Genomic DNA, 57,671 nt, shown 5'->3' with positions numbered 1-57,671 from the left:
TCCGGATTATTATCGACTGGCCCCCGACCAAACGCATCCGCGTCTGAACGCCAGACTATCGCTTGTTCATCATTGCTGGCAAGCCGGGGAGTATTTAAGTGATCACTGTGTATGTAAGCCAGTTGCCTGATATGCCCATCACCATTTTGATTATATCGGACTTCGATAAATGCCAGTGGTAGCTGATCCAGCCAGAGATAATGGTTTACCGCGATAAGGCGTGTGTCGCTATACCAGGCTTCACTCAGGAGTTGACCATTGGGTGAATAGGTAAATAAAGTATACTGCTGCGCTACGAAGCTCGGGGGACGTTTTTTAAGAATGCGTTCACCCCTGGCGTTATAGAAGTATTCTGCCTGGGTGACGTTGTTGACTTTAAACTCACTGTAACGATTATTCTGGTTATAGAGATAGAACTGATCCGCTTTGATGCCACTGGTAATGTTTCCGTTTTCCGTATGTACAACCGTTCCACCAATATAATGTGTTGCTAACCGGTTACTCTCTTCTGAAAAGGTTGACCAGGCATGGCCGACCTTGATGCTGCCATCGGTCTGCTCTATATCAATAAGGCGATCAAGCCGGTTGCCTACTTCATCATAAATATATTGCTCCCGGCCTAAAACACTCTCTTCACTGGTCAATCGGTTAAGGGCGTCATATTCAAAAGGCGCGTCTGATCCGTTTGTTGTTTGCGTGATGATATTGCCTACCGGATCATATACGTAGTCCAGGGTGGTCAGAGTACTGGTATCTTGTTGAATAAGGCGGCCATCCTGATCGAAAACCCGGGTCAGTACTAAACCGTTCCCCCAGGTGAGTGCCTCGACGTCGCCAAACGGCTGGTAAGTGATATTGCTGGCAACGACCTGATCCGGAGTCGTGCCAAAATGGTAGCTGACATCGGTCACCTGGCCCGCAGGGTTCCGTTGGTAGTTGACAGAAAGGCCTGAAGGGTAAGTCAGTGTTGTCAGCTTATCGGCTAAATCCCATTGATAGCTCACACTGCTGTCGGACTGATGCTCTGCATACGCCGTATGGCGGCTTTGCTCAATCAGGTTCCCCCGGTCATCGTAAGTATAGTAATCTCCACCGGTCTGATCAGTCGAATGCGTTAGCTGGCCAATCCCTGTATGTGCTATTTGCCCTGCAGGTGTTCCAACCGGTGCTTCATCGTATATGTATGCGATATCCTGAGTAGGGTCGGCGGGAAAGTGCTTCAGCGTCAACCGGTTCAGGGCGTCATAGCTGTATTGACTAATGACACCCCGGGCATCGGTTGATTCAATGATGTTACCGGCTTCATCATAACGGTACGTGGTGATACCCGTATCCGGACTGTTGCGTTGAGTCAGGCGGTTATACTCATCGTACTGGTAGGTGGTCGTCAGGTTACGGGGATCAGTGACCGAGGTGAGGTTATCATACTGATCATAGGTTAGTTGGGTAACCTGGTTATAGGCATCTGTCTGACTGACCAGTCGCTGCAACGCATCGAAAGCCTGACCGCTTGAGTTCAGATTGGCATCGGTGGTTTGTGTCAGGTTGGAGTTAACATCGTACTGCAGGGCGGTGGTCTGCGATTGTGCCCCCACCTGTTTTAGCAGCCGCCCCATCTCATCATAGACATGACTGAGGGTGGTGCTGATCTGGCCATCCGCTGCCCGCACCTGTTCCTGGGTGCGATTACCCATGTTATCCAGAGTGTATTCGATCCGCTCCCCCAACTGATTCTCGACCGCTATTAAACGGCGGGCATCATCATATTCGTAACTGATCCAGCTGCCATCCGCGAGAGTCACTTTTGTCAGCAGACCAACAAGATCGTACTCATACGAGGTTGTGATGTCACCCGCACTACTGTGCAGTGTCTGGGTGAGTAAGCGGCCCATCCCATCGTAGCTCAGGGAACTACTGACTCCACGAGCATCAGTGACTTGTTGCGGTAAACCATAGGCGTTGTAATTACTCAGCGTTGATGCGTGCCCCAGCGCATTCACCACCCGGATCAATCGACCACGGCTATCATATTCAAACTGAGTGAGGTCTGAGACATCGGTACGAGGGCCATCTACCTGACTGACTAAACCCAGGCTATTGTATTCATAGGCCCACTGTATGCTGGCCTGAGTCGTGGATACTGACAGCAAGCCAATGCTTAAGGCTGCAGCCAGAGGGAGGTGCTTTAAGGGCATTTTCATAAGTATTATTCCTTGTCGCATTCGACTTACTGGAGGGAATCCTGTGTGGTATCGGTCAGTTGATTCGTACTGTTATAGCTGAAGCGGGTGCGCTGGCTACCTTGCACCCGCTCTAACAGCAATGGCTTAGTGCTATCCCAGACCTGGGTTGTTATCCGTTCCTGCGGCGACCCTTCCGCTTCTGCAATCAGGGTTATCAACCCCCGGTCGTTATATTCATAGCGGGTAGTGTTACCAGCCCAGTCGGTTTTGGTTTCCAGCAGGCCGGAGGGATAGTAGGTATAGGCTTTGTTCGAACCCACGCAGTTAGCGGTGGCATGGCCCTCGATCAGGGTTGGCCGTTTAAGACCTTCAATCTCGCTAAAGTGGTAGGTGGTCTGCTTACCCAGCTCGTTGGTAACGGTGGTTGAGCCATCAGTATTAAACACCAGTTCGACATGTTCTTGTCCCGCGTGTTCACTCATAATTCCACGCCCCTGATCATCATAAGCCCAGCTGGCAAAGCGTTTGCCATCGGGGCCGGTGATGCCCGTAAGATGATTCGGAAAGCGGGTATCTTCGTAGTGATACTGAGTGGTATTGCCCTCGTTATCTGTCCGGCTGAGCAGCCGGCCTTCGGCATCAAAATTAAAGCTGTGGTTAACTTCATTATTCAGCTGGGCAGAGCTGAGATGACCATTGTCGCCATAGCTTAATAGGAGAATATCGCCCAGGTGGTTTTGTATTACGGTGGTATGCTGAGTGAGAACCTTCGTCTCGCCGAATAAGGTAAATATGCTATCTGGCTTAAAATAACTGAGAGATGTTGTTTCACCTGATAAGTTTACTAAGGAGTATAACCGTCCTGTTTGATCGTAGCGCTCAATTACACCGTTAGGACGGCGCAACTCCCAGCGAGGGGAGGCTCCGCTACCTAAATCTGTAACTCGGTAAAAAATATCAGAATCGCTGAGCCATTCGCCATTATTTAAGCTAAAGATTAAACCTTTACCGCTAGGTGTCAGTAAATTTGCTTTATCGTTATTGATTATAAAGCTGGACTGAAAGCTATGGCGCCATTCTTGAGCAATACTGTTGTAATGTAATTCCAGTGGTATCACTGAACTCAAAATAGTTTCAAGCTGATATTTATTCCCTCCCCCTATACTTATTGGGTTACCGGCTTTACAGGAAGCTTCACCTTGCTCTTTTTCCGCACCATTCAGGGGAGGGGAGTAGAATACCACCATTGAATCTGATGCAGAGCAACCGCCCACACTACCGGATACACGTAGATGATTTCTTCCCTTGCTGAGGGGCGCACTTGCTTGTCCTGATTGCAGGAACTGGACGATACTTGTGAACTTCCCACTGTACTGAAAGAATACTTGACCGTTAACTGTGGCAGTTACTGATCCATAGTCACCACTATCAGCGTCGCCTGAACCGGTACCAGTAACAGTAATTGAAGCTTTTTGTGAAGTGCTTCCCGAGGCGGGAGAAGTAAAACTGAGGGAACATGCACTAGCTAAACCGGGTATCAAGCATATCGTTGCAGTGAATAGCGGCAGACTTTTAAACAGTTTATTTAACATTGTTCAATTCATCCTTGAGCGTTCTAGGTTATTAACGGGTTTCTAATATCGTACTTTTTAGCTGGTTCAGTTGATTATAGCTGAAGCGGGTACGCTGACTTCCCTGCACCCGCTCTAACAGCAATGGCTTAGTGCTATCCCAGATCTGGGTTGTTATCCGTTTCTGCGGTGACCCTTCCGCTTCCGCAATCAGGGTTATCAACCCCCGGTCGTTATATTCATAGCGGGTAGTGTTACCAGCCCAGTCGGTTTTGGTTTCCAGCAGGCCGGAAGGGTAGTAGGTATAGGCTTTGTTCGAACCCACGCAGTTAGCGGTGGCATGGCCCTCGATCAGGGTTGGCCGTTTCAGACCTTCAATCTCGGTAAAGTGATAGGTAGTTTGTTTGCCCAACTCGTTAGTGACTGTGGTTGTGCCATCGGTGTTAAACACCAGCTCGACATGCTCTTGTCCCGCGTGTTCACTCATAATCCCACGCCCCTGATCATCATAAGCCCAGCTGGCAAAGCGTTTGCCGTCTGGCCCGGTGATGCCCGTAAGATGATTCGGAAAGCGGGTATCTTCGTAGTGGTACTGAGTGGTGTTGCCCTCGTTATCTGTCCGGCTGAGCAGCCGGCCTTCGGCATCAAAATTAAAGCTGTGGTTAACTTCATTATTCAGCTGGGCTGCGCTGAGATTTCCGTTAGCGTCATAGCTAAGAACTAAGGTATCACCCAGATGATTGGTGACCGTAGTTGTTGAATCGGAGTAACTCAGCGTGGTTGTATCACCTGATAACGAAGTGATTGAGAGGAGTTGGCCAGCTTCATTGTATAATTCGGTATCGCCTTCAGGAGTTACAACCTGCCAGCGAGGTGACGTGCCTGTCCCCAAATCTGTGCTCAAATCTGTGAGTTGATAAAAGATATCGCCATCACTGGTCCACTGACCGTTAAGCAGGGTAAAAGGTAAGCCTTTTCCATCAGGCTGGACCAATAATGCAGAGCCATCCAGAACAATAACTTTTTGAGTGTAGTTATCGCTCCAATGGTAATCATCACTATTGTAACTGAGGGCTAATGGAAGCGAGTGTAAAAAAACATTTTCTAATTGGTATTTATTTCCACTGCTAATCGATATTGGATTTCCTGTTACACATGGATCTTCACCTTTTTCACGCTCGGGGTTGCAATTTACTTTGTCCCCATGTGTTATACCATAACACTGCCCACCGCTAACTTCAGGTTGGCACCAGTGAGATTGAACCCATGATAGTCCTGCTTGTGTGACTATATGAGGCGGGACCGTATACTCTCCACACCACTTTTTAGGAAGAATACTCATGCAGTAAGCATATTCCGCTTGCCAAGCCCTGTAGTTAGATAATGCAGCTTCTAATGCTTGTTGAACTGAAGGGCAAGATGATGCATGGATCGGTGATACCATTAGCACCGAACAGAAAAGCAGAAAGGCATTAACGCAAAACTTGGATTGTAAAAGTAAGCCAAAAAAATTCCTTTTCATAATTAACCCTTGTTTTGATACATATAATTAATATTTTACTGCACTAATTCTTGAGTGGTTTCTATAAGCCGGTTAGTACTGTTATAGCTGAAGCGAGTGCGCTGAATGCCTTGCACCCGTTCTAACAGCAATGGCTTAATGCTATACCAGATCTGGGTTGTTATCCGTTCCTGCGGCGACCCTTCCGCTTCAGCAATCAGGGTTATCAACCCCCGGTCGTTATATTCATAGCGGGTAGTGTTACCAGCCCAGTCGGTTTTGGTTTTCAGCAGGCCGGAAGGGTAGTAGGTATAGGCTTTGTTCGACCCGACACAGTTAGCGGTGGCATGGCCCTCGATCAGGGTTGGCCGTTTCAGACCTTCAATCTCGCTAAAGTGGTAGGTGGTCTGCTTACCCAGCTCGTTGGTAACGGTGGTTGAGCCATTAGTGTTAAACACCAGTTCGACATGCTCTTGTCCTGCGTGTTCACTCATAATTCCACGCCCCTGATCATCATAAGCCCAACTGGCAAAGCGTTTGCCATCGGGGCCGGTGATGCCTGTAAGGTGATTCGGAAAGCGGGTATCTTCGTAGTGATATTGAGTGGTATTGCCCTCGTTATCCGTCCGGCTGAGCAGCCGGCCTTTGGCATCAAAATTAAAGCTGTGGTTAACCTCATTATTCAGCAGGGCTGCGCTGAGATTTCCATTAGCATCATAGGTGAGTACTAAGGTATCACCCAGGTGGTTGGTGACTGTAGTTGTTGAATCGGAGTAACTCAGAGTAGTTGTATCACCTGATATCGAAGTAATTGAGAGGAGTTGGCCTGCCTCATTATAAAGCTCGGTATTGCCTTCGGGAGTTATAATCTGCCACCGAGGTGAATTACCGGACCCCAGATCTGTGAGTTGATAAAAAATATCGGCATCACTGGTCCAATGACCGTTAAGCAGGGAAAAAGTTAAACCTTTGCCGCCAGGCCGAATTAATAGCGATTTGCCAATGTTGAAATGATTAATTTTGGGCTGGAAATTATGCTCCCATAAATCAATGCTGCTGTTATAGCTAAGACTTAGAGTGATCGGTGCTACATAGATAGAAACTGATTGGAATTTATTTCCAGTTGCGATATTTATTGGATTACCAATCCTGCACGATGGTTTACCATCCTGTTTGGTTTTTTGTGCCGGAAAATAACATGCACTGAGCAGCCTGTTAACTGAGTAGCCTTTTTTTTGCTCTTCAGAACAATCGGGATCATATTGATTCGCTTTTAAAAAACCATTAATGATCGTTAATTTACAGTTACTATCCTGTGGGTAAGAGAGTTTTGGCGGTTTGATCGATATATCGTTTTCATCGAATAAAAATAACTGATAGTTGTACCATTCACCCCAACCAAGCTTATAGTAGTATTCATTTTTATAGAAATGTGTCGTATGCGTTAAGCAAATACCCATTACCCCACCGGGGCCACTTTCACTATATAAATTTGTAGCTAGCTTTTTACCTTTGCTTTCAGCAAACGCTTTTGCGCGGAGTTGAAGGCTGTACTTGTTGAAATCTGTCATGCAGGCACTGCCATTTTTCACCCCCATACTCGTAAACCATACCTTACCAGGATGGTAATCATTAGGGGTTGCATAATCACTCCAGCCATCAGGAACCGGTCCCCAGCCATCTTCTCCCTCGACGATTGAAACTGAAGCATTACCTCCGATACATTGTTCCAACTGAGACGCTTGTTCAGTCGTTAATGGTGCTGCAGTTGCAGTTGAGATACAGGAAAGAAAAAATAATAAAGCCGGGGCAATGCGCAATCGCGTATAGGAAGAACTCAGTTCCATGAGTGTACGTCCTTGTGTAGGTCAGTGTTCCGTTCAATTTGCCTACAATATATCTGGCGAAAGCTGGCTGAGCAAGAAAGTAGCTTTAAATAGTGGTGAAACACTCAACTCAGAGCCACGGATGAGAAGATTGAGGAATAATACAACGTCGCGCTTTTCATGGTCCGTTCACCCCAATTAATTGATTGTTTTTCCAAATGTAAAATGCCTGATTATATGTTTTAGCTTGATTATAAACTTAGTTTTTCTGTGAAGCAGATGTAAACTGAGCTATCGCACACACGCCTGATAAGCAAAAGGAATCCTCAAATGAGGATCCCTTTAGGATTAAGAACAGTAATGCCCTAAGAGCTGCTTTTTTATTTCATTCTAAATGACATTTAACACAGCCCTTTTGCAAACGCCTTTTTAATCCTTCTGTTTTAAATTCCTCTGTTTTACCCGGTCGCTATGCGGCAGATATCGGTCGTAAAGACAGGAAACTCTCCGTGCGGATGCGCTAGAATGGTGGTTATGTTTTTACGGCTGCATCAGCCTCGTTGTGTGAATTTATGGAGCCTGTGTCGACATGATCTCAGAACTTTGTATCGGTATTATTGGCGGCACTGGCCAGCTTGGCGCGGCTATCGCTCATGGGTTACTTCGCAGCGGGCTTGTTGCATCTGAGAAACTGTGGATCTCCAGCCGTTCAAATAACCGTACCGGCTTTGAATCAGTGCAATCAAAAGCAGCGATACAGTTTACCTCCTGTAATCAGGACCTGATCGACCACTGTGACATTGTGATTATCGCGGTACCGCCTGCATTGTCAGCGACGCTGGATATCAGGGTAGAGTCTCATCACGGGTTGCTAATATCTGTGGCTGCGGGGGTTACCATTGAGCAGCTTCAGCATCGCACCGGGGCTGAACGGGTGATCCGGGCGATGTCCAATCCCGCGGCGGAAAAAGGGCTGGCTTACTCTCCCTGGTGTGCCAGTCGTGGCGTGACGGCTGAGGATCGTGAAGCGACGCAGGCGCTGTTTAACGCGATTGGTCAGACAGATGAGGTTGCCAGTGAGGATCAGATCGATCAGTTCACTGCGCTGATCGGCCCGGTACCGGGGTTTGTCGCCTATTATGCGGATTGCATGGTGAATTATGCCGTTAAAACCGGTATCGATCCGGCCATAGCCGAACGGGCGGTACGGCAGCTTTTTCATGCCAGTGGGGTTGTCATGGCCACGGCAGAGGCTTCGCCAGCAGAGCAGGTTAAGGCTATGATTGACTATGCGGGCACCACCGCGGCGGGGTTAAATGCGATGCAGGCCTCACCGCTGGCCGATGCTATCGCAGAGGGGCTGGATGCTGCTTACAAGAAGTCACAGATTATATCGTCTGTTGATTGATAAGCAGATCAGGGGCTTTCTCAAGTCAGAATCTTTCTAAAATCAGAATTTTGCAAAAAAGGTTGAGGAGTTGATATGGCCGGTGGCTGGGCGCGTGATGGCGCCGTTCAGGATCAGATTGATGCCAGTGTTGAAGATGCTGTCGCGCTGGCGCGCAGCCGTTTAAATACGGGCTCCAGTGCGGCGGAAAGCTTAACTCACTGTGAAGAATGCGATCAGCCTATTCCGGAGAAACGGCGACAGGCGGTTCCCGGTATTCGCCTCTGTATTAAATGCCAGGCAGAACTGGAAAAACAGCAGGTCAGTTCGGCTGGCATCAATCGCCGTGGTAGTAAAGACAGCCAGCTCAGATAGTTAGTCTGTATTCCTTAAACACAATCCGGGCAGGCTGAACATATCACTGTAAAACCTGCCCAACTTTTAATCGTTTCTAATCGTTTCAGAGATCTTTTACCAGTCGTAAGGCATCATAGATCGCCGCATGGGTATTGCGCGCCGATATCGCATCACCGATACGGAACAGGCGGAATTTACCCGCGCTGTTTTTTTCCAGGGTCTGAGGCATGCCCGCAATCAGCTGATCGTAGTTCACTTCACCCTGGTTAATAGAGTGGGGCTTGAGGTCGAAGTACAGATCATCCAACGGCAGGGTGCCGTGGTTGACGACTACCTGATCGATGCGGCGGCTCTGAGTGAAATCGCGGCTGCCGTCATCGTAGTCGCTGCCGACTGTCGCCACCAGTTCATTGCCGTCGCGGGCCACCGAGTGCAGCCGGTAGGTGACGGTGAAGGTGACCTCCTGTTGCTGCAGGGCACGCATATAGGGTACCAGGTTCATCGCCATCACCTCGGGAGCAAAGCTGCGATCCGGTGTCATAATCTCGACTCTGGCACCGCTATTGGCGATGACTTCGGCGGCCTGCAGCGCTGCGTGATCACCGGCATCATCGTACAGCAGTACATTGGTGCCGGGTTTGACACTGCGGGAAATTATATCCCAGGTTGAAACCACCAGTTCATTGCCACTTTGAAGCACCTCAGTATCCGGCAGACCACCGGTGGCGATAATCACTTCATCGGGATCTTCCGCTAGTACCGTGTCGGCTTCGGCATAGGTATTGAAGTGGAATTTCACTCCCATCGATTCACACTGCTGCATGCGCCAGTCGATGATGCTGATCATCTCATGGCGACGTGGGCTTTGAGAGGTTAGCAGAATCTGCCCGCCGGCATCACTGGCGGCTTCAAATACGACCACCTCATGGCCCCGTTCTGCGGCAACCCGGGCGGCTTCCAGACCTCCGGGGCCGGCCCCGACAATAACAATTTTTTTCCGTTGTGTTGCTTTCGCAATCTCGTGAGGCATGCTAAGTTCACGACCGGTGGCCGCGTTATGGATACAGAAAGCAGCACCGCCCTGATAGATGCGGTCAAGGCAGTAGTTGGCACCGACGCAGGGGCGGATGCTGTCCTCTTTGCCGGCGATGATCTTACGCACTATATGGGGGTCGGTCATATGTGCCCGGGTCATGCCCACCATATCGACCTTGCCGCTGGCGATGGCATAACGGGCGGTGGCAACATCCGGAATCTTCGCAGCGTGGAAGACCGGGAAGTCGGTTGCTGAGCGGATCTCGCCGGCGAAATCCAGATGGGGAGAGTTACGCATCCCCTGAATCGGGATCACATCAGTTAGCCCTGCATCGGTGTCGATGTGACCACGCACGACGTTGAGAAAGTCGACCATGCCACAGTCTTTCAGGCGTTGCGAGATGGACAGACCATCCGCAGCGTTCAGACCGCCCGGCAGCATCTCATCACCGGTATAGCGCAGACCAACAATAAATTCATTACCTACCCGCTGGCGGATCGATTTCAGCAGATCAAAGGTAAATCTTAGACGGTTATCCAGATCGCCCCCGTAAGGGCCATCCAGCGTATTGGTCAGGGGAGACCAGAACTGATCCATCAGATGGCCATACGCCTGCAGTTCGATACCATCGAGGCCTGCCGCAACCATCCGTTCAGCCGCGTCGGTGTAATCTCTGATAATGCGATCGATATCCCAGTCTTCGATCTTTTTCGGGAACGCTTTATGAGAGGGTTCACGGTGATGGGAGGGGGAGACTGCCGGCAACCACTCGCCTTTATCCCAGCGGGTGCGGCGCCCCAGATGGGTCAGTTGAATCATCACTGCGGTGCCATGTTCATGACACTCGTCGGTCAGATCTTTCATCCAGGGCACAATCTCATCTTTATACACCAGCAGGTTATCGAAGACCGGTGGACTATCCAGCGATACCGCTGCAGAGCCGGCCGTCATTGTCAGCGCGACCCCCGCTTTGGCCCGCTCCACGTGATAGGCACGATAGCGTTCAGTGGGCATCCCGTTTTCTGAGTAGGCCGGCTCGTGAGAGGTGATCATTATGCGGTTACGCAGCTGCAGATGCTTGAGTTGATAGGGTTGCAGTAGTGGATCGTTGGACATTTCAGCCTCTCCGGATAAGTTTTTTGTAGATAAACTCACTACATATAAGTCTCTAGAGATAAGTTCTCTACACTCTGTTTTGCTAAAAAATAGACATAATGTACATTTATGTCAATAAATTGTTCATCGATGTTTTTTCACTCTGTATCAGGTAAACTGCTAAAGTCCTGTTACCTGAACCCGGCAATACCGCCGGTAGGTTTACTTAGCTTCGACACTTATGTACATTTTGACTGTCCGGCCAATCTATCCGATTCCGCAGAGCAGAAGGAACAACCCTAACCTATGAGTAGTGCACCTGATAAAACCAATGCCGAAACATCCGCAGGCAGTGGCTGGCGTGGTTCGGCAGATCTCTGGTTGCAGGCCGCCTATGATACTGTGGTTGAGACCGGGGTTGATGCTGTGCGTATTCAACCACTGGCTAAAAAGCTGAAGCTATCCCGCACCAGCTTTTACTGGTTTTTTAAAGATCGGGACGAACTGTTGAATGCCCTGTTGCAAAAGTGGCGGGATAAGAACAGTGGTAATCTGGTGGCGCAGTCGCAGGCCTATGCCGAGACCATTGCTGAAGCGATCCTGAATGTATTTGATTGCTGGCTGAATCAGGATCTGTTTGATTCTCAGTTTGAGTTCGCTGTTCGCAGCTGGGCATTGCAGTCGGCAGAGGTTGCCGAGCAGATCGGTCTGGCGGATGAAGCGCGTCTGGAAGCGTTACGGCAGATGTTTATCCGTTTTGGCTATGAACCGCTCAAAGCCGATGTTCGCGCGCGTACTATCTATCTGACGCAGATCGGTTATATTTCGATGAAATCTGACGAAGATATCTCCACCCGATTACAGCGGATCTCAGACTATGTCGAGATCTTTACCGGGCAGACACCGGAACCGCGTGAGCTGGAACGCTTCTATGCGCGGCATAAACAGGCAGGGGATGACTGAATATCGGGGTATGGGCTTTATATCCCCCCTAACATCAACCGCGCTTGCTGTCGGCAGGATGATAAAATCTGCTGCACCTGTTGTTGATCCCCAAGGGTTCTCGAAACCGCTACCGCCCCGATGATCATTGATGTAAGTGAGAAAATATCCTGGGCGTTTTTTACCGTATCTCTGCCGGCATAGTCCAGAATCAACTGATTCATTCTGGTATATCCCCGGGCATAGGTTTTATGGGTCTCTTTATCCCGGGAAACGATATCGGTTGCCAGAAAAGCTAAAGGGCAGGGCCTTTCCCCATTCACATGTTCAAGACTCAGATAGCCATCCAGCAGCACGCTCAGCCACTCCCGGGATGATAGTCCTTCAGGCTTTATATCGGCCAGTTTGCTGGTTGATGCGGCAAACTTCAGCGCTTCTTTATACAACTCTGATTTACTTCTGAAATGTCCGTAAAAGGCTCCACGGGTCAATGAGCAGTCCTGCATCACCCGGTCTATCGTCACGTTGTCAAAGCCTTTGGTTGAAAATAACCGGTAAGCGCTTTGCAGAATTTTTTCTCTGCTGTTTTGTTTATGTTCGCTTGAATAGGGCATCACGATTTCTCAAAGATATCTGAATATGATCTTTATCATATTTAAATTGTTGTTAGCATCAAGAGTTATTCAATCAGGAGGATTAGAAATCATGGTCTATGCAATCGCGGCGGTAACGTTGTTAACAATCTTAATCGGAGTGCTGGCGGTCAGAGCGAGATTATCCTGCGTCCGCAGTGGCGAGGTTCCGGCAGGCTATTTTAAACTGATGCAGGGTGAAGCCCTGCCTGAGCGGATGATTAAAACCGGCCGGTGTTACAACAACATGTTTGAGGTTCCCTGCCTTTTTTATGTGGTTGGCACGCTGTATATCGTATCAGGGGTGGAGAACACGGCGGGGCTTATACTTGCCTGGGCGTTTGTTTTTTTCCGGTCTGCACAGGCCTGGGTTCATCTGACCCGTAATAACGTCCGCTATCGTATGTACCTGTATGGTGGCGGAATTTTATGTGTACTGCTGCTATGGATTAATTTACTGATTGAAAGAGCATAGATAAGCCTGAAGGCGTCAGGTGTCTGTTGTTACTTTAAACCGCTCTTTATCACTTTCTGCGGCGAGAACTAACTAAATAGTAAAACAGAGTTTTAACCCATGCTGTCGTCAGGCTTTTCTACGCGTACTATTAGCTTTTGAATTGACCTAACGTGCTTTGTAAATCGATGGCCATACGAGATAATTCATTACTGGCTATTGAGGTTTGCTCCGCCCCCTTTGCTGTATGAACAGACATATCTCTTATCGCTACGATGTTGCGATTGATTTCCTCTGAAACGGCGCTCTGCTCTTCAGCGGAACTGGCTATTTGTGTGCTCATATCATTTATCCTGGATACTGATGCCGAGATGGCGATAAGTGATTCACCTGCCTTGGTTACTTGCTTCACGGCTATATTTGTCTGTTCATAACTTTTTTCAATAGCATCGACAGCCGTTTGCGAGCCCGACTGGATCTTTTCAATCATCTGATTAATCTCTTGAGTGGCGAGCTGTGTCCGGCTTGCAAGCGTTCTTACTTCATCAGCAACAACGGCAAAACCTCGTCCTTGCTCTCCCGCACGGGCTGCCTCAATCGCTGCGTTTAATGCTAATAGGTTGGTCTGCTCTGCGATACTCTTAATTACATCCAGTACCTCAGATATTTCACTACTATTCTGCGCAAGCTCCTTGATACTGATCGCTGCCCCTTCAACCTGTCTCTCCAGCACCTGAATCTGATCAATGGATTTATTAACTACCTGATTACCAGAGAGGGTTTCATCTTTAGCTTCACTTGCAGAATTGGCCGTGTAGGCAATGTTATTTGCCACCTCCTGAACCGTCGCTGTCATTTCCGTCATTGCAGCAGCGACCTGATCGGTTTCAGCTTGCTGCCGTTGAACATTTCTATTGGTTTCCATTGTGATTGCGGACATCTCTTCCGCTGCTGTTGAAAGTTGGGTTGTTGTACTGGTTATATGAGAAATCATCTCCAGTAGGTGGGACCGCATTGCTTCCATTGCAGCGGTAAGGGCTCCAATCTCATCGTTGTTTTCCACCGCTAGTCTGACGGTTAAGTCGCCGCTAGCGATGGTTTTCGATGCCTCTACCAGTTTAGAGAGAGACCGGGTTATTTTGACGCTAACCATCCCTGAGATACTTGTCATTAATAGAATGCCTGCCAGAATGATGATCAGCACTGTATTCTCAGATGCCGCAGCGGTATCACTACCTGCTTGTTGTACTTTTGTTGTATCACTTTCAATTAATTCAGTCAGAACTTCCATCTCTTTCGCCAAAGAGTCATAGGCACTATTAAATTTTCCAATATGCTTAATAGCTGATTCCTGGTCGTTAGCGGCCATATCGATAATGCTTCCAGCCGTCGCGATGTAATCTTTTAAGGCGGGCATAACGTTATTTAAAGCAGCACGCACTTCAGCGTCGGTTAAGAGTTTCTGGTTTTCAGTCAACATCTCAATAAAGGTAGATGAGTGTTCTTTGAAGTTCTCATTAATTACCTGTATTTCTTTTGAATTGCCTGTCTTAGCCGCTACGATTGCGGACATTGCATCAGAGCTTAATGCATCATGCATCATGTCCGCGGTCAGATGGTTCTTCAGTATTGTTGAGTTAACAACAATCATATTCATCGAATTGTTTAACTGTGTCATGCTCCAGTAACCGACCCCACCAGCAATAGAGAGCAAGAGAATACTTAACACCCCGAGCCCAAATAACCTTAACTTTATCGTCATATTCATGGTTGCATATCCTTATTTTTGTTTTTAGGCAGATGATAATAATCAATGTGGGCTGAGCGATAAGTATTTGATATTGTTGCAGCTTACACGTAATTATTATGTCGGATAGAATACCATTAAATTTGTAGGTCTTTTTTTACTTTCCATACCCAAATCACCATTTTGGGAGTATCTATGTTGACTGATTTAGATATACATTACGGATGAGTGGAAGGATTATATAGAGCACCAGAAAGATCGGTAATCGAGGGCTGCCTCTGTTCAACGTTATCTGGTTTAGATTCTTAGGGGATATATACTTTTCACGGCCAGCAGTAATTCAGGTAAGCATGTTACAAATCCACTGTTTCACTGGTCGGGTTCGACCGCTTCCAATACTGCTGTCCTAACATGATCATGGTTATCAGTAAGCCTAGCAAGAGGGCGTAAAGCATTGCACTGCCCAGGCAGTAGATAAACATCCCGCAGGCTATCAGGCTGATCGCTATTGCTGGCCTGCAACGTTTATCCAGTAACTTCCACGCGGCTAGCATTGAAGCGGAATACACCACCACAAAGGAGCCGTTTACCCAGTGGGCCATCAAGGTGAAATTCATTCTGGCCAGATAGCTGAGCAATAGCATTAGTGCAGAGATCAGTATAAAGGTGATCAGTGCTGTGGTGGGGACTCTATATTGGTTGAGTGAGCGTAACTGATGTGGCAGGATGCCATCATGACTGAAACTCCAGGCCAGACGGGAAAGACTGGCAAAGTAGATATTGATGGTTGCGATGCCGCTGATAAAGCCTAAGCCGCCGATAATCCAGCGACCACTGTTGCCGAACTGCAGCTCAAACAGGCCAACCATTGCCAGCGGATGTTCGGGTGCCCACATCGATAGCCAGGTGCAACCGATATAGATCAGTCCTACCAGTAAAACGCCGGTCAGGGTTGCCGGGATATAATCTTTTTGCACATCTTTAAATTCCCCCGCCAGATGGGTGACCGCTTCTATACCCAGAAAGCTCCAGATACCCAACCCTATCGCCTGCATCAGGCCGCTGTAATCGCCCACAATAACAGATTGAGACATGATGGGCGTGACATCGGTGATGGGGGCCTGAATCAGTGTCGTCACCAGCATCAGGGCAACCACCAACAGAATGGTCAGGGTCAGTCCCATCTGAATGCGGCCCGAGAGCTGTAGTCCCCGACGGTTAATATAAAACAGCAGTAGAAAAATCAGCAGCTCACCACCGAGTTGTTGTTCTGCTGAAAGCGAAATGATGGGTTCCAGAAACTTGAATGTCATCACCAGGGCTGCTGCAGCGCCGGGAGGCACTGAGAACAGAAACAGTAACCCGATAACCCTGCTGGCAAGGGGACCGAACGCCCGCTCAACAAAATAAGCGGGGCCAGCGGCGTGAGTGAAGCGTCGTCCCAGCTGGGCAAATACCCAGGTGAGTGGCAGAATACCCAGCAACAGAATAACCCAGGCCCAGATCGCTTTATTGCCGGCTGCAACGATGGTCAGTTGTGGCAGAATAAAGACCCCCGTTCCCAGCAGCGTGGTGGCAATCAGTCCCATCCCTTGCCAGCGGGTAATTGTTTGATTTAGCCTAGGCATTTTTTAGTCCGGATAACATACAGTGTGTCAGTAGAGTGTACGATCGATGATAAAACCGTTACGTCGTGGTTTACTGTCAATCTGTAGGTTTTTCACCATTTTGCCGACGTTTTGCATACTCAGGTTAACCCATGGATAGTTTTGATCAGAAAATAATCGCCGCACTTCGGCAAAATGCCCGGCAGAGCGTTTCCGCTATTGCTGAACAGGTAAATCTGTCCCGTCCCGCTGTCTCTGAAAGGATGAAGCGGATGGAAGAGCAGGGGGAGATTCTGGGCTATCAGGTGCTGACCTCGACTAAAGCCGATGAAAGCGGTCCTCTGAGAGCCTATTTTGAAATTAAGCACGGTGGTTACAAATGTCGCCCGCTGGTACAGCTGGTGATGCAGTACCCTGAGGTAAAGTACTGTCATGGTATTAGCGGCGAAGTGGATCTGCTGGTGTATATCGAGTTTTCAGAGATGCAGCGTTTGCATGAGATTCTTGCTGAAATTGATAATAAATTACCGCAGGGCGCTAAAATTGTTACCCATATGGTACTGCAAACCTGGGAACAATCACCCGGTTGATGCTCATCAGGGATTAGCAGGTTTTTTCACTTATTATCTGTTCTTGCTTCTGAGCTCGACGGTATTGCCTTCAGGGTCCTGAATATAGGTGGATAGTCCGAAGCCTTCACTGCCATAGCGTTCAGTGAAATCACCGAAGGCTATTTTATGCTCTTTGAGGTGTTTGCGGATCTCATCTTCAGAGATGGGCTCGAGTAGCAGGCAGAAGTGATCCAGATTGTTCTCGGTTGGCGCCGGTGCGCCACCACCTTCGCGTCCCAGTTCACTGTCTACTATCACCAGGTCGATCAGCGCAGTGCCTGCGCGCAGTTGTACCAGCCCGGTTTTGGGGGGCAACTCGCGCTCGACAATGCAACCCAGCACACCGCAGTAAAATGCCAGCATCTCTTCCAGTTGAGTGGTGCGTAAAACGATATGATCAATTCCGGCAATGTTGAGTGTCATACCCACCTCATATAAAGCAGTGTTAGTAAACAGTTCAGTGACTAGTAAGTTAAATTAAATAGTTTCGGTTTTAAAGCTCTTATACGACCAGGCGCCGACCTGCAGTTTGCGATATTGGGTGGGTGATATACCCATCACCTTCTTGAAAACGCGGGAGAAGTAATAGGCGTCTTCATAGCCCACCATAAAGGCCACCTCAGCAATGGTTCTGCTACTGATATCCAGCAGGTGACAGGCGCGTTCAATTTTCAGGTGGATAAAGTGGTTAATTGGTGTGGTGCCGGTGATATCTCTATACTTCTTAATAAAGTGATATTTTGACAGGTTAACGCTGGCCGCCAGGGTATCGATATCCAGCTGTTCATGAATACGGGCCTGCATCAGGCTGTGAATTTTTTCCAGATCGAAACTGTCGGCATCCTGGCTGCGTACCAGCGGCTGTAACAGTGCAATATGAGTGAGTATCTGCCGCAACTGGTTTGCCGCATTGATAAAGGCGTTCAGATGGTAGCTGCTATGCCGTGCTTCCAGCAGGGCATCGAACTCGCTCACCAGACTACTGTGTAATCCTAAGTGAACCACCGGCTTCTGTTCTGAGATCTGCAGATGGGCAATAAAGTCATCCGCCAGTCCTCCCTCAAAATGACACCAGTAGATGGTCCAGGGGATATTCAGACTGGATGCATATTGGTGAGCTGTGCCCCGGGGTAACAGAATCAGATCACCGCTATTTACCGCAATATTCTTCTGGTTAACGCGAATTTTACCTTTGCCGTCGAGGCAATATATCAGCAGATGGTCATCATGTTCCAGGCGTTCCATACGGTGCCCTACTGCTTGCTTGTAATAGCCGGCACCGAGTGGGTAAAGATCCTTTGAAAGCCTGTTATTGCTAAGTTTTTCGATGATTTTGTGGGGCATGATAAAGCGGATGCTCTGGGGCGGCAGAGGCCAGTTTGACGGTGTGCTCATCGGGGCTGCTCGACTAATGTAGTATAGGGCATTAAGGGTTTATAAGGGTATTCATGTATTAAATAGCAATATAGTCCATTAATATAGCAACATTATGAATCATCTGCAGTCGGAAGCTGTGCTTTAATTGAATCCATGGTGCCCCCTCTGTATTCAGGAAAACGGTTCCGTTCTAACCGTGACAAGAACAAGCAAGAACTGAATTATAAAAACTAAACTATAAAAAGGTGCAAAACATGTCTCAGCAAGTCCCTCTACTGATCAATGGTGAACTGCTTCAGAGCCGCAGTGAAAACTGGATTCCTGTGACCAATCCTGCAACTCAGGAAGTCATTGCCCGGGTGCCTTGTGCCACCGCGGATGAAGTGGATCAGGCGGTCGAAGCCGCAAAAGCCGCGTTTGAATCCTGGAAAGAGACCCCTGTCGGTGAGCGTGCCCGTCTGATGCTGCGTTATCAGGCGTTGCTGAAAGAGAATCATGATCAGATTGCTGAGCTGCTGTCACAGGAAACCGGTAAAACCTTTGAAGATGCCAAAGGTGATGTATGGCGCGGTATTGAAGTGGTTGAACACGCCTGTAATATTGCTTCACTGAGCATGGGGGAGACGGTTGAAAACGTTGCCCGCAAGATCGACTGTTACAGCATTACTCAACCGCTGGGTGTGTGTGTGGGTATCACCCCGTTTAACTTCCCGGCGATGATTCCTCTGTGGATGTTCCCGATGGCAATCGCCTGTGGTAACACCTTTGTCCTGAAACCATCCGAACAAGACCCGCTGACGCCGATGCGTCTGGCAGAGCTGTTTAAAGAAGCCGGTGCCCCGGATGGTCTGCTGCAGGTTGTTCACGGCACGAAAGAGGTTGTTGATCAGTTGCTGACTCACAAAGACACCCCTGCAATCTCCTTCGTCGGCTCGGTGGCTGTCGGTGAGCATATCTACCGTACCGGTACTGATAAGATGAAACGGGTACAGGCGTTTGCCGGGGCTAAGAACCATATGGTGATTATGCCGGATGCCGCTAAAAACCAGGTAGTCAACAGCATTGCCGGAGCCTCTGTCGGTGCCGCAGGCCAGCGTTGTATGGCGATTTCAGTCGCAGTATTTGTAGGTAATTCACGGGAGTGGATTCCAGAGGTTCGTGATGCCCTGGCTAAAGTGCGTCCCGGTGTCTGGAATGACCCTGAAGCGGGTTATGGCCCACAGATTAACCCTCAGGCCAAACAACGAATTCTGAGCTTTATTCAGGAAGGTAAAGATGCCGGTGCCGAGTGTATTCTGGATGGTTCTGAGTGTGTCGTTGAAGGATTCCCCGACGGGAACTGGGTTGGCCCAACCATGTTCAGAGGTGTCACCCGGGATATGTCCATCTATCAGGAAGAGATCTTTGGTCCGGTACTGATCACACTGGAAGTGGATACGCTTGAAGAAGCGATCGCACTGATCAACGAAAACCCTTACGGTAATGGTACTTCCATCTTTACCTCATCCGGTGCGGCTGCGCGTAAGTATCAGCACGAGATTAAAGTGGGTCAGGTGGGTATCAACGTACCGGTACCCGTGCCACTGCCTATGTTCTCGTTCACTGGCTGGAGAAAATCGTTCTACGGTGATCAGCATGCCTATGGCAAGCAGGCGGTTAAGTTCTACACCGAGACTAAAACCGTCACTGCACGCTGGTTTGAGGATGATATTGATACCGGGGTTAATACCACGATACATCTGAAATAATTTTTGTCGCCTGAGCTATTGCGCTTGGTGACTCTGCGTTAAAAGCTGGCTTAAAGTGCTCAGCGGCAGTTAACTGCCACAACGTCCGAAGGACGGCCCGTAAGGGTGAGCTTTGCGAATATTGACAACAGTCAACTCCGCCTTTGCGCCAGTTTTTGCCTTGATTCACCGGCGCTCATTACGCTCAGCCAACAAAAATGGGATTTGTCGTTAAATACACTCTGACTCTTCAGAGTAATAATAAGAATCTACCTGTGTTAAGTACGGAGCATCTATGGATTTTGAACTGAATGAGGAACAGGTGGCGTTTGCCGATATGGCTCGCGCGTTTGCTCAGAATGAACTGGAACCCAATGCCGGCGAGTGGGATCTGCATCAGACCTTTCCGGTTGATGTGCTTAAAGCTGCGGGAGAGCTTGGTTTCTGCGGCCTGTATTCCCATGAGGATGTTGGCGGTCTGGGCCTGAGCCGGTTAGATTCCAGCATTATCTTTGAACAGCTGGCGATGGGATGTACCTCAACTACCGCCTTTATCACGATTCATAATATGGCCACCTGGATGATCTCCGAGTTTGGCGCAGAGGATGTGCGTCAGCAGTGGTGTCCGCAACTGACCGCCGGTGAGAAGCTGGCATCCTACTGCCTGACGGAACCCAATGCCGGTTCCGATGCCGGGTCGTTGAAAACCTCTGCCCGCCGTGATGGCGATGACTATCTGTTGAATGGCAGCAAAATCTTCATCTCTGGTGCCGGTGCAACCGACTGCCTGGTGGTGATGGCGCGCACCGGAGAGGAAGGGCCGAAAGGGATCTCCGCGTTTGCCGTTGATGCCACACTGCCCGGCATCACCTATGGCCGTAAAGAGGAGAAGATGGGCTGGAATAGTCAGCCAACCCGGATGATCACCTTTGAGGATGTGCGTATCCCAGCCTCTGCGATTCTCGGTCAGGAAGGCGATGGTTTCAGGATCGCGATGCGGGGCCTGGATGGTGGGCGCATCAATATTGCCACCTGCTCTGTGGGTACCGCTCAGCAGGCGTTGAATAAAGCCACCGAATATATGCATGAGCGAAAGCAGTTTGGTCAGTCGCTGGCGAACTTCCAGGCGCTGCAGTTTAAACTGGCTAACGCTGCCACCGAGTTGGTGGCTGCCCGGCAGATGGTGCGTATGGCGGCAACCCGTCTGGATAATAACCATCCTGATAAAACCACCTACTGTGCCATGGCGAAGCGTTTTGCCACTGATGTGGGCTATAACGTTGCCGATGAAGCGCTGCAGATTTTTGGGGGGAACGGTTATATCAAAGAGTATCCGATGGAACGCTTCCTGCGGGATAACCGGGTGCACCGGATTCTTGAAGGCACTAACGAGATTATGAATGTGATTATCGCCCGTCGTTTGCTAATGCAGAATGCCGCAGAACTGCTGTAAATCGCGGGTTAGATTAACCAGAACCGGGGTCGTTAGCTTCCCGGATAAAGAACAGAGTTGAACAGAAAGGAAGATCACCATGACCGACAAGCTGATAGTTGAGAAGCGGGGCAGTATTGCCCTGCTGACAATGAATAATCCGCCAGCTAATACCTGGACAGAAGAGAGCCTTAAAGGGCTTAAAACGCTGGTGGAAGAGCTGAACGCTGATCGTGATATCTATAGTCTGGTGATTACCGGACAGGGCGAAAAATTCTTCTCAGCCGGCGCGGACCTGAACCTGTTTGCCGAGGGCGATCGCAGTGTTGCCCGGGATATAGCGCGTTATTTTGGTGAAGCGTTTGAAACCCTGAGCCAGTTCCGCGGTGTCTCTATCGCAGCCATCAATGGTTTTGCCATGGGTGGTGGTATGGAGGTCGCACTGGCCTGTGATATCCGTATCGCCGAAGAGCAGTCACAGATGGCGCTGCCGGAAGCCAAAGTAGGCTTGCTGCCCTGTGCCGGTGGCACCCAGAACCTCACTATGCTGGTGGGTGAGGGCTGGACCAAGCGGATGATTCTCTGCGGGGAGCGCATTAAAGCTGCGAAAGCTCAGGAGATCGGTCTGGTGGAAGAGGTGGTGCCGCAGGGGCAGGCGTTGGAAAAAGCGCTGGAGCTGGCGGCGAACGTGGCTCAGCAGAGCCCGACAGCGGTGGCTTCCTGTAAGAAGCTGATCCAGAACAACCGCACCCAGCACTGGGATGCCGGTTATATTCTTGAGCGGGAACTGTTTGTCGATCTGTTCTTTACCGAAGATCAGAAAGAGGGGGTGAATGCCTTCCTGGGTAAGCGTGCCCCCCAGTGGAAAAACCGCTAAGCGGTATACAGGAGAGAATTGATGAGCTGTGTACTGTTTAATGAATACCCGACCCGCGATGGCAAAAAAATTGTTGAGATCCAGCTGAACGCAGAACGGAGCCTTAATGCGCTGACGCTGGAGATGATCGATCTGATTCAGCCAAAACTGGATCAATGGAAAACCGATGATGCAGTGGTCGCTGTACTCCTCGATAGCGCCGGAGAGAAAGCTTTCTGTGCCGGGGGTGATGTGGTCAACCTGTACAAGTCGATGACCGGTGATGGTGATCCGCAGTTTCCAACCGATTTTTTTACCCGGGAATATATTCTCGATTACACCATTCACACCTATCCCAAACCGATTATCTGTTGGGGCCATGGCATTGTGATGGGCGGTGGTATGGGGCTGATGAACGGCTGTAGCCACCGTATCGTCACCGAGAAAACCCATATGGCGATGCCCGAAGTGACTATTGGCCTTTATCCTGATGTTGGTGGGAGCTGGTTTTTGAACCATATGCCGGGTCGTACCGGTCTGTTTCTTGGCCTCACCGGCAACCCGATGAATGCCGCCGATGCTTTGTTCCTGGGGTTGGCGGACCGGTTTATCGCCGCAGAACTGCGTAGCCAGATGCTGGATGGACTGCAGGCGGAAAGCTGGGACGGTTGTGCCCATGCGGCAACCAATCGGGTGCTGCGTGATCTGGAGCAGCAGTCTCAGGCGGCGTTTAATGCGGACTCACCGGTGCAGAATCACTACTCGTTTATTCAGCAGATTACCGACAAAGACTCTCTGCCGGAGCTGGTTGAAGGGTTGTTGGCGGTCGACAGCGATGACAAGTGGATCAACCGGGCACAGAAAGCGATCAGTCATGGCAGTCCACTGGCGATTCATATCATCAGGCGGCAGATGGAGGTGACTAAACATATGTCGCTGAAACAGGTGTTTGAAAGTGAAATGATTCTGTCGGTGCAGTGCTGTAAGCAGCGGGAGTTTCCCGAAGGTGTACGGGCACTATTAGTGGATAAAGATGGCGCTCCGCAATGGACCTATAAAACCGTCGGGGAGGTTGATCCGGCATTTGTCGATCAGTTCTTTGAATCCCCGTGGGCGGTTAACCCACTGGCGTCACTCTAATTTAGCCGTGTAACGAAAACGTTAATAAGAATTAAAAGAGGCAAAGTGTTATGGCAACTATCGGATTTATCGGTCTGGGCAACATGGGCGGACCCATGGCGATCAACCTGCTGAAAGCAGGTCATGAAGTAAAGGCGTTCGACCTGTCTCAGGCAGCAGTAGAGCACGTCGTATCAGAGGGCGGTACCGCTGTGGCTTCTGCCGTTGAGGCGGCTACCGGTGCTGATTTTGTGATCTCCATGCTGCCTGCCGGGGTGCATGTGCAGGGGCTCTATCTGACAGGGGAGGCCCCGCTGCTGGATGTGGTCTCTGACAATGCGCTGATTATTGATTCCTCAACCATTGATGCCGCCACGGCGCAGCGGGTTTCAGCGGCGGCGACAGAGCGGGGACTGAGCTTTATCGATGCACCGGTATCCGGTGGTGTCGGCGGCGCTATCGCCGGGACCCTGGCGTTTATGGTCGGCGCAACCGATGAGCAGTTTGCTAAAGCAAAACCGATTCTGGAGTGTATGGGTAAGAATATCTTCCATGCCGGTCAGAGTGGTGCAGGCCAGATCGCTAAAGCGTGCAACAATATGATGTTGTCGATCCTGATGGCGGGTACCAGTGAAGCGCTGAACATGGGGATGAAAAATGGCCTCGATCCAGCGGTGCTCTCTGAAATCATGAAACAGAGCTCTGGAAATAACTGGGCGCTTCAGGTATACAACCCGGTCCCCGGGGTGATGGAGGGGGTGCCCTCTTCCAACAATTATCAGGGCGGTTTTCAGGTCGATCTGATGTTTAAGGATCTGGGGCTGGCGATGGAGCTGAGTCAGCAGAGTAACTCGCCGGTGCCAATGGGATCTGCGGCGCGCTCACTGTTCTCGCTGCATAAGTCCAAAGGCAACGGCGGTCTGGATTTCTCCAGCATTTTAAAGCTCTATCAGGACAGCTGATTTTCTCATGATTTAACATCAGCAACCGCATACTGCCGGTAATGCCTGCCGGCAGACTCCCTCTATAAAAACAAAACCGGAGTAGGTCATGGGTTACAACGACGAATACCGGGCTGCACAGCAGAACCCCGAAGCATACTGGGCTGAGCAGGCTAAACGCATCAACTGGTTTAAACAACCTGAAACGATCCTCAAAAAAACGCCTAATGGCACATTTTGCTGGTATCCGGATGGCGAACTGAACAGTTGTTATCTGGCGCTGGATCAGCATCTGCACAGCCGGGGTGATCAGGTGGCACTCTATTACGACTCACCGGCGACCGACAGTAAACAACAGATCACCTACCGCGAACTGCATCAGAAAGTGGCGCTGTTTGCCGGAACCCTGAAAAAGCTGGGGGTGGAAAAAGGCGATACCGTGGTGATATATATGCCGATGATTCCGGAAGCTGCAGTGGCGATGCTCGCCTGCGCCCGGTTAGGGGCGGTGCATTCGGTGGTGTTCGGTGGCTTTGCTGCCAATGAGATGGCGATCCGTATCGACGATGCGAAACCCAAACTGATTCTGACCGCATCCTGCGGTATCGAGTTTGATAAGAAAATTGCCTATAAACCCCTGGTCGATAAAGCGATTGATCTGGCAACTCATCAGCCCGCCTATACGATTGTCTGTCAGCGGCCGATGTTGCAGGCAGAGATGAATCCGGAGCGTGATCTCGACTGGTATGCGTGCCAGCAAGATGCTGAACCCGCCGATTGTGTCCCCGTGAAAGGGAGCGACCCGCTGTATATTCTCTATACCTCAGGCACCACCGGCGCGCCGAAAGGGATCGTGCGGGATAACGGTGGCCACGCCGTGGCGCTTAACTATGCCCTGCATAATGTCTATGGTATGAACCCCGGTGATGTTTGGTGGGGGGCCTCGGATATTGGCTGGGTGGTAGGACACTCCTTTATTGTTTATGGCCCGCTGATGGGCGGCTGCAGTGCGATCTTCTTTGAAGGTAAACCGATCAAAACCCCTGACGCCGGAACTTTCTGGCGGGTGATCGATGAGTACCGGGTGAATTCCATGTTCTGTGCACCGACCGCATTCCGGGCGATTCGCAAGGAAGATCCGGAAGGTGAGCTGGCGCAGAAGTATGACCTTTCCAGCCTTAACTGGGTGTTTGTCGCCGGTGAAAAACTCGATTCCTCCACCTATCAATGGCTTGACGGGTTGCTGCAGGTGCCGGTGATCGATCACTGGTGGCAGACCGAAACCGGCTGGCCAATGACTGCGCCAATGATGGGCTGGGATAACCCCTCAGCGGCGCGGCTGGGATCAACCAATAAACCGATTCCCGGTTATGATATTCAGGTGGTTGATGGCGAAGGACAGCTGGTTGAGCCGAATGAAACCGGTAATATTGTGGTCACCCTGCCGATGCCGCCGGGGGTTGCCTGGGATATCTGGAATCAACCGCAGCGCTTTACCGATTCCTATCTCACCGCTTTTCCGGGCTATTACCACACCGGCGATGGCGGCTTCAAGGATGAGGATGGCTACGTTTACATCACCGGGCGTACCGATGATGTGATCAATGTCTCAGGTCATCGTTTGTCAACGGGAGAGATGGAAGAGGTGGTCTCATCCCATCCCGCAGTGGCCGAGTGTGCGGTGATCGGTGTCAACGATGCCCTCAAAGGCCAGGTTCCCGCAGGGCTGATTGTGCTGAAGGCGGGTGTGGAAATAGATGAATCACAGCTGCAAGCCGAACTGGTACAGATGGTGCGTGATCAGGTGGGGGCGCTGGCCTGCTTCCGCCGGGCTGTTGTGGTACAACGTCTGCCGAAAACCCGATCCGGCAAGATTTTGCGTGCCATTCTGCGCAAGATAGCAGCCAGTGATGAGTATAAGATGCCCTCGACCATTGATGATGAGAGTATTCTGGCGGAGATCACTGAGATGATGGATCGCGCGGGGATGAGGTAAGAGCCGTTGCTCGTAGCTCGACGTCACAAAAGGCGTGACTTGTTCGTTGCTCGATAAAAGCCTTCTTTTTAAGTGAAGGTCTGAATTTGAGTGATGAACTTTGTAGGAAAGTTGTTGCATAGGTTTTGTGCCGGGCAATAACGAGCAACGGGATCCTCCCCTTTTAGGGTTGTTGTGTAATAGCGGTCTCGCTGTAGAATGAAAGCAAGCCCATGTTTTTTCTGGGTAGAAGAAACTTTATTGATAATAGACATGCAAAGGCGGTAGACAGATGAAAGTGCTGGTAACTGTCAAACGTGTTATCGACTACAACGTAAAAGTACGCGTCAAGTCGGATAACAGTGACGTTGATCTGAATAATGTAAAAATGGCGATGAATCCCTTTTGTGAGATCGCTGTAGAGGAAGCCGTACGTCTGAAGGAAGCGGGTGTCGCATCTGAAGTTGTCGTGGTCTCTCTGGGCCCCCAGGCCGCACAGGAGCAGCTCCGTACCGCTCTGGCGCTGGGCGCTGACCGGGGTATTCTGGTGCAGTCCGATGAAAACCTGGAGTCACTGACAGTCGCCAAACTGTTGGCGAAGGTGATCGGGGAGGAGCAGCCAGGGCTGGTGATCATGGGTAAGCAGGCGATCGACACTGATAACAATCAGACCGGTCAGATGCTGGCTGCTCTGACGGGGATGCCTCAGGGTACCTTTGCATCAGAAGTTAAAGTGTCCGGTGATAAGGTTCAGGTCACCCGTGAAGTGGATGGTGGTCTGCAAACGGTTGAACTGACTATGCCGGCGATTGTTACCACCGATCTTCGTCTGAATGAGCCCCGCTATGCTTCTCTGCCCAATATCATGAAAGCCAAGCGCAAACCGCTGGAAACCAAAACCCCGGAGGATCTGGGCGTGGCGGTTAAAGCGCATACTCAGCTGTTGAAAGTTGAGCCACCTGCACAGCGTCAGGCGGGTATTAAGGTTACCTCCGTGGAGGAGCTGGTGGACAAACTGAAGAATGAAGCGAAGGTGATCTGATGGCTACTCTGATTATTGCTGAACACGATAACCAGTCACTTAAAGGTGCAACCCTTAACGCGGTTACGGCCGCCACTCAGATTGGTGGGGATGTCCATATTCTGGTGGCTGGAGCGGGATGTCAGGGCGTTGCCGATGCTGCAGCCAGTGTTGCCGGTATCAGTAAAGTGTTGCTGGCGGATAATGCTGCCTATGAGCATCAGCTGGCAGAAAATGTCAGCCTGCTGGTCGCTGAACTGGGAACTGATTACAGCCATGTTATCGCACCGGCCACCACGGCGGGTAAAAACCTGATGCCACGGGTGGCCGCTTTGCTGGATGTTGCTCAGCTTTCCGATGTGATCCGTGTTGATAGCGAAGATACCTTTGCCCGGCCTATCTATGCTGGCAATGCGATTGCTACCGTTAAATCCCTTGATGCAATCAAAGTGATTACTATCCGCGGCACCGGTTTTGATGCAGCTGCGGCTGAAGGTGGTTCAGCTGTTATAGAGGCGGTTACTGCGGTCCATGACGCCGGTATCTCAACCTTTATCGGCGAAGAGATGGCTAAGAGCGATCGTCCGGAGCTGACCGCAGCGAGTGTTATCGTTTCCGGTGGCCGGGGCATGGGTAATGGTGAGAACTTTGCACTGCTTGAGTCTCTGGCGGATAAACTGGGGGCGGCTGTGGGGGCTTCCCGGGCAGCGGTCGATGCCGGCTTTGTGCCGAATGATATGCAGGTGGGTCAGACCGGTAAAATTGTTGCGCCGGATCTGTATATTGCGGTTGGGATCTCCGGGGCGATTCAGCATCTGGCCGGGATGAAAGACTCCAAAGTTATTGTTGCTATCAACAAAGACGAAGAGGCTCCGATCTTCTCTGTAGCTGATTATGGTCTGGTGGCTGATCTGTTTGATGCGGTGCCTGAGCTGGATGGTAAACTGTAAGTTTTTCCCCTGGATATCTGCTTAGTTGTTGCTAAGTAGTGTTTGACGCTGTTGGGTGGTAAAGCCACCTTTGACGGGATAAGAGCTCGCTTTTTTCAGTAAAAGCGGGCTTTTTTTATGGCTGTTCAGAGCGCTTTAGCTGTATTAGAAGACTAAAATCGGGTATCTTTACCGGCTGTTTCAGACATCGATTTCAAGAACGATATCAATAATCTCTGCTGGGGGCGGGTAAGCGAGCCGGACAGAGAGAATGACAAGTAAAGTGGATCCATAATGATTATCAAACCGAAGATTCGTGGCTTTATCTGTACCACAACACATCCAACAGGTTGTGAGCGCAATATTCAGGAACAGATCGATTACACTAAAGCGCAGGGACCAATCAAAAACGGACCCAAGCGGGTGCTGGTGATCGGTTCTTCCAGTGGTTACGGTATGTCGTCACGCATCTCCGCCGCATTTGGTTGTGGTGCAGCCACCATCGGTGTGTTTTTTGAAAAGCCTGCCAGCGACAGAAAGACCGGTACAGCCGGTTGGTATAATGCGGCTTTTTTCGATCAGAAAGCCCATGATGCAGGGCTCTATGCCAAGAGCCTGAATGGTGATGCTTTCTCCAATGAAGCCAAACAGAAAACCATTGATCTGATTAAAGAGGATCTGGGACAGATCGATCTGGTGGTCTACTCGCTGGCTTCTCCGGTCCGTAAGCTGCCAGAAACCGGAGAGGTCATCCGTTCCTGCCTGAAACCTATCGGCGAAACCTATCGTTCTACTGCCATTGATACCAACAAAGATGTGATTATCGAAGCAGAAGTTGAACCGGCTACCGAACAGGAAGTGGCTGATACCGTAACCGTTATGGGCGGGCAGGACTGGGAGCTGTGGATCAGCGCGCTGGATGATGCCGGAGTCCTTGCTGAAGGGTGTAAGACCGTCGCCTACAGCTATATTGGTACCGATATTACCTGGCCTATCTACTGGGATGGTGCTCTGGGGCAGGCGAAGAAAGATGTGGACCGCGCAGCGGCGGCGCTCAACAGTAAACTGTCAGAGAAGGGTGGTAGTGCCAACGTTGCGGTGCTTAAATCAGTTGTCACCCAGGCCAGTTCTGCGATTCCTGTGATGCCTTTGTATCTCTCGATGGTGTTTAAGATTATGCGTGCCGAGGGTGTTCATGAAGGCTGTATGGAACAGGTGTTCCGTCTGTTCAACACCGCTATTGCTGGTGATACTGGCAAAATGGATGATGAAAACCGGATGCGCATGGACGACTGGGAACTGCGGGATGATATTCAGCAGAAATGTCGCGAGCTGTGGCCGACGATTACTACAGAGAACCTGTTCGAAAAGACGGACTATCAACTGTATAAGGATGAGTTTCTGAAACTGTTTGGTTTCGGTGTTGCGGGCGTTGATTATGACGCGGATGTCAGCCCCCTGGTTGAATTTGATGTCATCGATATCTGACAGGTCAGTGTTATCAGTCAATAGTTAAAAGCGGCCTGTTGCCGCTTTTTTGTTGTGTGCACCTGATGATTCCTGGCTGTCCTGATTTTGAGATAGGTCAACAATGAACCCGAAATGGGGACTCATAGCTTTGATAACGTCTGGGTTTGTGTGTGTAATAGACTTAATCCATTTATAAAGTGAGTGATCCTGATGACAGTGTCGATTAGCAAGCGTCTTACGATCATGGGGACTGCCCCTGTTATCCTCTTAGCGGTTATTCTGCTGATATTGACTGTTTTTGAAAATAATGAGTTGCGCCATGAACAGCTTCAGATCACTGAAAGTAAGCTGATAGAGATGAAACGCGCAGAGTTGGAGTCGCTGAATAAGGTCGCCTTTAACTCTATCAAGCATATCTATGATGCAGGGGGGACGCTGGAAGATGCTCTGCCAATTCTGCGGGCTCTTAAGTATGGCAAGAATGGTTACTTTTTTGGCTATACCGATAAAGGTGTGCGGGTCTTTATGGGGGATATGGATAAGTCGATCGGTAAAAATTTCTGGGATCTGCAGGACTCCAATGGCGTATATATTCTCCGTGAGCTGATCAAAGCAGGCAAGCAGGGGGGCGGTTTTGTGACCTATCACTTCCCTAAGCCGGGTCAAACGATAGCCGAAGCGAAACTCTCATATGCTATCTATCTGGACCGCTGGAATCTGATGATAGGCGCGGGCTTTTATCTTGATGATGTCGAGACGATCCTGGCAGATGTTGATACTGCTTCCTTAAACAGCCTTGATACGCTGTTGATCTACTTTGCTCTGGCGAGCGTCGTTTTAGTGGTGCTGGCAGTCATCTTCAGTTCAGTTGTCAAAGCCTCGATAATGCGCCCTCTGTACAGTATTAATGAATCGATGAAATCGTTGTCCACTGGAGAGGGGGATCTGACCTCCCGTCTCAAAATTGATGGCGATCATGAGCTGGGTGATCTGGCCCGGAGCTTTAACCGGTTTATTGAAACCCTGCAGAAGATGGTTGGCGAAGTGATTGCGCTGTCTGCCGGAGTGACTCAGCGCTCTGCAGCGATTAGTAAACAGATGGAGCAGGTCTCCAATCTGCTGCATCAGCAGCAGGTACAGATTGAACACTCCGCCTCGGCGATGTCCCAGATGTCCGCAACGGCTCAGGATATTGCCCATAACACTGCGGAAACCGCTAACTCCACCAATGAGTCCCGGGATAACCTCAACCAGGCCGAAGGCAGTGTGGTTGAACTGACCGGTGCGGTGAAAACGCTGGCAGATGATGTCGCGGGCTCTAACCAGGCTATTTCGACGCTGGAGAATAACGTGCAGGATATTATCTCTGTGGTTGGTGTCATCCAGGAGATAGCGGAACAAACCAACCTGTTAGCATTGAATGCAGCGATTGAAGCGGCCCGTGCGGGTGAGCAGGGGCGTGGTTTTGCGGTAGTGGCCGATGAAGTTCGTACGCTGGCAACCCGTACTCAGGCGAGCACTTTGCAGGTTCATGAGAGTATCGAAAAGCTCAAGTTGGCATCCAGTGATGCCGTCAAAACGATGCAGCACAGCTTTAAACAATCGGATCTGGCGGTAACCCAGTCAGAGAAGGGGATGTCAGAACTGTCAAAAGTTTCCGGACATATGGACCTGATTCAGGAGATGTCTGTGGTGATCGCCACGGCCGCAGAAGAGCAGAGTCAGGTGTGTGAAAACCTGAATCAGACCGTTACCGAGATTGCCGGCCATTCGGAGATGTCTTCACAGATCGCCCGGGAGAATAATCAGGCGGTACAGGATCTGGCCCAGGAGGCCGGTAAACTGCAGAAACTGGTGGGTCGGTTTAAAGTCGCATAAGTCGTTTTAACCCTCGTTATTTTATTCAGGGGCTTCGGCCCCTTTTTTTGTGGGCTGAGTTTTGTGAGCAGAGAGTTATGTTGTCAGTGCAGATGAATACAATGGTTCGTCCGGCAGTGTGACTGAATCAGTCTTTAAGCAGCGCAGTAAACAGAGTAAAAATACTTAAATAGAGGTCAGGTTGGAAAATCTTCCTGTTTTGGCTCTGTGGGTAGAAAATCAACCAGGTTTATACCACTTTAGGATGACAATAAGCCTAAGGGATGATGACAATTTACTGCAACGCACAAGATTTTTTCGTAGGAATGCGTATAATCAGCGACACAGTTTCTGCCTGAGATATGAGTTGTTCTGGTGTTATTGAAGCGGGCAACGTATCTATCATGGCTAGCTAAGATAGTTTCAGACTTATCAACGAGTTATATCCTTATTTTTTGTGTTGATATATAACTGTCAGGCCACAAGCCCGCCCCTGAAATCATCTTAGCCTCCATTATTTATAATTGAATGGCGAAGTTAGTATGACCTCAAAATCTGTTGATGTGCTGCTGGTTGGTGCAGGTGCGATGAGCACCACTCTGGGGGTTCTGCTCAAGCAGCTGGATCCATCTCTGACAATCACCATGGTTGAGCGGTTAGACCATGTAGCTGAAGAAAGTACCGATGCAATGAATAACGCAGGTACTGGTCATGCAGCTTATTGTGAACTGAATTATACCTCTCAAAACGATGATGGCAGTATCAATACCGACAAGGCATTTGCTATTAACGCCGCGTTTGAAACCAGCTTGCAGTTCTGGTCCTATCTGGTAGAGCAGGGACACCTTCCCGAGCCACATAACTTTATCAATAATGTACCGCATCAGAGTTTTGTGATGGGTGAAGAGAATGTGGCATTTCTGCGTCGTCGGTTTGAAATACTGAGTGCGACACCGCAGTTTTCTGAAATGGAATACTCCGAAGATCCCGACGTGCTGCGTCAGTGGATGCCACTGATCATGAAAAACCGGGATATTACAGAACCGGTTGCCGCGACCCGCGTACGGTATGGCTCCGATGTTAACTTTGGTGCTTTAGCCCGCAACATGGTCAGGTATCTGGAACAGCAGGAAGGGTTTGATCTGCAGCTGAGTCACTCTGTTGAAGATCTGTCTCAGTACAGCGATGGCGACTGGCGGGTTGAGCTTAAAAATGGCCATACCGGCGAAAAAGAGCATATCCGCACAAAATTTCTCTTTTTTGGCGCTGGCGGTGGGGCTTTACCTCTGCTACAGATGTCTGGTATTCCCGAAGGTGATGGCTATGGCGGTTTTCCTGTCAGCGGTCAGTGGCTGGTGTGCAAGAAACCGGAGATCGTTGAGCAGCATATGGCTAAGGTCTATGGGCAGGCGCCGATCGGTGCGCCTCCCATGTCGGTTCCCCATCTCGATAGTCGTATTATTGATGGCAAACGCGCGTTACTGTTTGGTCCGTTCGCGGGCTTTACCACTAAGTTCCTGAAGAAAGGCTCTGCGCTGGATATGCCGCTGAGTATGCGGCTTAACAATCTGAAACCGATTATGCAGGTGGGGGCTAAAAATATGGACCTGACCCGTTATCTGATCAGTGAGGTGATGCAGTCTCACTCAGACCGGGTGGACTCACTGCGCCGTTTTTACCCGGAAGCGAAAGATGAAGACTGGGAACTCTCTTATGCGGGTCAGCGGGTTCAGATCATTAAGAAGAATGAAAAAGGTCAGGGTAAGCTGGAGTTTGGCACAGAGGTTATCTCCTCTGCAGATAAACGATTGGCAGCACTGCTGGGGGCATCTCCCGGTGCTTCTACTGCAACGCCGACTATGATCAATGTGATTGAACGTTGCTTCCCTGAACGGCTGGCCACGCCGGAGTGGCAGGCAAAGATGAAACAGATGGTGCCTTCATACGGACAGTCATTAATAGAGGATGGCCAGTTACTGCGGTCAGTGCGTAAGCGGACCCTCTCCACGCTGAATCTTGATCGCGACTATCAGGCCTGACCGCTGTTTTTAAAAGTCAAAACCACTCTTCGGAGTGGTTTTTTTATGCCTGTATTTAACTTTAGGGTTTTATTTATTAGTTTTATCTAATATATTCTGTTGCATCAATGGGGGCATACTGTAATGGAGAAAATTATGAAAGGAACGGTACTGGCTGCAGGGGTGTTAAGTTGCATTATTGCACTGACAACGGTTGCTGCTGAAAAACCTGAAAAAGCATCGGCGCAGACTACACTTGATCTGTATGCAACGCCTTCTGAGACCTGGGATGTGCTGCAAAAGGATAGCTCAGCGATTCTGGTGGATGTGCGTGATCCGGTTGAGGTGATGTTTACCGGTTTTGCCACCCCAACCCGTATTCATGTGCCGCTGATGATTGCCAATTCAAAAGGCTGGAACGACAAGAAAAGCAGTTGGGCGATGGAAAAAAATCCTGCGTTTAATGCTCAGTTGACCGACAAACTTAATCAGCTCGGTGCTAACAAGGATACCCCTATCTTTATGATGTGCCGCTCCGGATCACGCAGCGCCTCCGCTGTTAATCTGCTCGCCGCTCAGGGGTATAGCAATGTCTGGTCAGTGGTGAATGGTTTTGAAGGGGGGGTGTTGAAAGAGGGCGATTCCAAAGGGGTTCGTGCTGTTAATGGCTGGCGTAATTCCGGTCTCCCCTGGAGCTATAAGGTCGACCCTCCAGTTGCCTGGCACCCTGCTGAATAATTAAACGGATTGAAGGATTAAACCGAAATGAGAAAAATTGTAATCTCTGCGGTACTGGCCGCAACTCTGGTCGCTCCGATCATGGTTTCTGCAGCAGAAACCGTGGATAAAGTGCTGATCACCCTCACCAGTGCTGAGCAGCAAACCCGGGGCATGGCGATGGTGCTGGGTAACATGATGCAGGCGAAAGGCGCTAAAGTCAGTGTGTTGTTGTGTGATAGTGCGGGTGATATGGCCCTTAAAGAGTATAAATCCGAGCCATTAAAGCCTAAGAATGTTACCCCTGAGCAACTGATGCAGAAGCTGATCTCTGGTGGCGCTAAAGTTGATGTATGCGCGCTCTATCTGCCCAATAAAGGTGTTGGGATGGAGGCTTTACTGGACGGAGTGGGTGCTGCTAAACCGCCGGTGATGGCGGCTGCTCTCATTGATCCGGACACACGGGTGTTTAATTTCTGAATCGCCTGATACCTCGTATGGCCAAAGCGCACTGTCTGTTTTGCTGTGCGCTTTTTTATTGCTGCAAGCATCGTCGACAGGTGTTTTACTCTCTATACTGAGAGAATGAAAACCCTGCCACTATTTCCACTGCCTGTGGTGCTGTTTCCCGGAACTTTATTGCCACTACAGATCTTTGAACTGCGTTATCGTCGCATGGTTAAAGAGTGTCTTGCCCGTCAGGAACCGCTGGTTATTCTTCAGGCCCGACATCCCTCCACTCCGGATATCGATTTTTATACTACGGGTACAACGGGGAGCATCCTCGATTGGCAGCCGCTTGCGAACCAGATGATCGGTATTGAGTTGCAGGGGGAGCAAAGGGTCCGGGTTGCTGCAATAAAGAAAGAGAGTGATGGACTGTTGCTGGGGGAGGTGGAGTATCTTTGCTCCGCTGATCCGGTCGACTTAGCACCGCAATCGACCCGGTTGTCGGAGATTATCGCTCATCTTGCAGAGCATCCTCTGTTATCATTCAGTCCGGCCCGGGTGAGTGCTGAAACTGCTGATGCTTTCAGCTATCAGTTAGCAGCGATGCTGCCTTTTTCAGGCGCTGACAAGCAGCGCTTACTGGAACTCGATGATCCTGTGGCACGACTGGAATCGATTTATACTCTTCTCAAGGAATACTGATGCTTGATCTGATTCAAACGGCGCTGGTGAGTCGTCGCCCGCTACTGGAAACCCTGCATGCGGAAAACAGCGACTGCTACCGATTGTTTCATGGTATTAATGAGGGGATTCCCGGCCTGACAGTTGATCGCTACGGTCCGCAGTTACTGATTCAGACCTTTCATGAGCCGGTCACAGAGGAGCAGTGCGAACAGATTCACCGTGCGGTAGAAAAGTTTCTTGGTTGCACGCTTGAGCGGGTGTATAACGACCGCAGCTCAGCGAACTCACGCCGCAGCGATGATTTTCGTGTTGATGACTGGGAGGGTGTTGCCCATGAACTGGGTATCAGCTACCGGATAAAGGGCAAGCACGAAGGCCAGGACCCTCTGCTATTTCTCGATATGCGCGCGGGTCGTCGCTGGATACAGAAGAATGCTGCCGGGAAGTCTGTTTTAAATCTGTTCTCTTATACCTGCGGGGTCGGCGTGGTTGCCGCTGCGGCCGGGGCCAGTCGCGTATTGAATGTGGATTTTTCAACCCGCTCGCTGGCTATCGGTCGGGAGAACGCCCGGCTTAACAACCTAAGTGATCAGCAGATCGATTTTTTCCAGAGTGACTTCTTTACCGCTGTGAAACAGCTGGCAGGTATTCCGGTTAAGCAGAGAGTAGGACGGGGACGAAAACCTAAACCCTTTCCACGGATTCAGCAGGAAAAATTTGATCTGGTATTTCTGGATCCCCCACGCTGGGCGAAAAGTACATTTGGTACTGTGGATCTGATCCGCGATTATCCCAGTGTGCTGAAACCGGCATTGCTGGCAACGAAACCGGGTGGCCAACTGGTGTGTGCCAATAATGTTGCCAGTGTTGATTATGAGGTGTGGCTGGATATTGTTCAGCGTTGTGCCGTTAAAGCCGGCTGTCCCGTAAAGCAGGTTACCCGGTTAACTCCGGAAAGTGACTTTCCCTCTCCGGATGGAAGATTTCCCCTGAAACTGGCGGTGTTACAACTCTGAATTTATCCGTTTGCTGTAACGGGCCAGTAACTGATGCAGGTGATCATCAATCTGTCCGTTAGCTGTTTCCCGGTCAGCTGCTGAAAAGCTGTCGAGATCGATGTAGGCGCTGCAGTTGCGGCCACTGTTCTTAGCCAGAGACAGGGCTTCATCGGCGCGTTTGATGGAGTTTTCGATGTCGCATTGGGCGCTTAGCTGGGTGATGCCGAAAGACGCTGTTATCTGAATATTTCCCTGTGTCGTCATAATGGGGGTGTCAGCCAGTTTACGTCTGACCCGCTCAATCCCCTTTTGCGCCTCGGCAATCTTTATATCGGGTAAGACAAACAGAAACTCCCCCCGCCATAACGTGCCAGGGAATCACTTTGTCGGGTAAATGAGTGAAGTACTGCGGCAACCTGAGACAGGGCGCTATCGCCAGCATCGTGTCCGTACCGATCATTGACCCGTTTAAAGTGATCAATATCAACTAAGGCGATACAGCAGCTTCGGCTACTGTCCCGGGACATTCTGTTTTTCTCGTAGTTGAGTACAGAGTAGATGCTGCGTCGATTCATTAACCCGGTGACGATATCAAACTGGTTAGTGGTGACAACGCTGAATTCGAACAGTGTCAGCACCTCAAGTATAAAGGCTTCCTGCGCCTCTATCAGGGTTTTATAAAGCAGCAGGTTGACCGGTTGTTGCGATTGCAGGCCGGTCAGTAACTGGTTGGCAACGGCATGAAAATTTTTGTGCTGGATATCGAGATCAAGAAAAAACGGATGATGGAATTTCGGATTATCAAGAATCCGCTTAATCCACTGACCAAACTGGCAATGGGAATGGGAGCAGCAGCAATAGTCCTCCTCTTTAAGAGCCGTATCCTGTGAAATCAGGGCAAGATTCAGGGAGTTAAACCAGCGCTGGTGCTGATGGAACACCGTACGGATATCAGCAGACAGGCGGACAAACTCTTGCTGATCAATTTTTTCTAACAGGTCGTCTAATACTGACATGACGGCTTTCTCACGGGGCTCTGTTTTTACTATTGCTATACCATCCGGTTAAAGCAACTAAGAAGACTGCGTGAGATCAATGATCCGACGGCTTTGGCTGAAGTAAGCCGGAATTACGCATAGTACACAACCTGTACTCCAATCGTTGATGGGATAGCCAACCCTAACAGATGAAAACATCTCATTCCATTGTCCTTATGATGTGGGTCTGACCGACAGTATATTCTGGCTCTAAAGTATGCTTTTATGGCTGGCAGTGATCAGATCCGGTGAGCTTCCAGCGTGATGCCGGTGATCCGGGGGCCTAACAGAACAACCCGGCCCCGTGCCCGGTCTTCACCGGTCGCGGTAAATTCAAACAGATAGGAGCGCCAGATTCTGATCTTGCCGTTGTCATCCCGTTTCAGCCAGATTCCCCGCAGATAGACACTCTGATCCAGTAATTGAAGGTCCAGTTCACGGCAGTGGTTAGTGGCCGCTTTGAGTGCGATCTCCTTCACTTTCAGCGACTGCCACCAGTGCAGCAAAAGCAGTACAATAAGGGTAAGCCAGAACAGGTCTCCCAGATCAAGATACATCAGTTTTTCTCCCGTCCTAACCATACCGAGCCGATACCGCCACTGATAACCAGTGCTGCGCCAATAACAGAGATCATATCAGGAACCTGCTGCCAGAAAAGCCAGCCCAGCAAACCGGCAAACAGTACGCCAAAATAACTGATCGGTGCAATCACGGTTGCTTTGGCATAGCTGTAGGCTTTGGTGTAAAGCCACATGGTGCACCAGATCGACAGACTGATGCCGATCATCAGCGGCACACTGGCGAGTGGCACCGGTTGCCAGCCAGCTAATGCCAGCGGCAGAGAGAAGAGTGCTGAGAGTGCAAAATAGTAGAACAGAATACGACTGGTGGGTTCTGAAAGGGCCAGTACCCGGGTGGTGACAATGGAAACCGATAGCAGCAGGCAGGAAGCCACAGCGGCCAGGTGCCAGGGGTTTAAGCGGCTACCATCGGGCTTGAGTACCAGCGCAATACCCAGAAAACCGATGACTATGGGCAACCAGTTTAGCAGCGGCATCCGGTATTGTAGCCATACCAGCACTAGTAACGGCACCATCAGGGGGGCCGCATTGCGCAGCAGAGAGGCTTCGCCCAGGGGAATATTATTCAGTGCCAGATAGTAGGTGTAGAAACAGAGCCAGCCGGAGAGCCCCCGAATCAGATGTAACCAGGGTTTTTCGGTTTTGAGTGCCCGGAACCCTTTCCGCCCCAGCCAGGGCAGCATCATCAGGGTGCAGATACAGTACTGAACCAGTACGATCTGTTCGATTGAGACAAAACCCGCGGTATATTTGGTCGCGGCGGCGGCCAGGCTCATTAACAGGGTGGTTGCCATTGCCAGGGCTGCACCGCGAATAAGGTTGGAATATTGTTGAGGCAAGGTTGTCTATCCTGTTGCTTTAATTACAATAGCTTATTACATCTACTTCCCGGGAATATCCATGGAACTGCTGATCGGCTTTGTTGAGACAAACTGGGTTAACGTTGTTGCACTCATCTGGTTTCTTGCCTGTTTCAAGGGTTACAACACCTACACCCGGCGCAGAGCCAGAGATACCCACTGTCTCGCCAGTGTGATGCATAACTATCGCCTGGAGTGGATGAACCGGATGCTTCATCGTGAAGTGCGTATCGCCGATGCGGCGGCGATTACCAATCTGGAGCGTAGCGTATCATTTTTTGCCTCATCAACCATGCTTATTTTGGCGGGCCTGATGACCGTACTTGGGTCCACCGAGAAAGCGATCGATGTGGTTGGCGATCTGCCGTTTGTCAATCATGCGACCAAGGCGGAGTGGGAGTTGAAACTGCTGGTGCTGATAGGCCTGTTTATCTACGCCTTTTTCAAATTTACCTGGAGTCTGCGTCAGTATGGTTTCACCTCGGTGATGATGGGGGGCGCTCCACAGCCCGATGATGCCACAGAGCCTGAGCTGAAAGCCCATGCGAACCGATTGGCCGTCATGAGTTCGATGGCCGCTAATAACTTTAATCTGGGGCTGCGCACCTACTATTTCAGCCTCTCTGTTCTCGCCTGGTTTATCAACCCCTGGTTATTTATGCTGATGGTTACCGGCGTGGTCTTTATCCTCTATCGCCGGGAGTTTAACTCCAGTACCCTGCGTCAACTGGTGATCAGCCGGATGGAATAATTTGTCCTGCTTTTGCGATATAGCCCCTTGAAAAGAGAGGGGCTGTCCCCATCTTTAGTGTCAACGATTTTCGTTTTAACAGTAAATCTTTGTAACAGTAAGATTGGGAATTGATAGATGAGCACAGAAACTCAGCAGGAAACTCTTGGCTTTCAAACCGAAGTGAAGCAACTGCTTCACCTGATGATTCATTCTCTGTATTCAAATAAAGAGATCTTTCTTCGGGAACTGATCTCCAACGCTTCCGATGCAGCGGATAAACTGCGGTTTGAAGCACTGTCTAATGACGACCTCTATGAGGGTGATGGCGATCTGCGTATTCGCATCGAATTTGATGAGAAGGCAAAAACCATCACCATCGATGACAACGGCATCGGTATGACCCGTCAGGATGTGATTGAGCATCTGGGAACCATCGCAAAATCCGGAACCTCTCAGTTCCTCTCTCAACTGAGTGGCGATCAGAAAAAAGACTCGCAGCTGATCGGTCAGTTCGGGGTTGGCTTCTACTCTGCATTTATCGTCGCAAAAGAGGTGGAAGTGATTACCCGCCGTGCCGGCCAGCCCGCTTCTGAAGGGGTTCACTGGGTGTCTCAGGGTGAGGGTGAGTTCACCGTAGGAACCGTTGAAAAAGCGCAACGTGGTACCACCATTATTCTGCACCTGAAAGATGAAGAGCTGGAGTTCGCGAATAGCTTCCGTCTGCGCAGCCTGGTGCGTAAGTACTCTGATCATATCTCTCTGCCGGTGATTATGCAGAAAGAAGCGGCACCGGTCGAAGAGGGGGAAGAACCCGCAGCACCCGAGGATGAAACTGTTAACTCCGCTACCGCGCTCTGGACCCGCTCTAAAAGTGATATCAGCGAAGAGGAGTTTAAGGAGTTCTACAAGCATATCTCCCATGACTTCCAGGACCCACTGAAGTGGAGCCATAACCGGGTCGAGGGTAAGCTGGATTACACCAGCCTGCTCTATGTGCCGGCTCATGCCCCCTATGATCTGTGGAACCGTGACACCCCCCGTGGCCTGAAACTCTACGTCCAGCGGGTCTTCATTATGGATCAGGCAGACCAGTTCCTGCCGATGTATCTGCGCTTTATCAAAGGTGTGGTGGATACCAGTGATCTGTCATTGAATGTCTCCCGTGAAATTCTACAGAAAGACCCTGTGGTCGATAAGCTGAAAACTCAACTGACCAAGCGTGCGCTGGATATGCTGGGTAAACTGGCTAAAAACGATCCTGAGCAATATGCGACATTCTGGACTGAGTTCGGTGAAGTGCTGAAAGAGGGGCCGGCGGAAGATCACGCGAACAAAGATACTATTCTTAAGTTGCTGCGTTTTGCATCAACCCATAATGACTCCTCCGTACAGAATGTCTCGCTGGAAGACTATGTTTCCCGGATGCAGGAAGGTCAGGAGAAGATCTACTACGCAGTTGCAGAAAACTACAACACGGCGAAGAACAGCCCTCACCTCGAGATCTTCCGCAAGAAGGGGATCGAAGTGCTGCTGATGTCTGACCGTGTTGATGAGTGGCTGATGAGTCAGCTGTTCGACTTCGACGGTAAGTCCTTCCAGGATGTCAGCAAAGGCGAACTGGATCTGGGTGAAACTGAGAATGAAGAGGAGAAGAAAGCTCACGAAGAGACCGCCAAAGAGCTGGAAGGCCTGGTTGAGCGTCTGAAGAGCAGCCTTGATGCTCAGGTCAGTGAAGTGCGCATCACCCATCGTCTGACTGAGTCCCCTGCCTGCGTGGTGCTGGGTGCTTATGATATGGGTATTCAGATGCGTAAGATTATGGAGGCAGCAGGTCAGGCAGTACCGGAAAGCAAGCCGATCTTTGAGATCAACCCCGAGCACCCGCTGATCAGCAAGCTGGATAACGAGACCGATGAAGACCGCTTCAGCGAGCTGGCACTGGTGGTGTTTGAACAGGCGCAACTGGCCGCCGGTGGGCAACTGGATGATCCGGCCGCCTATGTCGGTCGTCTCAATAAACTGCTGCTTAATCTGATCAGCTAATCCGATAGGCTGTTACTAAAGGCGACCACTGGTCGCCTTTTTTATGTCTGTTACACTGATATAATTACTCGATTACGCATTTGAAAAAGATGCGCCAGAACAATAAGTATATGCAGGGCGTAAGCCCTTGCCGGGATCTGAAATGAGTGATGATATTGCTAATCTGCGAAAATTTGTGGCCCCTGAAATCGTCTTTGGAGCAGGCGCGAGAAAAACAGTCGCCAACTTTGCCCGCTCGTTTGGTGCCCGCAAAATTCTGCTGGTCTCCGATCCCGGCGTTCAGGCTGCCGGTTGGGTAACAGAGGTCGCTCAGGACCTGCAGATGGGTGGGTTTGAGTATGAGCTGTTTACCGACGTTTCCCCTAATCCCCGTTCCGAAGAGGTGATGAAAGGTGCTCAGCTCTATACCCAGCATGGCTGCAATCTGATTGTTGCCGTTGGCGGTGGCAGCCCGATGGATTGCGCGAAAGGGATCGGCATTGTGGCGACCCACAACCGTCATATTCTGGAATTTGAAGGGGTCGATACGATTGAGATGGCAATCCCGCCGCTGATCTTTATCCCCACCACCGCCGGGACCTCTGCCGATGTTTCTCAGTTTGCCATTATCAATGACCAGCAGGAGAGGATGAAAATCTCCATTGTCAGCAAAGCGGTGGTCCCGGATGTTTCTCTGATCGATCCGGAGACAACCGTCACTATGGACCCCTTTCTGACCGCCTGCACCGGCGTGGATGCGCTGGTACATGCAATAGAGGCATTTGTCTCCACCGGTTCAGGCCCGCTGACCGATATGCATGCCCTGGATGCAATCAGATTGGTGAATGACAATCTGGTGGCGCTGGTAAAGGATCCCACAGACCTGAAACTGAGGGAGCAGGTGATGTTAGGGAGTATGAAAGCGGGGCTGGCGTTTTCCAATGCAATTCTCGGGGCTGTACACGCGATGTCACACAGTCTGGGAGGCTTTCTCGATCTGCCCCACGGGATGTGTAACGCCATGTTGCTGGAACATGTGATCGGTTTTAACTTTAAATCCGCCGAAGATAAGTTCCGGGTGGTTGCTGAAACCATGGGGATCGACACCCGGGGGATGAATAACCTGATGGTGCATAAACGTCTGCAGGATCGGGTGATACAGCTCAAACGTGATGTGGGGTTAGTTGAAGGGCTGGCATCCCGGGGCGTTAATCTCAGCGATATACCTGAACTGTCTGCTAAGGCGATCAAAGACCCCTGTATTCTGACCAATCCACGCAGGTCCAGTAAGCGGGATGTCGAGGTGGTCTATGAAGAAGCGCTTTGAGGCTGAGCACTCTTCCAGTGATAAACTCACGATAGAACGGCTGATGGGGCTGGGTGGCCAGTCAGCGCGTAAGAGCCACTATCCAGAACTGGTTGCCAAACTTGAAGAGCTGGAAGAGGAACGAAATCGGTATAAGTCGATCTTTGAGCATGCTCAGCATGGTATTTTTCAGGCCCGGCTGGACAGCGGTCTGGTGGCGGCGAATCCGGCACTGGCGAGAATTTGTGGTTATACCGACCCGCAGCAGCTGTGCAGGCGGGTTGAGTCATTTGCCTCGGGTCTGCTGTTTGATAAAGATGAATATCCGCTGCTGCTGGAAAAACTCAAACTATATGGCAAGCTGTTCGGCTATGAGACCCGGTTGTTGCGTCAGGATGGCAGTGCTGTCGATGTGTCGCTCAATGTGCTGTTAAAAGATGATGACCAGGGCAGCCTGATGGAAGCGTTTGTTGCCGATATTACTGAGCGTAAGAAAGCTCAGGATAAACTCAAGAAACTCAACGAAGAGCTGGAGCAGCGGGTTGAGGATCGTACCCGGGAGCTGGTTTCCCTGAATCAGCAACTGGTCAGCGAGATCAATGAACGCAGTAGTATAGAGCAGGCACTTAAAGTGGCCCGGGATGCTGCAGAGCAGGCGAATAAGAGTAAAGACAAATATCTGGCGGCCGCCAGTCACGATCTGTTGCAGCCCCTGAATGCCGCACGGTTACTGGTTTCCACTTTGCAGGAACGGGAGCTGGCTGAAGAAAATAATCATCTGGTTGAGCGGATCCATATAGCCCTTGAGGGTGCGGAGGAGCTGCTGAGTGATCTGCTGGATATCGCTCGTCTGGATCAGAACGCGGTGCAACCGGATCTGACCAGTATCCCTCTGGATTATCTGTTCCGCATGTTGCAGGTGGAGTTTCAGCCGGTGGCCGAACAGCGCTCTGTTTCGTTGCGGGTGCTGAGTAGTGGTCTCAATATTCGCAGTGATACCCGTCTGTTGATGCGGGTGCTGCGCAATTTTCTCAGCAATGCGTTTCGCTATACCCCGGCGGGCAGGGTTGTGCTGGGGGCGCGTCGTCGGGGAGATCATCTTGAATTGCAGGTGTGGGATACCGGTCCTGGTATTGCGGAAGATAAGCTCGGGGATATCTTCAGAGAGTTTCAACAGATCGATCATCAGTATCAGACCGGCCGTAAAGGAGTCGGTCTGGGACTGGCGATTGTTGAACGGATTGCCGGAATGCTCGACCACCCGATCAGAGTCAGCTCCACGCCGGGTAAGGGCACCATGTTCAGTGTCTCGGTACCGATCAGTAGTGAACCGGTGCAGCCGATCCTACAACCACAACAGATACCGCAGCAGGATCTTAGTGGCCGCCCGATTCTGGTGATCGATAATGAACAGGATATTCTGGTCAGCATGCAGGCACTGCTGGAGCAGTGGCACTGCGAGGTTTGCATGGCTATTGACCCGGCAGAAGCGATTGAAAACTATCTCAGTAAAGGGGTAAAACCGCAGCTGATTCTGGCCGATTATCATCTGAACAATGATGCCACCGGTGTTGAAGCTGTTGATCAGGTGCGACGCTATGCCGGTTATGATATTCCCGCTGCTATTATTACCGCTGACCGCTCTCCGGAAGGGCGTAAGCTCTTTCGTGAACGGCAATTGCCGGTGCTGAATAAGCCGGTTAAGCCGGGTAAACTGAGGGCGTTGATCAGCCACCTGCTACAGCCCCCTCAACAGGTTGCGGAGTCGTGTATTGATGGATCGTGAGCAGCTGGAGCGGTGTCACGAGGCACTGACTAAACTGAAACAGCAACTGAGCGAGGAGATAGCCAGTCTGGAACAGAGTGCCAGGCCTGTCCAGCTGGATCAGCAGGCGGTTGGCCGGGTCTCCCGGGGTGATGCGATGCAACAACAGAGTATGGCGCTGGCCAATCTTGAACAGTGTCGTCAGCGGATGCAGGAAGTGATGCATGCAGAACAGCGTTTCAGCGAGGCTGAGTATGGTTACTGCGAACATTGCGATAGTGTGATCAGTCTGTCGCGCCTGCTGGCCCGCCCCGAAAGCCGCTTTTGTCTTGGCTGTCAGTCAGCGTTGGAGCGCACTCAATGATCGTTTTGCACTTGTCTTATCCGCAGAGTAAGCTGGATTTCATATGCTGAATAAGCGCTTTTAATAATCAGTGATACAGCCGATGGCCTCTAAAAAATCAAAGGATATTGCTGAAACCCCTGAGCTGGCGGATGAAGCCTGGGTCAGTGTTATCCAGAAAATGGATGAAACCTATGCTGACCTGGTGCATTACCAGGTTGAGATAGAGCGGAAAAACCTTGAACTGGAGCAGACCCAGGGGTTTCTCGACAGTGTCCAGAGCGCCATGAATGACGTGCTGATCGTGTGCGATAAACAGGGTGTTATTCAGCAGGTTAACAGTGCTCTGGAGCAACTGACCGGTGAGCAGGCCGACCGTCTGATAGGTAAACCCTTCGTCGAGCTGGTTGCCCAGCCTTATCAGACTAAAATTACCGCTATGCAGAATCAGCTACGGCTGACACCGGTGCGGGACTGTGAGGTGGAGCTGGTGGGGCATGAGGGGGGGGTGCCGCTGGCCATGAACTGCAGCCCTCGTAAAGATAAACGAGGCCGGATGGCGGGTATGGTGATGGTTGGCCGCCCCTTGGGGGAGCTGCAGAAAGCCTACAAAGAGCTGAATAAAACCCATGCAGAGCTTAAGCTGGCACAGGAGCGCCTGATTCAGTCAGAAAAGATGGCATCCCTGGGGCGCCTGGTGGCTGGTGTTGCTCACGAGCTGAATAATCCGATCAGTTTCGTCTACGGTAATATGCATGCCTTACGCCGATACACCGAAAAACTGGTGACCTACTTTAATGCGGTGAGTGAAAACAGCAGTAGAGCAGAGTTGCGGGAACTGCGGGAAAATCTGCGTCTCGACAGAGCGATTCAGGATCTGAATTCGCTGGTCGCCGGCACCATGGAAGGCGCGGACCGGGTGCGGGATATTGTCCGTGATCTGCGCCAGTTCTCCTCCTGTCAGGAAGCGGAGAAAACCCTGTTTGATTTCAATCACGTGATTAAAACGGCGCTGCACTGGATTATCAAAGAGAGCAATCGTCCGGTGCAGGTCGATCTCAATCTTCCGGCTCAGTTGATGGCGCTGGGGCATTCCGGGCAGATACACCAGGTGATTGTCAATCTGATTCAGAACGCCGTCGATGCGATGCAGCAGCAACCCCAGGCGCGGCTCGAACTCAGTGCAGGAGAAACCGCTGAACGGGTGTGGTTCACCATACTTGATAGCGGTCCCGGCCTGCCAGAGGAACACTTGTCCCGTGTATTTGATCCCTTCTTTACCACTAAACCGGTGGGGGAGGGAACCGGACTCGGTCTCTCCATCAGTTATGGCATTGTCACTGAGCATGGAGGCAAATTATCGCTTCATAATTATCCTTCCGGGGGCGTGATGGTGCGATTGGAACTGCCTAAGCAAGCGCCGTTATCAGGAGACCGGGAGGATATAAATGGCTAATCTACTCTGGCTACAGTCCGGTGGATGTGGCGGCTGTAGCATGTCTCTGTTGAATGCTGAATCGCCGGATCTGATGACCACGCTTGATGCTGCCGGAATCCGTTTGCTGTGGCACCCCTCCCTCAGTGAGGAGAGTGGATCGGAAGTGATCGCGATATTGCAGCAGGTGATTGATGGAGCGATTCCGCTGGATATCCTCTGTATAGAGGGTTCGATGTTGATGGGGCCGATGGGCACGGGCCGTTTTCACCTGATGGGAGGCACTGGGGTGCCAATGATCAACTGGGTACGGCAACTGGCAGAAAAAGCGCAATATACCATTGCCGTCGGCAGTTGTGCGGCTTATGGTGGCATCAGTGCCGCCGGTGATAACGTTACCGAAGCGACCGGTCTGCAGTTTGATGGGGATCTTAGTGGTGGTTTGCTGGGGGCTGATTACCGCTCCGCCAGTGGTGACAAAGTGATCAATGTCGCCGGATGCCCCACCCATCCAAACTGGGTGACTGATACCCTGCTACAGATCGCCCTTGATGAATTTGATCCCGGGCAGGTGGACAATCTGGGACGTCCCCGAAGCTATGCAGATCACCTGGTTCACCATGGCTGCACCCGCAATGAGTATTACGAATATAAGGCCAGTGCCGAACAGCCTGGGCAGCAGGGTTGTATGATGGAGAATATGGGGTGCCTTGGCACCCAGGCTCATGCGGACTGTAATATTCGTCCCTGGAATGGCGAAGGTTCGTGTACCAGTGGGGGGTACGCCTGCATTAACTGCACCGCCCCTGAGTTTGAAGAGCCCTCTTATGCGTTCACCAAAACCCGTAAAATTGCCGGTATTCCGGTGGGCTTGCCCACCGATATGCCGAAAGCCTGGTTTGTCGCACTGGCATCACTTTCCAAAGCGGCAACCCCGGAGCGACTGAAAACTAACGCTGTCTCTGAGCGGATCATCTATCCCCCCAGTAAGCAGAAACATGAAAAACAGTAACCGTAGTAAGCTGAGCTGATGAGTCGAATTCTGGTAGGCCCGTTTAACCGGGTGGAAGGGGATCTTGAAATTACACTGGATATCGCTGACGGCCGGGTTGACAGTGCAAAGGTTAACTCGACCATGTATCGCGGTTTTGAACAGATATTACAGGGCAAAAACCCGCTCGATGCGCTGGTTTATACGCCCAGGATCTGTGGTATCTGTTCGGTCAGTCAGTCGGTGGCCTGCGCCTATGCACTGGCTGATGCGATGCAGATGGGGATGCCGCGTAATGGTGAACTCTGCACCAATCTGATCCTTGCCAATGAAAATATGGCAGACCTTTTAACTCATTTCTATCTCTTCTTTATGCCGGATTTTGCCCGGCCCGTTTATGCTGCCCAACCCTGGTATGAAACCGTGGAGCGACGTTATCGTGCGGCGAGCGGGGAGGCGGCCCGGGAGATGCTGCCTGCCCGGGCAGAGTTTCTCCACCTGATGGGCCTGCTGGCGGGCAAGTGGCCCCATAGTCTGAGTATTCAGCCGGGTGGCAGCGCCAAACCGGTAGAAGCCCATGACCGGTTGAAAATGCTGGCAATACTGGCCGGTTTTCGCCGGTTTCTGGAACGCCGCCTGTTTGGCGACACACTGGAGACCATCAGTCAGCTGAACTCGGTGGCTGAGCTGTCGCAGTGGGCGGCCCAGAAACCCTGGCAAAGTTCTGATCTGCGAACCTTTCTGCACCTGTCTCTACAGCTGCAACTGGATCAGTTGGGAGCTACGACCGTGCCGTTTATGAGTTACGGCAACTATCCGTTGGAGGGGGAACGGCTGTTCCGTCCCGGTGTTATCGATGCCCAGGGGACGCGAACACCGCTGGATAGCAACCAGATTACTGAAGATCTCTCTCATGCCTGGCTGACCGGGCAGGACAGGCCTCAGCACCCAGAACAGGGCGTGACTCAGCCCTCTCTGGAGAATCAACAGGGCTACAGCTGGTGTAAAGCCCCGCGTTTGGATGGACAGGTGATGGAAACCGGTGCCCTGGCCCGTCAACTGAACAACGGACACCCTCTGATGATGGACCTGGCTGCCCGTAGCGGCGCTAATGTCCATAACCGGATACTGGCAAGATTATTGGAGCTGGCTATAGTGGTACCGCAGATGGAACGCTGGGCGCGGCAGATCGATCCCTCAGAGCGGTTTTGTTTGCATAGTGCGATGCCTGATAGCGCCGTCGGTGTCGGTATGGTCGAAGCCGCCCGTGGCAGTCTGGGACACTGGATCGGTGTTGAGAAGGGGCGAATCAGTAATTACCAGATTATCGCGCCGACTACCTGGAACTTCTCTCCCCGGGATAGTCAGGGAGTTCCCGGTGCGCTGGAACAGGCGTTACAGGGCACACCGCTGCCGGATGGCGAGAAAGACCCGGTGTCAGTGCAACATATCGTCCGCTCGTTCGATCCCTGCATGGTCTGTACGGTGCATTAAAGGTTTTCAGACTATCATCGCGCCGACCTGGCTTTGACTCTGCCTGTGGACACGGGTGACAACCTGGCCAACATAGATCAGCGCAGGGGCCTTAATCTGGTTAGCGGTGATCGTTGCTGCCATCTGCTTAAGGGGTGTTTCGATGGCGCGTTGCTCGTTATGGGTGCCATTTTCGACGATCAGAACCGGATAGTCTTCCGCTAATCCCGCTTTGATCAGCTCAGAACTGATCATCGCAGCTTTCGAAACGCCCATATAGAACACCAGGGTTTCATCGGTCCTCGCCAGGTTGCTCCAGTCGATCTCGTGGTTCTGGCTGAACTGCGCCGTAATCAGTCTCAGCCGGGTCGATAGCCCCCGTTCGGTCAGCGGGAAGCCCAGGCTGGCTGCGCAACCGGAGGCGGCAGTGATACCGGGAACGATGCTGTAGGGGATGTTTTCGCACCGCAGTGCATCAAGTTCCTCTCCAAGCCGGCCAAACACCAGAGGGTCGCCCCCTTTCAGACGCACCACATGTTTGCCTTTTATGGCATGTTGCACCAGTATGGAGCATATTTCCGCCTGGCTGGCACTGTGATTGCCCATTCGTTTACCTACATAGATCAACTCAGGGTGGCCCGTTATGCCTGCCAATAGCTCCTGACTGACTAGTGCATCATAGACGATGATGTCGGCTTCATTGATGAGTCGCCAGGCTTTCAGCGTTAATAGTTCAGGGTCGCCGGGGCCCGCGCCAATCAGGTCTACCCGCCCCATTGGTGCAGGTTTAAGCGGGCTGTGAAGCCTCAATGGGCTGCCGCTTAAACGGCCTCTGTTGCCGATCCACTCGCGCAGGTAGCGCATAAAATCCAGACTTATCATGAGTGCTCACTCCCGTTTTCGATGAACAAAAAAAGCCCAAAGCTCGTATGAGCTTTGGGCTTCGTTACCCGACGAAAACAATATCGTCATCTTATTTGTCGTTAATCAGTAATAAAGCAAAGAGCATGCCTGATCTGTTTAATCTGTGCTTCAGGAGGATGGCACTGTAATTGCTGCAGTTTGTTCAGAAACATTACATTGAATGCTTAACTGTCAGGTAACCTTCTGAACCTATGAAACAAACTGCTGTTTCCCCCGAATCATTTTTTCTGGCTGCAAAACAGTCCGAGATCAATACCATTACTGAACTCAAATCGATGCTCAGATGGGTAACGCTGATCTGTGAGTTTATTCATCAGTTGCAGCGTGAACGGGGGCTCTCAAACCGGCTGTTAGCCGGGGGCGGTGAAAAAACCAGACCGCAGATGATGGCGCAGCTGGCGCAGACTGATCATGCCCGCGAAGCGATGAATGAGGGGCTGGTGGGGGTTTATCAAACCGCCATAGAGTGCACCATGAGTGCGAAGCTGCTCAACCTGATCGCTTCCGCTTTGCTGGCGTTAGAGGGATTACCAGCGCTGCGGACTGATATAGAAAAGTCACGGATGCAACCGGTTGATGCTACGGCCTGTTATAGTCGCCTGATAGAAAACCTGTTGCTGATTGTTTTCGAGGTGGCAGATCATGCCACCGATCCGGATGTAACCCAGGGGTTGAGCACGCTGTTTCATCTGATACAGGGGAAGGAACTGGTGGGGCAGGAGCGTGCCTGGACCGTTGTGGGGTTTGCCAGAGGCAGTTTTTCAAGCCGGTTATGTGAGCGGCTTGAGCGGGTGAAACAGCAGCAGGTTGAAATTTTCAGTGGCTTCCAGCAAACCGCCAGCGCTGAGTTAAATACCGCCCTGTCTCAGCTTGAAAGCAGCGATCTGATTGCTGATTTCAAACAGCTGAGAACCCTCAGAGACCGATTGCAGGATGGTCAGCAGGTGAACCCTGAACTTGCGGATACCTGGTATGAAAAAGCCACACTGTATATTGATGAACTTCATGGGCTTGAAATTCAGGCAACCGAACAGATTCTGACACTCTGTGATAACCGGGTCGATCTGGCAAAGCGTAACCGCTCTGCAGCACAGGACCAGATTGCGGCACTGACCAGTATCAACCCGAACAGAGACGAAGTCATCGGGCGGGGGCTTTTGAACGCGGCGAATCCTTCGCATCCGATTCAATCGTTGATTTTAGAACAACGCAAGCAGATTCTCGATCTGACCTCGGATCTGCAACGGGCTAAAGAGGCGCTTGAAGCGAGAAAACTGGTTGAGAGAGCCAAATCAATCCTCAAAGACAATATGAATCTGGATGAAGAGGCGGCCTACCGTACGCTGCAAAAAAGTGCCATGGATCAGAAACTGCCGATTCAGCAGGTTGCGCTGGCAATCATCGAAGCCTATAAGCGATCAACCTATCGCTGATCTGATTCTTCCAGACTGAAGGGGGTTAGCGTACCCCCATCGCCTGCATCAGAAAGATCACCCCACACCCTACAGCGATCATTACCAGATTGTACGGCAATTGGTTGCGGATGATTTCACTGTCTGTCGCATGAAAGCGGGACTTCATTATAAAGTTCAGGCCGCTGAAGGTGCTGCCAGACATCGCCAGTGCGGTCCCCAGGATATAACTGATTGCCATCAGGTTCGGCGTGGTTGTGATATCGGCCAGTAAACCCGCGAAGATCGCGACCAGAGCCAACTGATGGATACCCAGATAGGCCAGACCGACGATCATCATCAGCACCAGAGAAGCAACCCCGGCATTGGTTTCAGTGAACGGCAGGCTGATCAGGCCCACCCCGATACAGGCTTTTACCCCCGCAGCGAGTACCCCGGCAGCCATAAACAGACTGATCTCTGCCCGGCTTTCAGAGAGCTTTGCGGTAATGTGCTGCGACATTTTCTCAGTCGATCTGGCGATACCCGTTCGCAACGTCAGCAAGCTGACAGGGACAATAATGGACAGCAGTGATACCAGAAACACCGTGGGCAGTTGAGGCTGTTGCCAACTGAGTAGCAGAATCATCCCGATCAGCGCAAAAGGCATTGCCAGCGTTTCTCGTTTCAGGGGAAATCCCGCATAGCTTTGCAACGCAGTGGTTGCCCGGACACGGGCTTCAAGCGAACTGAGGAACAGACCGGCCGTTGCGATAGCGATAGAGAAAGGGTAGATCTGTGACAGTTCAACACCGGGTACCTGCTCCAGCACCAGGGGTAATATGCTAAGAAAGGGTGACCAGAGCACCGCCATGCCGAAACCCCGGCTGAGCACCAGTTGCGACAGCTGATCGATCCCCTCATGTTTTTTAATCTGGTCACCGACAACGATCACTGAAGAGAAGTTGGCGACCGATGAGAAGAAATGCATTCCTAATAGCGTCGTGACAAAGCTGCGCAGGCCAGGTTTGCTGACTTCACAGCCAACATTGCTTGCCATGCCGATGAAGCTGATCGCCGTGAGTAACATGGCCAGCTTCAGATGGGCACCAAACAGGGGTTGCAACGACATATCCGACCCCTGGCTCCAGGCCAGCAGCGCTGCCGCTATGCCCGCAACAAACAGCATTACAATCTGTTTGCGCTGCTTGGGCTTAAGCCGTGGTGCTTCGATGACTATATAGATCCAGCACAGCAGGGTTGCCACGCCGGCTAAGCCCAAAGGCAGCACTGTATTTGTCAGTGTCAGCAGGCACATCATTAAAACAGTGATGCCGGCTATGCGCGCTCCCGGCCAGTGGCTGCTCAGATTTTTGGTAATACTCTTGGTGGTCATCCTATAACCTGCAAATAAAAGCTGGAATTTACTTAATATATTAAGTATATTATCGTTAATATGTTAGCCTTTCCAGTGTGGAAGATAAAATGGACAGGGTAATCGGCAAACAATTTTCAGGCTGCAGTTATTGATTGCAGCGGTCAGCATTATGATGGAAGGTCAGATATGTTAACAGAACAGCAGATAAAAATAGCCGCAGAGAAGCTCTATCAGGCAGAGAAGGATCGTGTTCAGATCCCAGCCCTGACACTCGATTATCCTGATATGACTATGGCTGATGCCTATGCTGTGCAGAAAACCTGGGTCGATCAGAAGATTGCCAACGGTGCTAAGGTTAAAGGGTACAAGATCGGACTTACCTCACGGGCAATGCAGATGGCGGTGAATATCGATCAGCCGGATTACGGTGTGCTGCTGGATGATATGTTCTTCGCCGATGGGGCTGAGATCAAAGCGTCTGATTTCCTCGATCCCCGTATCGAAGTGGAACTGGCTTTCGTACTTAAAGATCGACTGGAAGGTGACGATGTCACCATCTTTGATGTGCTCAATGCCACCGATTATGTGATTCCCTCGCTGGAGCTGATCGCCGCCCGTTGTCACCGTACTGACCCTGAAACGGGCTATACCCGCAAAGTGTACGACACGATCGCCGATAACGCCGCGAATGGCGGCATCATTCTCGGTGGCCGGCCGATTAAACCGATGGATATCGATCTGCGCTGGGCCGGAGCTTTGCTCTATCTGAATGGTCAGATTGAAGAGACCGGTATTGCCGCAGGCGTATTGGGTCATCCGGCCAATGGTATCTGCTGGGTATGTAAACGCTTCGCCCCTCATGGTGTAGCGCTGGAACCGGGTCAGGTGATTCTGGCCGGTTCATTTACCCGCCCGGTACCGGTAAAAGCGGGTGATACTGTGCATGCAGATTACGGCCCACTGGGCGGTATCTCAGTGAAGTTTGTTTAAGAGGTGGCTATGGAACTTCCTGTTAATAAATTCAAGCAGGGCCTTAAAGGCGATAAACCGTTATGGGGGCTGTGGTTGGGGCTGCCCGACGCAACCTGCGCTGAGCTGGTTGCCGGGGCCGGGTTTGACTGGCTTCTGATCGACAGCGAGCACGCACCCTTTGAACTGGACTCAACGATGCGTCATCTGCAGGCGATTGCCCCCTACGGTGTACCTGCGATTGTGCGTCCGGAGGAGGGCCGTACCGCATTGCTGAAACGGATTCTGGATATCGGTGCGCAAACCGTTCTGGTACCCATGTGTGACACCGCAGAGCAGGCGCGGGAGCTGGTTAAAGCGGTTAAATATCCACCCATGGGTGTGCGGGGGCTGGGGAGTTCACTGGCCCGGGCGGCTAACTGGAACCGTATCCCCGGTTATCTGCAAAAAGCCAACGATGAGATCTGTCTGATCGTCCAGGCTGAGACGGTGACCGCCATGGCCAACCTCGAAGAGATCGCTGCGGTTGAGGGGGTGGATGCGGTGTTTATCGGACCCTCTGATCTGTCAGCGTCGATGGGCCATATCGGTAATCCCGATCACCCTGAGGTGGTCGAGGCGATTGAAAATGGCTTTAAGGTGATCAATGCGGCGGGCAAAGCGGCGGGGCTGCTGTGTATCAACCCGGCTAAAGCGCATCACTATGTTGAGAAGGGTGCGAAGTTTGTCGGTGTGGGAGTCGATACGTTGTTACTGGGCAATGCGGCCAGACAACTGGCAGAAAGCTTTCAGTCCGGGGACAACAAATCTGATTCCACTGGCTCCAGCGGATATTAAATTCAGGCACAAGTTTAGGTACAGGTTTAGGTGAAAGTGTAATGAGTAAAAATCCAATCGTGAAAGGTAAGTTAGTCTGTGTGGCGCTGAACGATGCTGAACAGTTCAATGCTATGCAAGCCGAATTCGCTGAAGCACCGTATAAAGGTGCCCCACAACAGCCGGTTCTCTATTTTAAACCCCACAACACCTGGAGTACCGATGGTGCCGTGGTTGAGTGGGCGCAGGTTGATGGTTCACCCGCTGAGCAGATGGTGGTGGGTGCTTCACTGGCCGTGGTGTTTGGCAAAGAGTGCTGCCGTGTCAGCGAAACAGAGGCGCTGGACTATGTCGAGGGCTACACCCTGGTGCATGACTTCTCGCTGGTAGAGCAGAACTACTACCGCCCTGATATCAAAGGTAAGTGTCTGGATACCTCTGCACCTATCGGTGCTGATGTGGTTGCCGTTGCCGACCCGCAGGCTCTGACGGTCGTTACGTCGGTGAATGGCACGGTCGTCAATGAGACGCCTGTTTCTCAGCTGGTGCGCGGCGTTGCTGAGCTGATCAGCACAATCTCCTACATCATGACACTGCAGCCGGGCGATGTGATCGCAGTGGGTTTCCCGGGCCAGCGGGCAACCGTTGCACCGGGCGACAAGGTCCACTCCGTGATTGACGGTGTTACCGAACTCAACAACACACTTGGCCAGTAAGGAGATCATTCAGAATGAAACACGCACGCGTACTTTTTAATGGCTCCGAACTGGATGTCACCGTTGAAGACTCATTTGCCGAAACGGGTCAGCTGAAATCTAAAATTGATGGGCAACTGATTAACGAAGCGGATGTCACCTGGCTGTGTCCGGTGAAGGAGCCCGGTACTATTTTCGCCCTGGGTCTGAACTATGCGGATCACGCCGCTGAACTGGCGTTTGAACCGCCGAAAGAGCCGCTGGTGTTCCTTAAAGGTGCCAATACCCTGACCGGCCATAAACAGAATGCTTACCGTCCGGATAACATCGAGTTCCAACACTATGAGTGTGAGCTGGTGGCGGTGATCGGTAAAGAGGGTAAGAACATCTCCCGTGAAGATGCGATGGACTACATCGTCGGTTACACCGTGTGTAATGACTTTGCCATCCGTGATTATCTGGAAAACTACTACCGTCCTAATCTGCGGGTGAAAAGCCGTGATTCACTCTGTCCGATTGGCCCCTGGCTGATCGACAGGGATGATGTGGGTGATATTACCAACCTGAAACTGACGACCCATGTGAATGGCGAGCTGACTCAGGAAGGCACCACTGCGGATATCATCTTTGATGTGCCGTTCCTGGTGGAATACCTGAGCAAGATTATGACCCTGAAGCCCGGCGATATGATCGCCACCGGTACCCCTAAAGGTCTGAAAGATATGCAGCCGGGCGACACCGTTGTCTGTGAAATTGAAAAAGTAGGTGCTCTGGTAACGCACATCGTTTCTGAGCAAACGTTCTACGGCGATAAGTATTGAGGTATAGATTGATGAGTGCACAACTACAAGAGAATATCAGTAAAGCAGAAGCCTATCTGGCACGTTTTAAAGAGAACACTTTGGGCCATTACATCAATGGCGAGTGGACTCTGGGCAGTGGTGAAACCTTTGATAACACCACACCATTTGATCAGAGCTATCTGGGTAAAGTGGCTGCGGCAACAGAAGACGATGTAAACGCGGCCTGTGAAGCAGCGGCAGCAGCAGCGGCTGGCTGGGCGGCAACGCCGGGTGCTGAGCGACGCAAGATTCTTCATCGTCTGGGTGACGAACTGGAGAAGCGTGCTGAAGAGATCGCCATGGTTGAATCGATGGACTGTGGTCAGCCACTGCGCTTTATGCGTCAGGCGGCGGTGCGTGGCGCAGCCAACTTCCGTTTCTTTGCCGATCAGGCGCCCGAGGCGCGCAACGGTCTCTCTCTGCACCAGGCTGAGCACACCAACTTTACCGTGCGCAGTCCAATCGGTCCTGTTGCCGTGATCACTCCGTGGAACACGCCGTTCATGCTATCTACCTGGAAGATTGCCCCCGCACTGGCAGCCGGTTGTACCGTGGTACATAAGCCTGCCGAGCTGAGCCCGCTAACCGCATCCATTCTGGCCGAGTGTGCTGAAGCGGCAGGCCTGCCGAAAGGTGTCTGGAACATGGTTAACGGCTTCGGTACGGTTGCCGGTAAAGCGCTGACTCAGCACCCGGCTATCAAAGCGGTTGCACTGGTAGGCGATTCTGCCACCGGTAAACTGATTCAGGCACAGACGGCACAAACGCTGAAGCGTCTGCATCTGGAACTGGGGGGTAAGAACCCGGTTATCGTATTCGATGATGCCGATTTTGATCGTGCCCTGGATGCCGTGGTCTTCATGATCTACAGTCTGAACGGTCAGCGTTGCACCAGCTCCAGCCGTCTACTGATCCAGAGTGGTATTAAGGACAGGTTCCTGGCTGCGCTGAAAGCACGTGTAGCAAACATCAAGGTAGGTCATCCACTGGACCCTGAAACTGAAGTGGGTCCCCTGGTTCATACCGGTCACTACGATAAAGTCACCAGCTACTTTGAAATTGCTAAGCAGGATGGTGCCACCATCGCTGTCGGTGGCAAGTCTCTGCGGGATGAGATGGGGCCGGGTAACTTCGTCACCCCAACCCTGTTTGTTGACGCGAAGAACACCATGCGTATCGCTCAGGAAGAGATCTTTGGTCCGGTTCTGACCGCGATTGAGTTCGAAACCGAAGAGGAAGCGATCCAGCTGGCTAACGAGACTGTTTATGGTCTGGCAGGCTATATCTGGACCAGCAATACCGGTCGTGCAATGCGTATGGCACATGCTGTTGAAGCCGGTATGCTGTGGGTTAACTCGGAAAACAATCGTAACCTGCCATCCCCATTCGGCGGCGTTAAGATGTCGGGTATTGGTCGTGACGGTGGTGACTGGAGCTTCGACTTCTATATGGAAACGAAGAATGTGTGTATAGCCCATGATACGCACAAAGTCCCCGTCCTCGGCCGCTAATCGTCTAAGCTACTGCGCTTGATCATACGGCGTTGGAAGCAGGTTCAAAGTGCTCATTTAGCAGGCTAAACTGCGCGCA

General features: G+C 51.1%; 50 protein-coding genes (1 of these 50 only partly in view). 34 read left to right on the top strand and 16 right to left on the bottom strand.

Annotated elements, in window-relative coordinates; translation table 11 throughout:
- From JW499_RS05490 to JW499_RS05475, 4 genes are all read right to left on the bottom strand, one after another.
- On the bottom strand, positions 1-2,201 hold the 5' portion of the coding sequence (locus tag JW499_RS05490; protein ID WP_205209661.1) for an RHS repeat domain-containing protein. The gene continues 709 nt to the left of window position 1, outside the view; the window shows 2,201 of its 2,910 coding nt (coding positions 1-2,201); its start codon is at positions 2,199-2,201; the stop codon falls past the left edge of the window.
- 26 nt (positions 2,202-2,227) lie between these two features.
- Entirely contained in the window at positions 2,228-3,775 is a 1,548-nt protein-coding gene (locus JW499_RS05485) for a hypothetical protein (RefSeq protein ID WP_205209660.1), read from the bottom strand.
- Positions 3,776-3,806: 31 nt separating this feature from the next.
- Positions 3,807-4,748: an RHS repeat protein gene (locus JW499_RS05480; RefSeq protein WP_205209659.1), complete on the bottom strand. Its 942-nt coding sequence runs from the start codon at positions 4,746-4,748 to the stop codon at positions 3,807-3,809.
- A 563-nt stretch (positions 4,749-5,311) separates the two neighbouring features.
- Entirely contained in the window at positions 5,312-7,102 is a 1,791-nt protein-coding gene (locus tag JW499_RS05475; protein ID WP_205209658.1) for an RHS repeat protein, read from the bottom strand.
- Positions 7,103-7,670: 568 nt separating this feature from the next.
- Between JW499_RS05475 and JW499_RS05470 the strand changes: the two genes are divergently transcribed.
- Together JW499_RS05470 and JW499_RS05465 are read left to right on the top strand one after the other, a co-directional pair.
- Positions 7,671-8,489, top strand: coding sequence for a pyrroline-5-carboxylate reductase family protein (locus JW499_RS05470; RefSeq protein ID WP_205209657.1), 819 nt, complete (start codon positions 7,671-7,673; stop codon positions 8,487-8,489).
- A gap of 75 nt (positions 8,490-8,564) precedes the next feature.
- Complete coding sequence (locus JW499_RS05465; RefSeq protein ID WP_205209656.1) at positions 8,565-8,843, top strand: DksA/TraR family C4-type zinc finger protein; 279 nt, start codon at positions 8,565-8,567, stop codon at positions 8,841-8,843.
- 85 nt (positions 8,844-8,928) lie between these two features.
- Here JW499_RS05465 and JW499_RS05460 read toward each other — a convergent pair whose 3' ends face one another.
- Positions 8,929-10,977 (bottom strand): oxidoreductase, encoded by a 2,049-nt coding sequence (locus tag JW499_RS05460; protein ID WP_205209655.1) that lies wholly within the window; start codon positions 10,975-10,977, stop codon positions 8,929-8,931.
- A 285-nt stretch (positions 10,978-11,262) separates the two neighbouring features.
- On the opposite strand from JW499_RS05460, the gene JW499_RS05455 reads away from it, so the two are divergent.
- Positions 11,263-11,919: a TetR/AcrR family transcriptional regulator gene (locus JW499_RS05455; protein ID WP_205209654.1), complete on the top strand. Its 657-nt coding sequence runs from the start codon at positions 11,263-11,265 to the stop codon at positions 11,917-11,919.
- A gap of 17 nt (positions 11,920-11,936) precedes the next feature.
- Here JW499_RS05455 and JW499_RS05450 read toward each other — a convergent pair whose 3' ends face one another.
- Positions 11,937-12,512, bottom strand: coding sequence for a TetR/AcrR family transcriptional regulator (locus JW499_RS05450; protein WP_205209653.1), 576 nt, complete (start codon positions 12,510-12,512; stop codon positions 11,937-11,939).
- 91 nt (positions 12,513-12,603) lie between these two features.
- On the opposite strand from JW499_RS05450, the gene JW499_RS05445 reads away from it, so the two are divergent.
- Positions 12,604-13,005, top strand: coding sequence for an MAPEG family protein (locus JW499_RS05445; protein WP_205209652.1), 402 nt, complete (start codon positions 12,604-12,606; stop codon positions 13,003-13,005).
- Positions 13,006-13,135: 130 nt separating this feature from the next.
- On the opposite strand, the gene JW499_RS05440 is transcribed toward JW499_RS05445, so the two are convergent.
- Entirely contained in the window at positions 13,136-14,752 is a 1,617-nt protein-coding gene (locus tag JW499_RS05440) for a methyl-accepting chemotaxis protein (protein ID WP_205209651.1), read from the bottom strand.
- 332 nt (positions 14,753-15,084) lie between these two features.
- A complete protein-coding gene (gene yjeH / locus JW499_RS05435) occupies positions 15,085-16,359 on the bottom strand; it encodes an L-methionine/branched-chain amino acid transporter (RefSeq protein WP_205209650.1) in 1,275 nt (424 codons plus the stop codon).
- Positions 16,360-16,490: 131 nt separating this feature from the next.
- Here yjeH and JW499_RS05430 point away from each other — a divergent pair, with 131 nt between their 5' ends.
- The gene (locus tag JW499_RS05430) at positions 16,491-16,928 is read left to right on the top strand and encodes an Lrp/AsnC family transcriptional regulator (protein WP_205209649.1); all 438 of its coding nucleotides are present in this window, start codon (positions 16,491-16,493) and stop codon (positions 16,926-16,928) included.
- A 33-nt stretch (positions 16,929-16,961) separates the two neighbouring features.
- On the opposite strand, the gene JW499_RS05425 is transcribed toward JW499_RS05430, so the two are convergent.
- Positions 16,962-17,372 (bottom strand): VOC family protein, encoded by a 411-nt coding sequence (locus JW499_RS05425; protein WP_205209648.1) that lies wholly within the window; start codon positions 17,370-17,372, stop codon positions 16,962-16,964.
- A gap of 54 nt (positions 17,373-17,426) precedes the next feature.
- Positions 17,427-18,344: an AraC family transcriptional regulator gene (locus JW499_RS05420; protein WP_205209647.1), complete on the bottom strand. Its 918-nt coding sequence runs from the start codon at positions 18,342-18,344 to the stop codon at positions 17,427-17,429.
- A 236-nt stretch (positions 18,345-18,580) separates the two neighbouring features.
- Between JW499_RS05420 and JW499_RS05415 the strand changes: the two genes are divergently transcribed.
- From JW499_RS05415 to JW499_RS05345, 15 genes are all read left to right on the top strand, one after another.
- Positions 18,581-20,074, top strand: a complete 1,494-nt coding sequence (locus JW499_RS05415) for a CoA-acylating methylmalonate-semialdehyde dehydrogenase (RefSeq protein ID WP_205209646.1) — start codon at positions 18,581-18,583, stop codon at positions 20,072-20,074.
- A 274-nt stretch (positions 20,075-20,348) separates the two neighbouring features.
- Positions 20,349-21,506 (top strand): acyl-CoA dehydrogenase family protein, encoded by a 1,158-nt coding sequence (locus JW499_RS05410; protein WP_205209645.1) that lies wholly within the window; start codon positions 20,349-20,351, stop codon positions 21,504-21,506.
- A 79-nt stretch (positions 21,507-21,585) separates the two neighbouring features.
- Complete coding sequence (locus tag JW499_RS05405) at positions 21,586-22,362, top strand: enoyl-CoA hydratase (protein WP_205209644.1); 777 nt, start codon at positions 21,586-21,588, stop codon at positions 22,360-22,362.
- A 21-nt stretch (positions 22,363-22,383) separates the two neighbouring features.
- A complete protein-coding gene (locus JW499_RS05400) occupies positions 22,384-23,481 on the top strand; it encodes an enoyl-CoA hydratase/isomerase family protein (protein WP_205209643.1) in 1,098 nt (365 codons plus the stop codon).
- Positions 23,482-23,531: 50 nt separating this feature from the next.
- Positions 23,532-24,422, top strand: a complete 891-nt coding sequence (gene mmsB, locus JW499_RS05395) for a 3-hydroxyisobutyrate dehydrogenase (protein WP_205209642.1) — start codon at positions 23,532-23,534, stop codon at positions 24,420-24,422.
- A gap of 88 nt (positions 24,423-24,510) precedes the next feature.
- Entirely contained in the window at positions 24,511-26,397 is a 1,887-nt protein-coding gene (locus JW499_RS05390; RefSeq protein WP_205209641.1) for a propionyl-CoA synthetase, read from the top strand.
- 271 nt (positions 26,398-26,668) lie between these two features.
- Positions 26,669-27,418 (top strand): electron transfer flavoprotein subunit beta/FixA family protein, encoded by a 750-nt coding sequence (locus JW499_RS05385; RefSeq protein ID WP_205209640.1) that lies wholly within the window; start codon positions 26,669-26,671, stop codon positions 27,416-27,418.
- Positions 27,418-28,347, top strand: coding sequence for an electron transfer flavoprotein subunit alpha/FixB family protein (locus JW499_RS05380; protein WP_205209639.1), 930 nt, complete (start codon positions 27,418-27,420; stop codon positions 28,345-28,347). The genes JW499_RS05385 and JW499_RS05380 overlap by 1 nt, the downstream gene beginning before the upstream one ends.
- A 273-nt stretch (positions 28,348-28,620) precedes the next feature.
- On the top strand, positions 28,621-29,814 hold the full coding sequence (gene fabV / locus JW499_RS05375; protein ID WP_205209638.1) for an enoyl-ACP reductase FabV: 1,194 nt from the start codon (positions 28,621-28,623) through the stop codon (positions 29,812-29,814).
- Between the two features lie 192 nt (positions 29,815-30,006).
- Positions 30,007-31,674 carry a methyl-accepting chemotaxis protein gene (locus JW499_RS05370; RefSeq protein ID WP_205209637.1) on the top strand — a complete coding sequence of 556 codons (1,668 nt, stop codon included), beginning with the start codon at positions 30,007-30,009 and terminating at the stop codon, positions 31,672-31,674.
- A 521-nt stretch (positions 31,675-32,195) separates the two neighbouring features.
- Positions 32,196-33,692 (top strand): malate dehydrogenase (quinone), encoded by a 1,497-nt coding sequence (gene mqo / locus JW499_RS05365; protein ID WP_205209636.1) that lies wholly within the window; start codon positions 32,196-32,198, stop codon positions 33,690-33,692.
- A gap of 135 nt (positions 33,693-33,827) precedes the next feature.
- Positions 33,828-34,409 carry a rhodanese-like domain-containing protein gene (locus tag JW499_RS05360; RefSeq protein WP_205209635.1) on the top strand — a complete coding sequence of 194 codons (582 nt, stop codon included), beginning with the start codon at positions 33,828-33,830 and terminating at the stop codon, positions 34,407-34,409.
- 27 nt (positions 34,410-34,436) lie between these two features.
- Positions 34,437-34,868, top strand: a complete 432-nt coding sequence (locus JW499_RS05355; RefSeq protein ID WP_205209634.1) for a DsrE family protein — start codon at positions 34,437-34,439, stop codon at positions 34,866-34,868.
- Positions 34,869-34,973: 105 nt separating this feature from the next.
- The gene (locus JW499_RS05350; RefSeq protein ID WP_205209633.1) at positions 34,974-35,540 is read left to right on the top strand and encodes an LON peptidase substrate-binding domain-containing protein; all 567 of its coding nucleotides are present in this window, start codon (positions 34,974-34,976) and stop codon (positions 35,538-35,540) included.
- Positions 35,540-36,538, top strand: a complete 999-nt coding sequence (locus JW499_RS05345; protein WP_205209632.1) for a class I SAM-dependent rRNA methyltransferase — start codon at positions 35,540-35,542, stop codon at positions 36,536-36,538. Before JW499_RS05350 ends, JW499_RS05345 begins: the two co-directional genes overlap by 1 nt.
- Here the strand turns inward: JW499_RS05345 and JW499_RS22625 are convergent.
- The 4 genes from JW499_RS22625 to JW499_RS05325 all read right to left on the bottom strand — a co-directional run bounded on the left by JW499_RS22625 (position 36,527) and on the right by JW499_RS05325 (position 38,977).
- The gene (locus tag JW499_RS22625; protein WP_269814535.1) at positions 36,527-36,784 is read right to left on the bottom strand and encodes a hypothetical protein; all 258 of its coding nucleotides are present in this window, start codon (positions 36,782-36,784) and stop codon (positions 36,527-36,529) included. The two genes, JW499_RS05345 and JW499_RS22625, sit on opposite strands and share 12 nt — an antisense overlap.
- A 62-nt stretch (positions 36,785-36,846) precedes the next feature.
- The gene (locus JW499_RS22620) at positions 36,847-37,536 is read right to left on the bottom strand and encodes a diguanylate cyclase (protein ID WP_205209631.1); all 690 of its coding nucleotides are present in this window, start codon (positions 37,534-37,536) and stop codon (positions 36,847-36,849) included.
- Between the two features lie 260 nt (positions 37,537-37,796).
- The gene (locus JW499_RS05330) at positions 37,797-38,114 is read right to left on the bottom strand and encodes a DUF3301 domain-containing protein (protein ID WP_091353295.1); all 318 of its coding nucleotides are present in this window, start codon (positions 38,112-38,114) and stop codon (positions 37,797-37,799) included.
- Entirely contained in the window at positions 38,114-38,977 is an 864-nt protein-coding gene (locus JW499_RS05325) for a DMT family transporter (RefSeq protein WP_205209630.1), read from the bottom strand. The genes JW499_RS05330 and JW499_RS05325 overlap by 1 nt, the downstream gene beginning before the upstream one ends.
- 61 nt (positions 38,978-39,038) lie before the next feature.
- On the opposite strand from JW499_RS05325, the gene JW499_RS05320 reads away from it, so the two are divergent.
- The 8 genes from JW499_RS05320 (at position 39,039) to JW499_RS05285 (ending at position 49,087) form a co-directional block, all read left to right on the top strand.
- Positions 39,039-39,749, top strand: a complete 711-nt coding sequence (locus JW499_RS05320; protein WP_205209629.1) for a DUF599 domain-containing protein — start codon at positions 39,039-39,041, stop codon at positions 39,747-39,749.
- 117 nt (positions 39,750-39,866) lie between these two features.
- Positions 39,867-41,774: a molecular chaperone HtpG gene (gene htpG, locus JW499_RS05315; RefSeq protein WP_205209628.1), complete on the top strand. Its 1,908-nt coding sequence runs from the start codon at positions 39,867-39,869 to the stop codon at positions 41,772-41,774.
- Positions 41,775-41,916: 142 nt separating this feature from the next.
- Positions 41,917-43,080 (top strand): alcohol dehydrogenase-like regulatory protein ErcA, encoded by a 1,164-nt coding sequence (ercA, locus tag JW499_RS05310; protein WP_205209627.1) that lies wholly within the window; start codon positions 41,917-41,919, stop codon positions 43,078-43,080.
- Positions 43,064-44,845: a PAS domain-containing hybrid sensor histidine kinase/response regulator gene (locus JW499_RS05305; RefSeq protein ID WP_205209626.1), complete on the top strand. Its 1,782-nt coding sequence runs from the start codon at positions 43,064-43,066 to the stop codon at positions 44,843-44,845. The genes ercA and JW499_RS05305 overlap by 17 nt, the downstream gene beginning before the upstream one ends.
- Complete coding sequence (locus tag JW499_RS05300; RefSeq protein ID WP_205209625.1) at positions 44,835-45,188, top strand: TraR/DksA family transcriptional regulator; 354 nt, start codon at positions 44,835-44,837, stop codon at positions 45,186-45,188. The genes JW499_RS05305 and JW499_RS05300 overlap by 11 nt, the downstream gene beginning before the upstream one ends.
- 82 nt (positions 45,189-45,270) lie before the next feature.
- The gene (locus JW499_RS05295; protein ID WP_205209624.1) at positions 45,271-46,623 is read left to right on the top strand and encodes an ATP-binding protein; all 1,353 of its coding nucleotides are present in this window, start codon (positions 45,271-45,273) and stop codon (positions 46,621-46,623) included.
- Positions 46,616-47,614 (top strand): NADH-quinone oxidoreductase subunit B family protein, encoded by a 999-nt coding sequence (locus JW499_RS05290; protein ID WP_205209623.1) that lies wholly within the window; start codon positions 46,616-46,618, stop codon positions 47,612-47,614. Before JW499_RS05295 ends, JW499_RS05290 begins: the two co-directional genes overlap by 8 nt.
- 18 nt (positions 47,615-47,632) lie before the next feature.
- Complete coding sequence (locus JW499_RS05285) at positions 47,633-49,087, top strand: nickel-dependent hydrogenase large subunit (protein WP_205209622.1); 1,455 nt, start codon at positions 47,633-47,635, stop codon at positions 49,085-49,087.
- Positions 49,088-49,093: 6 nt separating this feature from the next.
- On the opposite strand, the gene cobA is transcribed toward JW499_RS05285, so the two are convergent.
- Positions 49,094-49,948 (bottom strand): uroporphyrinogen-III C-methyltransferase, encoded by an 855-nt coding sequence (gene cobA / locus JW499_RS05280; protein ID WP_205209621.1) that lies wholly within the window; start codon positions 49,946-49,948, stop codon positions 49,094-49,096.
- Between the two features lie 233 nt (positions 49,949-50,181).
- Between cobA and JW499_RS05275 the strand changes: the two genes are divergently transcribed.
- A complete protein-coding gene (locus tag JW499_RS05275; RefSeq protein ID WP_205209620.1) occupies positions 50,182-51,423 on the top strand; it encodes a nitrate- and nitrite sensing domain-containing protein in 1,242 nt (413 codons plus the stop codon).
- A gap of 25 nt (positions 51,424-51,448) precedes the next feature.
- Here the strand turns inward: JW499_RS05275 and JW499_RS05270 are convergent, their stop codons facing one another.
- Positions 51,449-52,777 (bottom strand): hypothetical protein, encoded by a 1,329-nt coding sequence (locus tag JW499_RS05270; protein ID WP_205209619.1) that lies wholly within the window; start codon positions 52,775-52,777, stop codon positions 51,449-51,451.
- A gap of 168 nt (positions 52,778-52,945) precedes the next feature.
- On the opposite strand from JW499_RS05270, the gene hpaH reads away from it, so the two are divergent.
- From hpaH to hpaE, 5 genes are read left to right on the top strand one after another with little or no spacing between them, the layout of a single operon-like run.
- Entirely contained in the window at positions 52,946-53,749 is an 804-nt protein-coding gene (hpaH, locus tag JW499_RS05265; protein ID WP_205209618.1) for a 2-oxo-hept-4-ene-1,7-dioate hydratase, read from the top strand.
- A gap of 9 nt (positions 53,750-53,758) precedes the next feature.
- Complete coding sequence (gene hpaI, locus JW499_RS05260; protein ID WP_205209617.1) at positions 53,759-54,565, top strand: 4-hydroxy-2-oxoheptanedioate aldolase; 807 nt, start codon at positions 53,759-53,761, stop codon at positions 54,563-54,565.
- A gap of 41 nt (positions 54,566-54,606) precedes the next feature.
- The gene (locus tag JW499_RS05255) at positions 54,607-55,260 is read left to right on the top strand and encodes a fumarylacetoacetate hydrolase family protein (protein WP_205209616.1); all 654 of its coding nucleotides are present in this window, start codon (positions 54,607-54,609) and stop codon (positions 55,258-55,260) included.
- Between the two features lie 14 nt (positions 55,261-55,274).
- Positions 55,275-56,060, top strand: coding sequence for a fumarylacetoacetate hydrolase family protein (locus JW499_RS05250; protein WP_205209615.1), 786 nt, complete (start codon positions 55,275-55,277; stop codon positions 56,058-56,060).
- 11 nt (positions 56,061-56,071) lie between these two features.
- Positions 56,072-57,592: a 5-carboxymethyl-2-hydroxymuconate semialdehyde dehydrogenase gene (hpaE, locus tag JW499_RS05245; protein ID WP_205209614.1), complete on the top strand. Its 1,521-nt coding sequence runs from the start codon at positions 56,072-56,074 to the stop codon at positions 57,590-57,592.
- Positions 57,593-57,671: the final 79 nt, after the last annotated feature.

It is taken from the genome of Amphritea pacifica, assembly GCF_016924145.1.
Classification (GTDB): domain Bacteria; phylum Pseudomonadota; class Gammaproteobacteria; order Pseudomonadales; family Balneatricaceae; genus Amphritea; species Amphritea pacifica.
The sequence above is the reverse complement of the archived record's forward strand: the minus strand, read 5'-3'. Positions and strand labels throughout refer to the sequence as shown.

What these genes read in the sequence shown, in the direction of transcription:
- JW499_RS05485 (WP_205209660.1), bottom strand. Translation starts at nt 3,775, where the DNA reads ATGTTAAATAAACTGTTTAAAAGTCTGCCGCTATTCACTGCAACGATA.
- JW499_RS05475 (WP_205209658.1), bottom strand. Translation starts at nt 7,102, where the DNA reads ATGGAACTGAGTTCTTCCTATACGCGATTGCGCATTGCCCCGGCTTTA.
- JW499_RS05470 (WP_205209657.1), top strand. Translation starts at nt 7,671, where the DNA reads ATGATCTCAGAACTTTGTATCGGTATTATTGGCGGCACTGGCCAGCTT.
- JW499_RS05465 (WP_205209656.1), top strand. Translation starts at nt 8,565, where the DNA reads ATGGCCGGTGGCTGGGCGCGTGATGGCGCCGTTCAGGATCAGATTGAT.
- JW499_RS05460 (WP_205209655.1), bottom strand. Translation starts at nt 10,977, where the DNA reads ATGTCCAACGATCCACTACTGCAACCCTATCAACTCAAGCATCTGCAG.
- JW499_RS05455 (WP_205209654.1), top strand. Translation starts at nt 11,263, where the DNA reads ATGAGTAGTGCACCTGATAAAACCAATGCCGAAACATCCGCAGGCAGT.
- JW499_RS05450 (WP_205209653.1), bottom strand. Translation starts at nt 12,512, where the DNA reads ATGCCCTATTCAAGCGAACATAAACAAAACAGCAGAGAAAAAATTCTG.
- JW499_RS05445 (WP_205209652.1), top strand. Translation starts at nt 12,604, where the DNA reads ATGGTCTATGCAATCGCGGCGGTAACGTTGTTAACAATCTTAATCGGA.
- JW499_RS05440 (WP_205209651.1), bottom strand. Translation starts at nt 14,752, where the DNA reads ATGAATATGACGATAAAGTTAAGGTTATTTGGGCTCGGGGTGTTAAGT.
- yjeH (WP_205209650.1), bottom strand. Translation starts at nt 16,359, where the DNA reads ATGCCTAGGCTAAATCAAACAATTACCCGCTGGCAAGGGATGGGACTG.
- JW499_RS05430 (WP_205209649.1), top strand. Translation starts at nt 16,491, where the DNA reads ATGGATAGTTTTGATCAGAAAATAATCGCCGCACTTCGGCAAAATGCC.
- JW499_RS05425 (WP_205209648.1), bottom strand. Translation starts at nt 17,372, where the DNA reads ATGACACTCAACATTGCCGGAATTGATCATATCGTTTTACGCACCACT.
- JW499_RS05420 (WP_205209647.1), bottom strand. Translation starts at nt 18,344, where the DNA reads ATGAGCACACCGTCAAACTGGCCTCTGCCGCCCCAGAGCATCCGCTTT.
- JW499_RS05415 (WP_205209646.1), top strand. Translation starts at nt 18,581, where the DNA reads ATGTCTCAGCAAGTCCCTCTACTGATCAATGGTGAACTGCTTCAGAGC.
- JW499_RS05410 (WP_205209645.1), top strand. Translation starts at nt 20,349, where the DNA reads ATGGATTTTGAACTGAATGAGGAACAGGTGGCGTTTGCCGATATGGCT.
- JW499_RS05405 (WP_205209644.1), top strand. Translation starts at nt 21,586, where the DNA reads ATGACCGACAAGCTGATAGTTGAGAAGCGGGGCAGTATTGCCCTGCTG.
- JW499_RS05400 (WP_205209643.1), top strand. Translation starts at nt 22,384, where the DNA reads ATGAGCTGTGTACTGTTTAATGAATACCCGACCCGCGATGGCAAAAAA.
- mmsB (WP_205209642.1), top strand. Translation starts at nt 23,532, where the DNA reads ATGGCAACTATCGGATTTATCGGTCTGGGCAACATGGGCGGACCCATG.
- JW499_RS05390 (WP_205209641.1), top strand. Translation starts at nt 24,511, where the DNA reads ATGGGTTACAACGACGAATACCGGGCTGCACAGCAGAACCCCGAAGCA.
- JW499_RS05385 (WP_205209640.1), top strand. Translation starts at nt 26,669, where the DNA reads ATGAAAGTGCTGGTAACTGTCAAACGTGTTATCGACTACAACGTAAAA.
- JW499_RS05380 (WP_205209639.1), top strand. Translation starts at nt 27,418, where the DNA reads ATGGCTACTCTGATTATTGCTGAACACGATAACCAGTCACTTAAAGGT.
- fabV (WP_205209638.1), top strand. Translation starts at nt 28,621, where the DNA reads ATGATTATCAAACCGAAGATTCGTGGCTTTATCTGTACCACAACACAT.
- JW499_RS05370 (WP_205209637.1), top strand. Translation starts at nt 30,007, where the DNA reads ATGACAGTGTCGATTAGCAAGCGTCTTACGATCATGGGGACTGCCCCT.
- mqo (WP_205209636.1), top strand. Translation starts at nt 32,196, where the DNA reads ATGACCTCAAAATCTGTTGATGTGCTGCTGGTTGGTGCAGGTGCGATG.
- JW499_RS05360 (WP_205209635.1), top strand. Translation starts at nt 33,828, where the DNA reads ATGAAAGGAACGGTACTGGCTGCAGGGGTGTTAAGTTGCATTATTGCA.
- JW499_RS05355 (WP_205209634.1), top strand. Translation starts at nt 34,437, where the DNA reads ATGAGAAAAATTGTAATCTCTGCGGTACTGGCCGCAACTCTGGTCGCT.
- JW499_RS05350 (WP_205209633.1), top strand. Translation starts at nt 34,974, where the DNA reads ATGAAAACCCTGCCACTATTTCCACTGCCTGTGGTGCTGTTTCCCGGA.
- JW499_RS05345 (WP_205209632.1), top strand. Translation starts at nt 35,540, where the DNA reads ATGCTTGATCTGATTCAAACGGCGCTGGTGAGTCGTCGCCCGCTACTG.
- JW499_RS22625 (WP_269814535.1), bottom strand. Translation starts at nt 36,784, where the DNA reads ATGACGACACAGGGAAATATTCAGATAACAGCGTCTTTCGGCATCACC.
- JW499_RS22620 (WP_205209631.1), bottom strand. Translation starts at nt 37,536, where the DNA reads ATGTCAGTATTAGACGACCTGTTAGAAAAAATTGATCAGCAAGAGTTT.
- JW499_RS05330 (WP_091353295.1), bottom strand. Translation starts at nt 38,114, where the DNA reads ATGTATCTTGATCTGGGAGACCTGTTCTGGCTTACCCTTATTGTACTG.
- JW499_RS05320 (WP_205209629.1), top strand. Translation starts at nt 39,039, where the DNA reads ATGGAACTGCTGATCGGCTTTGTTGAGACAAACTGGGTTAACGTTGTT.
- htpG (WP_205209628.1), top strand. Translation starts at nt 39,867, where the DNA reads ATGAGCACAGAAACTCAGCAGGAAACTCTTGGCTTTCAAACCGAAGTG.
- ercA (WP_205209627.1), top strand. Translation starts at nt 41,917, where the DNA reads ATGAGTGATGATATTGCTAATCTGCGAAAATTTGTGGCCCCTGAAATC.
- JW499_RS05305 (WP_205209626.1), top strand. Translation starts at nt 43,064, where the DNA reads ATGAAGAAGCGCTTTGAGGCTGAGCACTCTTCCAGTGATAAACTCACG.
- JW499_RS05300 (WP_205209625.1), top strand. Translation starts at nt 44,835, where the DNA reads ATGGATCGTGAGCAGCTGGAGCGGTGTCACGAGGCACTGACTAAACTG.
- JW499_RS05295 (WP_205209624.1), top strand. Translation starts at nt 45,271, where the DNA reads ATGGCCTCTAAAAAATCAAAGGATATTGCTGAAACCCCTGAGCTGGCG.
- JW499_RS05290 (WP_205209623.1), top strand. Translation starts at nt 46,616, where the DNA reads ATGGCTAATCTACTCTGGCTACAGTCCGGTGGATGTGGCGGCTGTAGC.
- JW499_RS05285 (WP_205209622.1), top strand. Translation starts at nt 47,633, where the DNA reads ATGAGTCGAATTCTGGTAGGCCCGTTTAACCGGGTGGAAGGGGATCTT.
- cobA (WP_205209621.1), bottom strand. Translation starts at nt 49,948, where the DNA reads ATGATAAGTCTGGATTTTATGCGCTACCTGCGCGAGTGGATCGGCAAC.
- JW499_RS05275 (WP_205209620.1), top strand. Translation starts at nt 50,182, where the DNA reads ATGAAACAAACTGCTGTTTCCCCCGAATCATTTTTTCTGGCTGCAAAA.
- JW499_RS05270 (WP_205209619.1), bottom strand. Translation starts at nt 52,777, where the DNA reads ATGACCACCAAGAGTATTACCAAAAATCTGAGCAGCCACTGGCCGGGA.
- hpaH (WP_205209618.1), top strand. Translation starts at nt 52,946, where the DNA reads ATGTTAACAGAACAGCAGATAAAAATAGCCGCAGAGAAGCTCTATCAG.
- hpaI (WP_205209617.1), top strand. Translation starts at nt 53,759, where the DNA reads ATGGAACTTCCTGTTAATAAATTCAAGCAGGGCCTTAAAGGCGATAAA.
- JW499_RS05255 (WP_205209616.1), top strand. Translation starts at nt 54,607, where the DNA reads ATGAGTAAAAATCCAATCGTGAAAGGTAAGTTAGTCTGTGTGGCGCTG.
- JW499_RS05250 (WP_205209615.1), top strand. Translation starts at nt 55,275, where the DNA reads ATGAAACACGCACGCGTACTTTTTAATGGCTCCGAACTGGATGTCACC.
- hpaE (WP_205209614.1), top strand. Translation starts at nt 56,072, where the DNA reads ATGAGTGCACAACTACAAGAGAATATCAGTAAAGCAGAAGCCTATCTG.